Source organism: Streptococcus cristatus (assembly GCF_001588905.1).
Taxonomy (GTDB): Bacteria; Bacillota; Bacilli; order Lactobacillales; family Streptococcaceae; genus Streptococcus; species Streptococcus cristatus_N.
The window spans coordinates 1-41,583 of the sequence record NZ_LAWH01000013.1 but is presented as its reverse complement, the minus strand read 5'-3'; the positions used below and the strand labels follow the sequence as shown (position 1 = coordinate 41,583).

The 41,583-nt window shown below is 42.5% G+C and carries 37 protein-coding genes; 5 read left to right on the top strand and 32 right to left on the bottom strand.

Annotated features, from left to right (window positions below; all coding sequences use genetic code 11):
* Positions 1-93: 93 nt before the first annotated feature.
* The 11 genes from nth to A0765_RS02395 all read right to left on the bottom strand — a co-directional run bounded on the left by nth (position 94) and on the right by A0765_RS02395 (position 12,161).
* Entirely contained in the window at positions 94-723 is a 630-nt protein-coding gene (gene nth, locus A0765_RS02445) for an endonuclease III (protein ID WP_062004465.1), read from the bottom strand.
* Positions 724-800: 77 nt separating this feature from the next.
* Positions 801-1,283, bottom strand: coding sequence for a transcription elongation factor GreA (greA, locus tag A0765_RS02440; RefSeq protein WP_005592281.1), 483 nt, complete (start codon positions 1,281-1,283; stop codon positions 801-803).
* A gap of 64 nt (positions 1,284-1,347) precedes the next feature.
* Positions 1,348-3,117: an endolytic transglycosylase MltG gene (mltG, locus tag A0765_RS02435; RefSeq protein WP_062004464.1), complete on the bottom strand. Its 1,770-nt coding sequence runs from the start codon at positions 3,115-3,117 to the stop codon at positions 1,348-1,350.
* A 97-nt stretch (positions 3,118-3,214) separates the two neighbouring features.
* Positions 3,215-3,712: a GNAT family N-acetyltransferase gene (locus A0765_RS02430; RefSeq protein ID WP_048764553.1), complete on the bottom strand. Its 498-nt coding sequence runs from the start codon at positions 3,710-3,712 to the stop codon at positions 3,215-3,217.
* Positions 3,712-4,224 (bottom strand): GNAT family N-acetyltransferase, encoded by a 513-nt coding sequence (locus A0765_RS02425; RefSeq protein WP_062004463.1) that lies wholly within the window; start codon positions 4,222-4,224, stop codon positions 3,712-3,714. Before A0765_RS02425 ends, A0765_RS02430 begins: the two co-directional genes overlap by 1 nt.
* Before the next feature lie 11 nt (positions 4,225-4,235).
* Positions 4,236-5,570: a UDP-N-acetylmuramate--L-alanine ligase gene (murC, locus tag A0765_RS02420; RefSeq protein ID WP_062004462.1), complete on the bottom strand. Its 1,335-nt coding sequence runs from the start codon at positions 5,568-5,570 to the stop codon at positions 4,236-4,238.
* 32 nt (positions 5,571-5,602) lie between these two features.
* Positions 5,603-6,268 carry a divisome accessory protein ZapJ gene (gene zapJ, locus A0765_RS02415; RefSeq protein ID WP_062004461.1) on the bottom strand — a complete coding sequence of 222 codons (666 nt, stop codon included), beginning with the start codon at positions 6,266-6,268 and terminating at the stop codon, positions 5,603-5,605.
* 41 nt (positions 6,269-6,309) lie between these two features.
* On the bottom strand, positions 6,310-9,423 hold the full coding sequence (locus A0765_RS02410; RefSeq protein WP_062004460.1) for a pilus expression-regulating Snf2 family helicase: 3,114 nt from the start codon (positions 9,421-9,423) through the stop codon (positions 6,310-6,312).
* Between the two features lie 150 nt (positions 9,424-9,573).
* Positions 9,574-10,116: a ribosome hibernation-promoting factor, HPF/YfiA family gene (gene hpf / locus A0765_RS02405; protein ID WP_045500914.1), complete on the bottom strand. Its 543-nt coding sequence runs from the start codon at positions 10,114-10,116 to the stop codon at positions 9,574-9,576.
* 81 nt (positions 10,117-10,197) lie between these two features.
* On the bottom strand, positions 10,198-10,863 hold the full coding sequence (locus tag A0765_RS02400) for a ComF family protein (RefSeq protein ID WP_062004459.1): 666 nt from the start codon (positions 10,861-10,863) through the stop codon (positions 10,198-10,200).
* Complete coding sequence (locus A0765_RS02395) at positions 10,860-12,161, bottom strand: ATP-dependent helicase ComFA (RefSeq protein WP_062004458.1); 1,302 nt, start codon at positions 12,159-12,161, stop codon at positions 10,860-10,862. Before A0765_RS02395 ends, A0765_RS02400 begins: the two co-directional genes overlap by 4 nt.
* Positions 12,162-12,217: 56 nt before the next feature.
* On the opposite strand from A0765_RS02395, the gene A0765_RS02390 reads away from it, so the two are divergent.
* Both A0765_RS02390 and cysK read left to right on the top strand, forming a co-directional pair.
* Entirely contained in the window at positions 12,218-12,853 is a 636-nt protein-coding gene (locus A0765_RS02390; protein WP_062004457.1) for a YigZ family protein, read from the top strand.
* Between the two features lie 116 nt (positions 12,854-12,969).
* On the top strand, positions 12,970-13,899 hold the full coding sequence (gene cysK / locus A0765_RS02385) for a cysteine synthase A (RefSeq protein ID WP_062004456.1): 930 nt from the start codon (positions 12,970-12,972) through the stop codon (positions 13,897-13,899).
* Positions 13,900-13,946: 47 nt separating this feature from the next.
* Here the strand turns inward: cysK and A0765_RS02380 are convergent, their stop codons facing one another.
* The 16 genes from A0765_RS02380 to A0765_RS02305 all read right to left on the bottom strand — a co-directional run bounded on the left by A0765_RS02380 (position 13,947) and on the right by A0765_RS02305 (position 32,585).
* Positions 13,947-14,309: a S1 RNA-binding domain-containing protein gene (locus A0765_RS02380; RefSeq protein WP_062004455.1), complete on the bottom strand. Its 363-nt coding sequence runs from the start codon at positions 14,307-14,309 to the stop codon at positions 13,947-13,949.
* Positions 14,309-15,709 (bottom strand): bifunctional Cof-type HAD-IIB family hydrolase/peptidylprolyl isomerase, encoded by a 1,401-nt coding sequence (locus A0765_RS02375; RefSeq protein ID WP_062004454.1) that lies wholly within the window; start codon positions 15,707-15,709, stop codon positions 14,309-14,311. The genes A0765_RS02380 and A0765_RS02375 overlap by 1 nt, the downstream gene beginning before the upstream one ends.
* 37 nt (positions 15,710-15,746) lie before the next feature.
* Positions 15,747-16,379 (bottom strand): response regulator transcription factor, encoded by a 633-nt coding sequence (locus A0765_RS02370; protein WP_062004453.1) that lies wholly within the window; start codon positions 16,377-16,379, stop codon positions 15,747-15,749.
* Positions 16,357-17,376 carry an envelope stress sensor histidine kinase LiaS gene (locus A0765_RS02365; RefSeq protein WP_062004452.1) on the bottom strand — a complete coding sequence of 340 codons (1,020 nt, stop codon included), beginning with the start codon at positions 17,374-17,376 and terminating at the stop codon, positions 16,357-16,359. The genes A0765_RS02370 and A0765_RS02365 overlap by 23 nt, the downstream gene beginning before the upstream one ends.
* Complete coding sequence (liaF, locus tag A0765_RS02360) at positions 17,373-18,068, bottom strand: cell wall-active antibiotics response protein LiaF (protein WP_062004451.1); 696 nt, start codon at positions 18,066-18,068, stop codon at positions 17,373-17,375. The genes A0765_RS02365 and liaF overlap by 4 nt, the downstream gene beginning before the upstream one ends.
* A 221-nt stretch (positions 18,069-18,289) precedes the next feature.
* Entirely contained in the window at positions 18,290-19,105 is an 816-nt protein-coding gene (locus tag A0765_RS02355) for an endonuclease/exonuclease/phosphatase family protein (RefSeq protein WP_062004450.1), read from the bottom strand.
* A gap of 17 nt (positions 19,106-19,122) precedes the next feature.
* Positions 19,123-21,312 (bottom strand): PTS transporter subunit IIBC, encoded by a 2,190-nt coding sequence (locus A0765_RS02350; protein WP_062004449.1) that lies wholly within the window; start codon positions 21,310-21,312, stop codon positions 19,123-19,125.
* Between the two features lie 258 nt (positions 21,313-21,570).
* Positions 21,571-22,497 (bottom strand): ATP-binding cassette domain-containing protein, encoded by a 927-nt coding sequence (locus A0765_RS02345; RefSeq protein WP_062004448.1) that lies wholly within the window; start codon positions 22,495-22,497, stop codon positions 21,571-21,573.
* A gap of 10 nt (positions 22,498-22,507) precedes the next feature.
* Positions 22,508-23,575 carry an ABC transporter ATP-binding protein gene (locus tag A0765_RS02340; RefSeq protein ID WP_062004447.1) on the bottom strand — a complete coding sequence of 356 codons (1,068 nt, stop codon included), beginning with the start codon at positions 23,573-23,575 and terminating at the stop codon, positions 22,508-22,510.
* An 8-nt stretch (positions 23,576-23,583) separates the two neighbouring features.
* Positions 23,584-24,510 (bottom strand): oligopeptide ABC transporter permease OppC, encoded by a 927-nt coding sequence (gene oppC, locus A0765_RS02335; protein ID WP_045500891.1) that lies wholly within the window; start codon positions 24,508-24,510, stop codon positions 23,584-23,586.
* Positions 24,510-26,006, bottom strand: a complete 1,497-nt coding sequence (locus A0765_RS02330; protein ID WP_062004446.1) for an ABC transporter permease — start codon at positions 26,004-26,006, stop codon at positions 24,510-24,512. Before A0765_RS02330 ends, oppC begins: the two co-directional genes overlap by 1 nt.
* Positions 26,007-26,071: 65 nt before the next feature.
* Complete coding sequence (locus A0765_RS02325) at positions 26,072-28,048, bottom strand: peptide ABC transporter substrate-binding protein (RefSeq protein ID WP_061910453.1); 1,977 nt, start codon at positions 28,046-28,048, stop codon at positions 26,072-26,074.
* Positions 28,049-28,187: 139 nt separating this feature from the next.
* On the bottom strand, positions 28,188-29,942 hold the full coding sequence (locus A0765_RS02320; protein WP_062004445.1) for a glycerophosphodiester phosphodiesterase: 1,755 nt from the start codon (positions 29,940-29,942) through the stop codon (positions 28,188-28,190).
* 143 nt (positions 29,943-30,085) lie between these two features.
* Positions 30,086-30,580, bottom strand: a complete 495-nt coding sequence (locus A0765_RS02315; RefSeq protein WP_005591876.1) for a DUF536 domain-containing protein — start codon at positions 30,578-30,580, stop codon at positions 30,086-30,088.
* Between the two features lie 115 nt (positions 30,581-30,695).
* Positions 30,696-31,424 (bottom strand): pseudouridine synthase, encoded by a 729-nt coding sequence (locus tag A0765_RS02310; RefSeq protein ID WP_062004444.1) that lies wholly within the window; start codon positions 31,422-31,424, stop codon positions 30,696-30,698.
* Between the two features lie 9 nt (positions 31,425-31,433).
* Positions 31,434-32,585 carry an MFS transporter gene (locus A0765_RS02305; RefSeq protein ID WP_062004443.1) on the bottom strand — a complete coding sequence of 384 codons (1,152 nt, stop codon included), beginning with the start codon at positions 32,583-32,585 and terminating at the stop codon, positions 31,434-31,436.
* Between the two features lie 194 nt (positions 32,586-32,779).
* Between A0765_RS02305 and def the strand changes: the two genes are divergently transcribed.
* A complete protein-coding gene (def, locus tag A0765_RS02300) occupies positions 32,780-33,412 on the top strand; it encodes a peptide deformylase (protein WP_005591873.1) in 633 nt (210 codons plus the stop codon).
* 66 nt (positions 33,413-33,478) lie between these two features.
* Here the strand turns inward: def and A0765_RS02295 are convergent, their stop codons facing one another.
* The 4 genes from A0765_RS02295 to A0765_RS02285 all read right to left on the bottom strand — a co-directional run bounded on the left by A0765_RS02295 (position 33,479) and on the right by A0765_RS02285 (position 39,625).
* Entirely contained in the window at positions 33,479-33,709 is a 231-nt protein-coding gene (locus A0765_RS02295; protein ID WP_005591872.1) for a GlsB/YeaQ/YmgE family stress response membrane protein, read from the bottom strand.
* Positions 33,710-33,802: 93 nt separating this feature from the next.
* The gene (locus A0765_RS02290) at positions 33,803-35,044 is read right to left on the bottom strand and encodes an aminopeptidase (protein ID WP_062004442.1); all 1,242 of its coding nucleotides are present in this window, start codon (positions 35,042-35,044) and stop codon (positions 33,803-33,805) included.
* Between the two features lie 20 nt (positions 35,045-35,064).
* Positions 35,065-35,217, bottom strand: coding sequence for a hypothetical protein (locus tag A0765_RS10420; protein WP_005591870.1), 153 nt, complete (start codon positions 35,215-35,217; stop codon positions 35,065-35,067).
* Positions 35,218-35,236: 19 nt separating this feature from the next.
* Positions 35,237-39,625 carry a PolC-type DNA polymerase III gene (locus A0765_RS02285; protein WP_062004441.1) on the bottom strand — a complete coding sequence of 1,463 codons (4,389 nt, stop codon included), beginning with the start codon at positions 39,623-39,625 and terminating at the stop codon, positions 35,237-35,239.
* A gap of 166 nt (positions 39,626-39,791) precedes the next feature.
* Here A0765_RS02285 and A0765_RS02280 point away from each other — a divergent pair, with 166 nt between their 5' ends.
* Positions 39,792-40,334, top strand: a complete 543-nt coding sequence (locus tag A0765_RS02280) for a hypothetical protein (RefSeq protein WP_062004440.1) — start codon at positions 39,792-39,794, stop codon at positions 40,332-40,334.
* A gap of 151 nt (positions 40,335-40,485) precedes the next feature.
* Positions 40,486-40,953: a hypothetical protein gene (locus A0765_RS02275; RefSeq protein WP_062004439.1), complete on the top strand. Its 468-nt coding sequence runs from the start codon at positions 40,486-40,488 to the stop codon at positions 40,951-40,953.
* Between the two features lie 100 nt (positions 40,954-41,053).
* Here the strand turns inward: A0765_RS02275 and A0765_RS02270 are convergent, their stop codons facing one another.
* Positions 41,054-41,434, bottom strand: a complete 381-nt coding sequence (locus A0765_RS02270; RefSeq protein ID WP_062004438.1) for a PH domain-containing protein — start codon at positions 41,432-41,434, stop codon at positions 41,054-41,056.
* Positions 41,435-41,583 lie beyond the last annotated feature (149 nt).

Below are 41,583 nucleotides of genomic sequence, written 5' to 3'. Positions count from 1 at the left end.
GTCTATTAAATATTCCTCTAACTCTCGCAACAGTCTTTTACGTCCCTTAAACCGCTCATCGCCTAGTGAAATTTAGTATTCAAAGACACTAACTTAAACATGATCAAAATTGTAAAGTTGAGGATAGTGATCACACTCTGGATTTTTGGGATGGCAAATAGCCCGACCAAAGTAGATCATAGCCTGATGCGCAGCTAGCCAGCGTTCAGGCGGGAGAACATCCATAACACGTTTTTCAACTTCTAAAGGAGTTGCTGACTTTTTGACAATATCGTGGTGTTTACAAATGCGTTCAACATGTGTATCAACGGCAAAAGCTGGAATACCAAACCCTACACTCATGACCACGTTAGCTGTCTTACGCCCCACCCCAGCTAAACTTTCTAATTCTTCCCGAGTCTGAGGCACCTGTCCATTAAAGTCGCTCAAGAGTTGCTGGGCACATTTTTTCAGAAACTTGGCCTTATTTCGATAAAGTCCTAAACGCGAAATGTGCTTGGCAATATCTGCCTCGGATGCTGCTGCCATAGCTTCTGGAGTAGGATAAACTAAAAATAGATTTGGGGTAGCTTTATTGACTGCAGCATCTGTCGTTTGAGCTGATAACATGACTGCCACGAGTAGCTCAAAATGATTTCTAAAATCTAAACTCGGTTTGGCATCAGGAAATAGGGCAATGATCTCCTCGATGACATGGCGTGCTCGTTTTTTTGATAAAACCATCAGTATACAATCTCCTTTGTTTGTTCTATATTATAGCATAAATTGATAAAGAAAAAGCCGAGCGTGCTCGACCTTTCTTAGACTGTTTTTTCAACTTTTAGGATTTTGACGTCATAACTGCCAACTGGTGTTTCTACTGTTGCAATATCACCAGTCTTCTTACCAATCAATGCTTGACCAATCGGACTTTCATTTGAAACTTTTCCCGCAAAGGCATCCGCACCAGCTGAACCAACGATAATGTATACTTCTTCTTCAGTCTCACCGACTTCTTGGATAGTAACTGTTTTACCGATGGCAACTTCATCTTTAGCAACTGAATCGCTATCAACAATCACAGCATAGCGAATTTTAGTCTCCAGACTTGAAATTTGTCCTTCAACGAAAGCCTGCTCGTCCTTTGCTGCTTCATATTCACTATTTTCTGATAAATCTCCGTAAGAACGAGCAATTTTAATGCGTTCTACTACTTCTGGACGTCGAACCAATTTCAATTCTTCTAATTCTTGTTCTAATTTTTCCTTTTCTACAAGGGTCATAGGATAAGTTTTTTCAGCCATTACTTTATTTTCTCTTTTCTTTCTATTTTTTGATAAAACAAAATTATGTGGAAAACCACATAATTTAGTTAGAACTTTCACCTGATTGGTTTAATTTGCTATTAACGTGTTCTTCCACATTCTTAGCGTGTTCTTCGTAAGTATTTGCAAAATATACAGCCCCTGTTTCCACATTTGCTACAAAATACAAGTACTCTGTCTTACTTGGATTAATAGTAGCTTCGATAGCAGACAGGCTTGGACTATCTACTGGACCAGGCATCAAACCTTGCTTCTTGTACACATTATAAGGCGAGTCAAGATTTGTATCAATTTCAGCATCTTCCTTAAGAGTTGTCTTTTGACCAAGTTTTCCTTGAGCATAAAGAAGCGCGATATTGCTCTGAAGTGGCATAGCTTGGTTCAAACGATTATAAAAGACGCTCGCAATATCTTTGCGATCCTGATCAGTTGATCCCTCTTTTTCAACTAAAGAGGCGAGGGTTAAAACATCATTGACCGTCAGATTCTTAGACTCAATTGTTGAGTAATACTGCGATAGATTGGTATTCATAGCAGCCAACATTTGGTCAATCAGTTCTTCAACCGTGGTTTCTTTTCCATAATCATAAGTAGCCGGGAAAAGATAACCTTCAAGACGATATTTAACACCACTATCCTTGCTCGGCAAAGTAGCTAGAAGCTGCGGATATTTAGCTGTCATTTTTACAATAAAATCTTCATCTTGAGCTTTATTTAGAAAATCTTCCTTACTGAATGGTGTTTTAGTATTCTTGTTCGCAGTTTTTGCAGCATTGACAGTAGTTGCTTCGGCGATTTGCTCCAAAGTGTATCCCTCAGGAATTGTTATCTTGCCAAGAACTGGAGGCTGTGGTGTATCTGTTCCACCTTCTTGTAATTGCTTAGCAATCGTGTCTAAGTCCATACTCTTTTGAAGATTATAGTAACCAGATTGGAAATTACCATAACTTCTGATTTTTGAATAAAGATTAAAGACTTGAGCGTTCTTAATCAGGCCTTTCTTTTCTAAAATCTCTCCGATTTGTTTGGTACTAGAACCGGCAGGAATCTCCACCGTCACATATTCTGTCGATTTGGCATCTACTGGTTTCAGCGCAGAGGAAACATAATTGTATCCCACAAAACCAGTAATACCAAGGCCCAATAGGAAAAGTACCAAGACTGTCATCACGATTCGATTGGCTAGGCCGTTTTTACGTTTTTTCTTTTTACTACTATTGGTACGAGCTGCACGTGAACGTTTCTTTCCATGAGCAACATCTCTACGGCTTAGCGTTGGTTCTGCAGTAGAAAAGTCTTTTTTAGCTTCTCTTTCATCTGTAGTGTTTGAATCAGGTAACACTGTTTCTTTTATCTCATCTGCAACAGGCGCCACCTTTTCTTGATAAGCTTCCGAATGAGCCACAGAAGTTTGAACCTCTCCAGACTCTATATTTTCCTTCTTAGCAACATCAGCTTGTCCTGGTCCATCAACATTTGATGGAACTTCCGAAATCGTAGAATTACGAACTATATTTTCTAGCACATCTGCCTGAGTATGAACAGTAGGCTCGCTTTGTCCCATTGGCTCTTCTACTTTGATCTTACTAGGTTCTTCCTCCACTGAAGTATCCTTTTCTAGAACCTCATGAGATTTTTCAACAGCAGAAACGAGAGATTCCAAGCTCTCCGCCAATTCCATTTCTTTACCTAAAAGAGGCTGCGCTTCTTCCTGAACTGAGTGATTTTGGGTACCATTGGCTGCTGCCAACTCATTCAAAATCTTCTCTTTAAAACTCAGCGTCTTTTCGTTATCCTGTGAATTTTCAGTCAAAAACCTGATCTCCTTCTTCATAATCCCTAACATTATATCTTAAAAGTCAGATAAATGCAATCATATCCGACTTTTAAAACTATATTATTTATGAAAGTTATATCTGGGGATTTTCCCAAACCATATCAAACCATACTTCATCTGCATAAGTTGAGGACGAAGGTCCTTCATTGACGAAGCCATGCTTCTCATAATAGGCTATCAAATAATCATGACAAGTGAGATTAATACCGTGGCGTTCATCAGCAATCGCAATTTCCTTCATAGTGTCCAACAAGGCTTTTCCTACACCTAAACCCTGTGCTTCTTTAGAAATAGATAGACTAGTCACAGAGATAAATCCGCCAGCCAGATAGCTATAATCTTCAACGTCCTCTGTAAAGGAGATATCTTTTAAATAGCGTTCTGGTCGGACAGGACCTTCTAAATAGCCCAAAATCTTGCCATTTTTTTCTGCGACCAAAAAAGTTGAGGAAATCTTTTCAATGTGTTTCGCCAGTATTTCACGACTAATAGCCTCTTCTGGACTAAAATTTTCCAATTCGATGGCATAAATGGCATCTAAGTCAGCCATTTGAGCTTGACGGATAATCATCACTTCTCCTTAAAATCAGGATTTTCCCATACCATATTTGACCAGATAGTCCCACCGTGAGTTGAGTCAGAAATCCCTTCGTGGACAAAGCCACTCATCTCATAATAAGGTATCAGCTCATCATGGCAGGTAAGGCTAATGCCCTGTCGATTTTGCTGAACAGCTGTCTCCTTGAGAGCTGCAAGCAACAAGGTTCCGACTCCCTGCCTCTGAAAATCAGGATGGACGGACAGACTTTGGACGGCAATGAAGCCACCTTCTGAAGGATTAACACCCACCTTGCTAAAGAGGTCATCTGTCAAATATCGCGCCTGAACAGCTGGTCCAACAATATAGCCTGCAAGCTGACCATGCAGCTCTGCCAGCAAAAAAGTATCCGAGATGCGTTCAATCCGCTCTTTGAGAACTTCTGCACTGGCCGCTTCCGCTGCTGGAAAATTCAGCTGCTCAATTGCAAGAATTTCCTCCCAGTCGCTCAAGTCAACCTGTCTGATTCGAATCGGTGCTTCCATCAAGCCTCCTCCTACTGAACGTTGCTGGTCAGATTGGAAAGGAGACGTTCAAAGGAATATTCATAGGTCTGGATGTCACCAGCTCCCATAAAGACATAAACGGCATTATCGTGGTCAAGAAGTGGAGAGACATTGTCCACATCAATAACCTTGGCACGCTTCACAATCTTTTCAGCCAGATCTTCTACCTTAACATCGCCTTTGTCCACCTCACGCGCAGATCCGTAAATCTGAGCTAGGTAGACTGAGTCTGCTTGATTGAGGGCTTCCGCAAATTCGTCCAAGAGAGCAATGGTCCGAGTGAAGGTGTGCGGCTGGAAGATGGCCACAATTTCCTTGCTTGGATACTTCTGACGAGCTGCATCCAGAGTCGCGATAATTTCCGTTGGATGATGGGCAAAGTCATCAATAATGACTGTGTCGTTGACAATCTTTTCTGTAAAGCGGCGCTTGACTCCACTAAAGGTCTTGAGATGTTCCCTTACTAGATTCAAGTCAATACCTGCAATGTAGAGGAGACCGATGACCGCTGTCGCATTCATAATGTTGTGACGGCCAAAGCTTGGAATCTGGAACTCACCCAGATCTTGCCCACGGAAAGAAACTTTAAATCCTGAACCACTAGTAGAACGCAAAAGGTCGTGAGCAACAAAGTCGTTGCCTTCTTCCTTAAAACCATAGTAGTAAATCGGCGCATTTGAAGTAATGCGGCGCAGTTGCTCATCTTCTCCATAAACGAAGAGACCTTTGGTAATCTGCTTGGCGTAATCATTGAAAGCATTAAAGACATCTTCCAAGCTTGTGAAATAATCCGGATGATCGAAGTCAATATTGGTGATGATCGAATATTCTGGATGATAAGGCATAAAATGACGCTCGTACTCGTCTGATTCAAAGACAAAATACTTGGCATTAGCAGAACCGCGACCTGTACCATCCCCAATCAGATAGCTAGTATCTGTGATATTAGACAGAACATGAGAAAGAATACCCGTTGTCGAAGTTTTCCCGTGAGCACCAGCCACACCTAAGCTGACAAAGTCACGCATAAAGCTACCCAAAAATTCATGGTAGCGCTTGTAGCTAATACCATTGGCATCTGCATAGGCAATTTCCACATTGTTATCTGGACGGAAGGCATTACCGGCAATAATTTCAAAATCTGACTGGAGATTTTTCTCATCGAAAGGCAAAATGGGAATCCCAGCCTGTTCCAGACCACGCTGAGTGAAATAATATTTATCAACATCGCTTCCTTGAACCTTATGGCCCATCTGATGCAACATCAAAGCCAAAGCGCTCATACCTGAGCCCTTAATTCCGATAAAATGATAGGTTTTCGTCATGATTACTCCTTAAATCTTAAATAACTGAAGCCTTATTGCCCTTGGGCATCTGAACTCAACTTGGTGATGTCCAATTCCTGTGCTTTTTTATGCTTATTGTGTTTTTCTCGCTTCTTGCCCTTGTTATAGACTTGGCTGGTTTTGAGAAAATCGTAGTTATTCTTTTTCTTTTTTTCTGGATTCGTTGGTACTTCTATGAGAGGTTGAGACTGAACATCTGCTAATATGTAGCTATCTTGCTTTAGCTTATCACTGAACTTCGTTAACTCACCTGGATTTTCCTTTTGGAAAGGGGCTGTTGGTTTAACTGGATTTCCCTCAAAAGGAGGTGCCACCTTCCGACTACGAACCTTATTTGGGAGCTTGCTCGTCAAATAAGCAGCCGAACGTTTTTTCCTCAGATCAGCCCGAGCTTCCTCTCGTGCTTGCTCAGCATAGCGAATAGCTGGATCCTTCTTATCAATCGGCTTTTTAAAGTCCGTAACTGGAGCTTGCTTCTTTCTAGCTTTACTCACAGTTTGACTAGGAGCAGCAGGATTTTCTGGCTTAGCAATCGGCATCCATTCTAAATAATTACGGTCCTGGTAGTCCCCTTTAATGTTGCTAATCAGATCCAACTCATCGTACAAATTCATGTGTGGCATTTCTGTCAACATGATTTCATCATCAGCAATTATAGGAAATTTAGTATTTGTCATAGCATGTCCTTTCAACTCTTCATTATTATAAACTATTCAAACTATTTTTCAAGCGATTCAGATGAAATTCCAAGAATTTCTCGAATTTCTTCCATCGAAAGACTGGAGCGAGACTCAGCGCCATCCAGAATTGTTGAAACCAGATTTCGTTTAGTGTCCTGTAATTCCTGAATTTTTTCTTCTATAGTTCCCCGTGTAATCATACGATAAACTTTTACATTCCGTTCCTGCCCGATGCGATGAGCCCGACCAATAGCTTGAGCTTCTACTGCGGGATTCCACCAAAGATCCACTAAAATAACAGTATTTGCACCAGTTAGATTGAGACCCACACCACCAGCTTTAAGAGAAATCAGAAAGGCTGATCTTTCTCCTCGATTAAAGGCTTTGGTCATCTCCTGACGTTCTTTTGCTGGAGTTGAGCCTGTGATTTTGAAGGACTCCATTCCCATCTGGTTCAGTTCTTGCTCGATAATATCCAGCATGCCACGGAATTGTGAAAATATCAGAACACGATGATCGCCGTCTTGGATCTGCTCTAACAGCTCACGCAAACTTTCCAGCTTGCCGCTTTCCCCATCGTAATCATCCATAAAAAGCTTGGGAGTATCACAAATTTGACGGAGTCGCATAAGTCCAGACAAGATTTCAATTTTGCTGCGATTGATTTCTTCCTCCGTTGCATGGAGAATTCGCTCCTGCATTTGCTTGAGCAGTGCTAGATAAATCGTCTTTTGACTATCTGCAAGTTCGTTACGGTAAGAAACCTCAATCAAATCAGGAAGTTCTTGCAAGACTTCTTCTTTCTTACGCCTCATGACAAAGGGTTTGATATAGCGGGCAACTGTTTCTGCCGGCATCTTCAAAAAAGCTTTCTTGCTCGGTAATAAGCCCGGAAGGACAATCTGGAAAATAGACCAAAGCTCGCCGAGATGATTTTCAATCGGCGTGCCAGACAAGGCATAAGTCCGCTCTACCTCAAAAGCCCTCAGATATTGAGCAATCTTGCTCTGGTCATTCTTCATGACCTGTGCTTCGTCCAATACCAAATAGTCAAAATGAAGTCCTTTATACTCTTCAACATCTTGTCTGAAGGAAGCATAACTGGTAATGGTAATCTGATGGTCTTCTGCAATCACAGCATCTCGAACATTTTTCAGTCCATACACAACAGCGACATCTAGGTCTGGAGCAAATTTGGCAAACTCATCGCTCCAGTTGTAAATTAGACTCGACGGCGCCAAAATCAAAACTTTCTTAGACTTAGACAAATGAGCAGCCAAGAAAGAAATAGTCTGAAGGGTCTTTCCCAAGCCCATATCATCGGCTAGAATACCGCCGAATCCATATTTATTCAGCATGGATAGCCATTTCACACCCGTTTCTTGATAATCTCGAAGCTCTGCCTGAACTTTCAGCTTAGGCAGAGGAAAATCCTCAGGGTGGGTCAAATCATAAGCCAGCTGGCGAAAATCCTCCGACAAGTCAACCCTTTCCTGATCTTTGAACAATTCAGAGAGTTGATAGGCAGCCAGGCTATGCGTTTGGATAACCCCATTTTTAGAATGTTTGCTTCGCAATTGTTGCAAGGTCTGGCTGATTCGCTTACTATTCTCATCAAAAATCAGAACCTGACCCGTCTTGCTGATAAAGTAATCCTTTTGACTCATCAGCGAATCTAGAACATCATCCACTTCAGACTGATCAATACCAGTAAAATCAAAGCCAATATCCAAGAGCCCACCATTCATACTGATGGAAACCTTTGGAGGAGCTGTTTGTGATAGACTCTGTAGCTCATCTGACAAGTAGACATTGCCCAATGCTCTAAAGCGTGGAATCAAGACGGAGAAGAAACGGTAAATTTCTTCGGGTCGTAAAGGCGGACGCTGACTGATAAAATCATCTGCAAAACCTGCCTCCAGCATTGCTTTAAAAACTTGCTGTTCTCGCTCAAAATTACTGGCAAAAGGTAGCTTTCTCAGCTCTTCACGACTGGTGACAGTCTGACTACCATAATCAAAGACAAGATCCAGCAATACTTGCTTGTCAGCCCCCAAATAAAAATTGAAATCCACGGTGAAATCATGAATGAACAGTCGCTCAGGTGCTGTCACACGGCCAATTTTTTTAAACTCAAGCAGACTCACTGCCAGTTTGGACTGCTCAGACACATCAAACTGCAGGCGCTTGACACGCTCTTGCTCAATCGGCAATTCCTGTAATGCCTTGATTAACTTGGTCTGCTCAGTCGTCAGCTGATAGAAGGTCTGATTATGAAAAAGAAATTGACCTCCATAGAGCAGCTTATAATTCTTTTCTGATATCAGCAGTTCAAAATAGTTTTCCCGCTCTTGTACTTCGAACTGATAAATTCCCGCTTCTTCATGCAAGTCTTGGAAAAATACCTCAGCATAATCATAAAAGCTATATTCTAAACGAAATGAAGCGAGATTCATCAAGCGAGTCACACCTTCCTCAAAAAGACTGGCTGGAAAATAAAGATGCCGTCCAGCATTGGGAAAGACCAACGAAGAGTCCTGCCCCTTATAATCCGTCACCAAGCCTCGTAAAAATTCTAGTAGGTCTTGACTAGCTTCATCAAAATTCTCCATTCGAATAGGCTCATAGTAGTTCTTACCGATTTGATAATGCCCACCCTTATTCAAGGTTCTCAAAAAGGACAAAATATCACGCACTACATAAGAGCGCTCATCCGGCAACCGGCTAATCCGCAGACTCCATAAAAATTGTCCTGTGTAAGTATCTTCCTGTCCAGTCGCTGATAGCTCATAACGGATTTGCTGATTGGATTTATCTAGCAAAATCTTATCCAAAAAAAGGCTACCAAAAGAAACCAATTTCTGGGCTTCCTGACTAGAAGACTCTTTGTCTGTCATCTTCGCCAGCAGATCTTTACCCACCGAATCATTTTTCAAAAAATATTCCAAGGCAGCCAGATGGGCACAGTACTTCTTCTTTTGAAAAAAATCACAGGAGCAGAAAACTGCATCATCATCTAGACTATAGCGTAGATTGTACTGATCCACGCGCGTGTATAAAAAGGAATCTTTGACGTCAAGAATTTCGACTTTTTTGCTGTCACAGAGGGCAATTCCTTCCGTTCGAATTTTACCAGGAATTAATTTAGCCATACCTACCACCTAACATTTATCCCTTTATTATACCATAGGACAGCTATAAAAATAAAATAGAATTTCTTTATTTGCAAACATTCTTTGAAGTAGAATGAGCGAGAGCTTTTCCTACAACAAAAAGCCATCCATTTGGACGGCTTTGCTACATTATTTTACTTCTAACAAACCGATATCTCCATCTTCACGACGATAGATAACATTCGTTGTACTATCTTCAACATCTGTGTAGATGAAGAAGTCATGTCCCAACAAATCCATTTGCAAAATAGCTTCATCTAGATCCATTGGTTTCAAATCAATATGCTTAGAACGTACTACTTTGGAAGATGCTGCATCAGCTTCTTCTACTAAAGCATCAGTGAACAACTGGCTAGTTGCAACCTTGTTCCGGTTTTTCTTTTCAATCTTTGTCTTATTCTTACGAATCTGACGTTCAATTTTATCGATAACTAGGTCGATAGACCCGTACATATCTTGCGAAACATCTTCTGCCCGAAGGGTAATAGAACCAAGGGGAATCGTTACTTCGACTTTCGCCGTCTTCTCCCGGTACACTTTCAAATTTACCCGTGCATCAAGTTCTTGCTCTGCTTGGAAATACTTCTCAATCTTCTCAAGTTTAGAAACTACGTAGTCACGGAGAGCATCAGTTACTTCTAGGTTTTCACCACGGATACTATATTTAAGCATATAAGTACCTTCTTTCTAAACATAAATGTTTTATTTACAATATCATTATAACGCTTTCATTCCTTTTTTGCAAATATTTTCTTATCTTGCGAGTGAAAATGTCAAAACTTCTTTCACACCTGCTTCCAGCAATAATTCTCGAGCTAATTGCAAGGTTTTTCCAGTCGTATATACATCATCTATCAATAAAATTTTATCTGGCAGACAAATATCTTTTACTAATGTGAAACATTGCTGACTGTTTAAACGTTCTTCGCGATTTTTACTGGATTGGGCAAGCGCATCCTGCTTTTCCAGCAACTGTTTATAAGGCAAGCCAGCTGCTTGCAAGAAGCCTTCCACCTGATTAAAACCTCGACTTTGGTATTTTTCAGGGCTGACTGGAATAGGAACCAGAGTATATTTTTTGAAGTTTCTGAGGCTTTTTTTGAGAACTTCTGCAAAAACAAATCTTAGAAGATAATCCCCTTGAAACTTGTATTTGCTGAAGAAATCCTTCATCAAATCATTATAAAGAAAGCAAGCCTGATGCTGCACCAAGTAGCCTTGCGCTTCCCATTTTTGACAATCCGAGCAGACTTCCGTCTCTCCCTCCTTCCAGCAGCGTGGGCAATGGATTGAGGAAATCGCTTCAAATCCTGCTCGACAATGTTTACAAATTGTATTTTGTTCTTTTTGTAATAAAATCAGGGAAGAAAAAGTCCTATTTTCTTCGACTTCTTGGCTACATAACAGGCAATTTCTCATAGGTCAGCCTCCTTGTTCATCAGTTTGATTTCACGAATCGCCTTTTCGATTGAACGTGTAGTGCCGTCGTGAAAGAAGAATAAATCTCCCGTCGGCCTCTCCATACTACGTCCTACCCGACCAGAAATCTGCACCAAGGCGCTACGGCTAAAGAGACGATGGTTGGCCTCCAGAACAAAGACATCCACACAGGGAAAGGTCACGCCACGCTCTAAGATGGTCGTCGTAACTAAAATAGTAATTTCTCGCTTGCGAAACTCTTCAACGATTTCTAAACGATTTTCAGTTGTTGAAGCCACAAAACCGACTCTTTCCGTTGGAAAGATCTCCTTCAAAACTTGCGCAAATTCTTGGCCTCTTTTAATTTCCGAGGCAAAGATCAGCAATGGAAAGCCCGTTTTTCTCTGTCTCTCGATATACTTTTTCAGTTTAGGCGGCAATTTCTTTTTCGCTAGATACTTTTGGAAATCTGCCAGCCAAACTTTTTGGGGCACAATCAAAGGATTTCCATGGAAGCGACGAGAAAGGCTGAGCCGTTTTAATTCTCCTTTTTGGACTTTTTTATCCAGCTCATCCGTCGAAGTGGCAGTTAAGAAAATCGTCGTTCCCTCCTCCTTGACTGACTGCTCTACGGCATGGTAGAGCACAGGATTGTCCACATAAGGAAAAGCATCTACCTCGTCCACGATCAACAAATCAAAGGCTCGATAAAATTTAAGAAGCTGATGGGTAGTAGCAATGACCAAGGGACTGCGAAAATACGGCTCGGATTCCCCATGCAAAAGCGAAACAGGGCAGGCAAAATCCAGCTTGAGCCGGCGATAAAGCTCCAAACAGACATCAATCCGAGGGCTGGCTAGGCAAACGGCACCTCCACGATCAATCACTTCTGCAATCACCTGATAAATCATTTCCGTTTTGCCCGCCCCAGTCACTGCATGGACTAGGCTATTCTGTTTTTGAGTAACTGACTCTAACAGTCCCTGAGAAACTTTCGCTTGAAAGGCTGTTAATTGTCCCTGCCACTTGAGTACCTGATTTTCTGGAAAATCTTCCTGCGGAAAATAGTAGAGTTCTTGATCACTCCGAACTCGCCCCAAAATCACGCATTCCCTACAATAGTAGGCATTGACAGGTAGCTGGTAGTTCTCCTTGTCTACTTGAGAGCCACAGCGGCCGCAAAACAACTTTCTCCTTTCCTCTCGCATACTGGGTAGCTGCTGAGCCTGCATACGCAGTTCGGGACTGAGCTGATCTTTTGTAAATATCCTACCTAGGCAATCTTTTCTTTCTAACATACTTTTTTATTCGTAAAACTTTTGGAAAAATCTATTTTTTTGTGTACAATAAAACTATGGAATATAGAACAATTAGACAAGACGGCCAAGCCCAGGAAGAAATTAAAAAATCTCGTTTCATTTGCCACGCCAAGCGCGTTTACTCAGAAGAGGAAGCTCGGGATTTTATTGCTGCCATCAAAAAAGAGCACTACAAAGCCACTCATAATTGCTCTGCTTTTATTGTCGGAGAGAAAAGTGAAATCAAACGAACCAGTGACGACGGCGAACCCAGCGGCACCGCGGGCGTTCCCATGCTCGGTGTTATGGAAAATCACCAACTGACCAATGTCTGCTTTGTAGTCACGCGCTATTTTGGCGGGATTAAGCTAGGAGCTGGTGGGCTCATCCGAGCTTATGCTGGCAGCGTCGCTTTGGCAATCAAAGAAATTGGTCTGATCGAAATCAAGGAACAGGCCGGCTTGCGCCTTAAAATGTCTTACAGCCAGTACCAAAACTTTGATAACTTTTTAAAAGCTGAAGATCTGATCGAATTTGATACAGAGTTTACGGATCTAGTGGCTACAACCATCTATATTGACAAACAAGATAAAGAACCGCTAGAGCAGAAATTAGTTGAATTTTTCAATGGAAAAATCCAAATTGACGATCAAGGTTTGCGCGAGGTTGAAATTCCTTTAACAGTTGAATAATCTTAACAGCTAGGCCTAGTGATAAAGAATTTTTATCGTGGCCATAGCTTTTTTATATTTTACAAAGTGCCACTTTCAGCTTATACTAGTCTCATTAAAGTATTGAGGTAGGAAAAATGGCAAACATTTATCAAAATATCACAGAATTAGTTGGAAGAACGCCAATTGTTAAACTTAATAATATTGTTCCAGAAGGAGCTGCTGAGGTTTATGTCAAGTTAGAAGCCTTCAACCCTGGCTCTTCTGTCAAAGACCGGATTGCTCTCAGTATGATTGAGGCCGCTGAACGCGATGGCCTTATCAAGCCTGGCGATACTATTGTGGAAGCAACCAGCGGAAATACTGGTATTGGTCTTTCATGGGTTGGGGCTGCTAAAGGCTACAAGGTTGTCATTGTAATGCCAGAAACCATGAGTGTGGAGCGCCGCAAGATTATTCAAGCCTATGGAGCAGAGCTAGTTTTGACTCTAGGTAGCGAAGGAATGAAAGGGGCTATTGCCAAGGCAGAAGAAATCGCGAAAGAACGCAAAGGCTGGTTGCCTCTGCAGTTTAACAATCCAGCCAATCCAGAAGTTCACGAACGAACAACAGGAGCAGAAGTTATCGCTGCTTTCGGTGAAACTGGGCTGGATGCCTTTGTAGGCGGTGTCGGAACTGGGGGGACTATCTCTGGTGTCTCTCATGCTCTTAAAAAAGCGAATCCAAATGTCCAAATCTATGCGGTTGAAGCAGACGAATCTGCTATCCTTTCTGGTGAGAAACCAGGTCCTCACAAAATCCAAGGACTTTCAGCTGGCTTCATTCCAGAGACCTTGGATACAGCAGCCTATGATGGTATTGTCCGCGTGACTTCTGATCAAGCGCTAGAGTTAGGACGCCATATTGGTGGTCAGGAAGGTTTCCTAGTCGGAATTTCATCTGCTGCGGCTATTTTTGCAGCCATTGAAGTCGCTAAAAAACTAGGAGCTGGCAAGAAAGTCCTTGCCCTAGCACCTGATAATGGTGAACGTTACCTATCTACCGCTCTCTACGAATTTGACGCTTAATCGTGAAAATAGTTAACAAAATTCCTACCCGTTTGGGTAGGAATTTTTTACTCTTTTTGTTCTTTCAGAAAAGCTTTGGCTTCCCTTATCCAGATTGACAATTGCTTACCTAAGGGCGCAAATCCAATTTTGCAACGATCGTTTGAAAAGCGATGCCGTCTCGGTAAACGATGTTTTTCTTCCTCTAAAGTTCGCATTGACAGGCTGGCCTTACCAGAAAACTCATCATAATCCACCACCTGCACGAGGACCTGATCCCCAATTTTTAAAATATCGTGAATATTGTCAATATAGCCCGTCCGAATCTCAGAAATATGAATGAGGCCGATCAGACCGCTTTCTAGTTCGACAAAGGCACCGTAGGGCTGAATCCCTGTAATTTTGCCCTTTAACTTATCTCCGATTTTCATTAGTCTATAACCTCAATCGTCTCAATGACAACATCCTCAAGTGGTTTATCCATTGAAGCTGTTTCAACCGCTGCAATTTTATCCAAAACTTCATAAGATGCCTCATCCACCAGTTGACCAAACACAGTATGTCGACGGTCCAAATGCGGTGTCCCGCCCTTGCTAGCATAAACTTCAGCGATTGGCTTCGGCCATCCTCCCCGAGTCAATTCCTTGGTTGAATAAGGAAGACTGCTATTTTGGACAATAAAGAACTGACTGCCATTGGTATTCGGTCCAGCATTCGCCATGGAAAGAGCCCCACGAATGTTATAAAGTTCTGGTGAAAACTCATCTTCAAAGCGTTCGCCGTAGATAGACTCTCCGCCCATACCAGTACCTGTCGGATCGCCACCTTGAATCATAAAATCTTTGATAACTCGGTGGAAGATTACTCCGTCATAGTAGCCATCCTTTGATAAGGCGATAAAGTTGGCAACTGTTTTGGGTGCTTGCTCTGGGAAGAGTTGAATCTTCAATTCACCATAGTTTGTCTTGATCTTTGCAACTGGGCCTTGAACCTCGTCAAGATGGAGCTGTGGGAAGGTCAATTCTTTCTCTACCATGCCCAATTGCTCCAAGGCGTCAAAGATCCCGTCTTCTTCGACCGTTTTTGTGACAAAATCAGCCTTTTTCTGCAATTCCTCATGGGAAACTCCCATAGCAATACTGAGCCCTGCATAGTCAAATAATTCTAAATCATTGAGTCCGTCGCCAAAAACTAAAACATTTTCTGGTTTGAAGCCTAGGTGCTCTACGACCTTAGCAACGCCAGCTGCCTTTGAACCTTCTTTCGGTACGACATCCGATGAATGCTCATGCCAACGTACCATACGTAGAGACTTGGCCAAATCTTCTGGCAACTGCAAACTGTCACCTATATCCTCAAAAGTCCACATTTGATAGATTTCATGATCTTGGTAAAAATCAGGATTGACAGCTAGATCTGGATAAATGATATCAATTGCTGACGAAATCATAGGATTGCGAACAGACAAAGCCGCTTCGTGACTGCCTACCAAACCGTACTCAATGCCCACTTCCTTGGTCCAAGAAATATAGGATTCCACGCATTCTTGCGGAATGACCGTTTTTGCAATAACTTCGCCTTTTCGATTTTCAACATAAGCCCCATTCAAGGTAACAAAAAAATCAGGATCCAAGTCACGAATTTCTGGAACAACTCCAAAAATGCCGCGACCAGAAGCAATTCCTGTCAGAATTCCCTTTTCTCTCAGTTGCTTAAATACAACTTTGATCGATTCTGGGATGAAGCCTGTTTCCTTGACACGCAAGGTATCATCGATATCAAAGAAAACAATCTTAATTTTTTTCGCCTTATATTTTAATTTTGCCTTCATATCTTCCTCTTTCAATTTAATCTTTTCTATTATATCATTAAAAATCGTCTTGCGGAACAAGATGATGCTGAAAAGCGTAGACGACTGCTTGGGTTCGATCGCTCACTTCCAGCTTAGACAAAATATTGGACACATGCGTCTTGACCGTTTTCAAGGAAATAAAGAGCTCATCAGCAATCCGCTGGTTTTCATAGCCTTTGGCTAAAAGCCCCAAAATATCCCGCTCCCGCGCTGTCAAATCCTCGTGAAGCTCTATATGATTCCGATGGTATTCGACCTTCTTACTGACTTCTGTTTCAATGGCAAATTCACCCTCTGCAACCTTTCTGACGGCATGGAGAATTTCATCCGCACTAGAAGTTTTCAGCATATAACCACGGGCACCCGCATCCAAGACAGGATAGATTTTTTCATTATCCAGATAGGACGTTAAAATCAAAATTTTTGCCTCTGGCCATTCTTTCAAGATAGCCAAAGTAGCATCAATGCCACTCATCTCTGGCATAACAATATCCATCATAATCACATCAGGACGGCTTTCCAGAGCCTTTTCGACACCTTCTCTACCATTGGTAGCCTCTGTCACTTCTTCAATATCGTCCTGTAATTCAAAAAAGCTTTTTAAGCCCAACCTGACCATTTGATGGTCATCCACTAGTAATATTCTCATCCTTTTCCCCCTCTAACAATGGAACACTGATTTCGATAGAAACTCCTTTTTTGGGAGCCGTTAGAATCTTCAAGGTGCCAGCCATATCATGCACTCGATCTTCAATATTTTTCAAACCATAACTCATGTCAGTCAAGCTAGCCGGATCAAAACCGATTCCGTCATCAGAAACCTTGAGTTTGAGCCTATTTGGCGTCTGATAGAGATAGATGTCCAGACGACTGGCCTGAGCATGGCGCAAGGTATTATTGATGATTTCTTGGATAATCCTAAAAATATGCTCCTCTATCTGCTTGGGCAGGCCAACCACCTCATGCTTAAACTGGACAGTCAAGTCCGACTTATCTGTCAATTCTTTGATTAAGACATTCATGCCCTCTACCAAGGTCCGATTTTCCAATTCTGTCGGCCGTAAATGTAAGAGCAATATCCGCAAGTCTTTTTGTGCCGTATCTAGAATGTCTGCGATTCCCTTTAACTGTTGTTGGAGATTGTCTTTATCCAGACGCTCCACATTTCCAGCGACACCTGAGAGGATCATATTAGCAGCAAATAGCTCCTGACTGACCGTATCATGCAAGTCGCGAGCAATCCGCCTGCGTTCTTTTTCGATAATCTTCTCTTCAGATTGTAAAGCTTGATTCTCTGATTTCTGCAAATTTTCGGTTAAACTATCCAACTTTTCTTTTAATCGGATGAGAGAATCGTCCAATTCTGCCTGGCCGGTTTCTTGTATACCCCTGCCTTCTAAAATAGCTTTTAAATTCTTTTGAACTTGAGAAAGAGACAGGTGCTGAAGGAAGCGCGCAGCAGCGGCCAAGAGGATAGTCAGCGCTAAGCCCAGAACCAGAACAAAAAAGGCAAAGGACTGGAGCAGTTCCAGATTATTCAGAAGCTTTTGCCATTCTAAATTAAAAAGATTAAAAATGTAATGAAAGATAATCCCTAAAACAAAGAAGGTATAGAGAAAAATAAGCAAATAACTTGTTTTTTTCACTTTCTAACAACCTCCACATTTCCTAAAAAGCTGACCAAGACAATTTTTACTGTTTTGCTGGCTCGCTTATAGTCAGGCGTTGTCAACGAAATCGTTTCATTGCGTAGCTTGCGTGGCGGATGATTTAAAAAATTCAAGTCTCCGTATAGGGTATTGATCTGAAGCTGAATTTCCACATCCAAAGGAATGACGATCTTGGTATCCCCAAAGCCCTTACGAATCACGATGACATTATCATGATTGACCACAATGACATCCTCCAAGTGAATGGTGTCCTTACCCATCATTCTTAAGAGATTGATATCATGAAACTGGCAGTCATCCTTTGTGAAATGCTGTAAATCTCCCAACCAACGATTTTTTTCAGCCCGAACTTCGGTCGCATCTTCAAAGAAAAGATGGGTCTCTTGATTTTCCTTGTACAGATAAGGATAGGCTACGATCATGCCGTAAATTAAGGCAAAGAGCACAGCGGCTATAACGTAAGGATTGAGCATGACAATGAAAAAGAAGACAATCATGGTCGCGACTAATAGCGAATTGCCTCTCTGCTTGCCGAAATAATAATATAAAAACAAGAGAAAGAGTAGCATGATGAGAACAACACGAGAAAAATCGGCAGCCAGCATGGTAACCAGTGCCATTGATAATAGAATCGCCTCAACAAAGATGAATAATTGAACTTTCCACATACCTTTTCCCTTCCTTACATCTCTATTGTATCAAAATTAAGCAAAAAAACCTCCGTCTGAGGCATGAAATGGAAAGATTATCCTATCTTTAGCAGCAGAACTTCTAGGCTCTAGACTTCTTTGCACTTTTTCTCTAAAAAGCAAAAAATCGCTTCAAATGCTGTTTAAGCAAAACAAACATTTAAAACGATTTTTAGTTTATTTCTATTGTTCAGACAAGCTTAGAAATGGACTTGTGCTTCCAAGCCAAAATGGTCACTAACGACTGGACCACGTTGACCATCAAAAACAACAGCAGATCTTTCAATATTGAAATCTTTACTTGTAAAAATATAATCAATTTTTAGGGCATCTTTGTTTCCTGCCCAGCCAGCAATATCGCCTTCAACCGTCGCTGTACCAATCGTTTGGACAGCCACCTTATGGCTGTCCTGGAGAGCAAGCGGGCTTTGAAGAATGTGCTGGTAACCCTCGTAATCAACGGGATTGTTAAAATCTCCCATGAGGACAAGAGGAGTCTCAACTTGCAAAAGCTCAGATTCAAACTTGGCCCACTCTTCTTGGAAGCCTTTATCCCACCAAGATAAGTGACAAGAAGCAACTGTGATAGGCTGACCATCGAGCTCTGTTTCTGCCAGCAAGACTTTACGCGTATGATAGTCACTTGGATCATTGACATCAGACACCAAGAGTTCTCTTGCCTTCAGAGGTTTTCTAGACAGAATTGCGACCCCTTCATTGTAAATATCAAACCCAATATGATTATAAGCCCAAGACCAGTAATAGTCCAGACCTGCCTCAGCTAGTTTCTCAACCAGACGCAGAGCATAGTGGTCCTGGTGAATCGGAATGGCGCCATCTACCGCATAATAAAATGGAGCCTGAACAACCTGTTCAGACTCCACTAATTGATTGACTTCCTGCAGGCAAATGACATCATATTTTTCTTGGAGAATCCGCTCAGCTAACTGATTTAGCTTACTTTCTTGCTCTTCTTCCATCCAACTATGAGTATTTAAAGTCAGGAATTTTGCCATGATTTCTCTTTTCTATCTTACAATTCTACTTTAGCCACTACTGTCTTAGGAGCGACTTTACCGAATTTCTCAACTGCTACTGATTTGATTGCTGGAGCATTTGTGAAGACAACGATAGTGGTTGTTTCACGACCTGCTTCTTTAATAGCCGCCAAATCTGCTGTTACCAAAAGATCACCTGCAGCGACTGTTTGTCCTTCTGCTACATGTACTTCAAATGGTTTGCCTTCAAGGCTAACAGTATCCAAACCGATATGAACAAGCACTTCAAGACCAGCTTCAGTCAAGAGACCAAGAGCATGTTTTGTAGGGAAGACGCTTGTCACTTTACCAGCTACTGGAGAGTAGATTTTGCCATTTGCTGGTTCAACTGCAAATCCGTCACCCATCATTTTTTGTGAGAAAACTGGATCTTTCACATCTTCCAACTTAACAACTTCACCATCAGCAACTGTTTCGATTGCTTCTGTCACACCCTTGTAGCTAACTGCTGCAGCTGCAGACTCAGCTTTTTGGCTTGGTAAAGTTTCAGGAATCACTTCTCCTGAATCCAACAAGTCTTGGATATCAGATTTAAGAACGTCAGCTTTTGGTCCGTAGATTGCCTGAACGCCTTGACCTTTCATAACCAAGCCCATAGCGCCTTCAGCTTTCCATTCTTCTTCAGAACCAACTTTTGTTGCGTCCTTAACAGTCACACGGAGACGAGTCATACATGCATCAACATCAACGATATTAGCACGGCCACCTAGCAAGTTAATGACATTCACTGCTTGAGAAGAAGCAGCTACTTTTGCACCACCTTGTTCTGATGAAGCAGCTTCTGAACCTTCAGCTGTTTCATAGTTACCGTTACGTCCTGGAGTTGCATAATTGAATTTTTGAATCATGAAGTTCGCAATGAAGTACATGATTACTGCAAAGAGAACTGTTACCCAGATAAAGTTAATGATATCCATACCCAAACCAGCATTGATAGCCATTGGAGTACGAGTCAAGAATTCGATAGACCCGAATGAGTGCACACGAAGATTAACAATGTCAGCCATAGCAAAGGCAGCACCTTGTACAAATGAGTAAATCAAGTAAAGTGGAGTTGCCACGAACATGAACATGTATTCGATTGGTTCAGTAACCCCTGTCAAGAAGGTTGCCAAAGCAGTTGCAATCATCATACCTTTGTATTGATGTTTCTTGTCAGCATCAACATTGCGGTAAATAGCTGCGGCAACACCCATAAGGATACCAAATGAACCGATCATTTGTCCAACTTTGAAGCGGGCTGGATGGAATGTGTCAAGCAAATATTGGTACTTAGTAGGATCAGCTGTCTTAGTACCAACCAAGTCATTTACCCAAGCCAACCAGAGTGGATCTTGACCAAATACTTGAGTACCTTTAGCAGCACCAGTCAATACTTCATAAGTACCACCAAGTTGTGTGTAGTTCATTGGGATAGTCAACATGTGGTGCAAACCGAATGGAAGCAAGAGACGTTCCAAAGTACCGTACAAGAACGGTGCCAAGATTGGAGCAGTATCTTGTGAGTTAGCAATCCAAATACCAAAGTTGTTGATACCTGTTTGAACAACTGGCCATACAAATGACAAAACAATTGCTACGATTACTGAACGCAAGATAACAACGAACGGTACAAAACGCTTACCATTGAAGAATGACAAAGCATCTGGCAATTTACGGAAGTTGTAGTATTTGTTATAAGCTGTTGCTCCGACAAAACCAGCGATAATTCCGACGAAAACCCCCATATTCAAAGCAGGAGACTCAAGGACACTGATAAAGTAATCAGAAACCTTGATGCTTCCTCCTAAGAGAGTGCTAACCACTGCTTTAGAATCTTTCAGCATATCGCTTGATACACCAAACATAACCCCAGTGATACGGTTAATCAAAATGAAGGATAAACCTGCCGCAAAGGCACCGCCAGCACGTTCTTTCGCCCAGCTACCTCCAATAGCGAGAGCAAAGAGGATATGCAGGTTTCCGATAATCCCCCAACCAATTTGTTCTAAAACGCCACCAGTAGTCACTAGAAAACCTAGTTCAGGGTTGATCATCGGAATTGACTTACCAATACTGATCATCAAACCTGCTGCGGGCATAACCGCAATAACCACCATCAAAGCTTTACCGAATTTTTGCCAAAATTCAAAGCTAAAAATGTTTTTGAATGAATCTTTCATCATCCAGACCTCCTTATATTTTCACAAACCACCCCTTGATGAAATCGTTTGCATTGAATAATACTATTATACCACTATTTTTAATTTTGTAAAGGCTTTTATAAAAATTATTTTGGGACTTTTTCCTATATTTAGTGGAATAATATATAGAATAAGGTAAAATTTTAGTGTGCAAGCGATTGCGTATGTTTCCATAAATTTGCTGAAATAGCAATAAAAAAGCCGAGAAACATTCCATTCCATGTTTCTACAGCTTCTTTTTTATTTATATTCTTTTTTATAGCGGTCAGCTTCTGCCTGGTTAGCCCAGACATAGTGACCAGGACGGATCTCAACCATGCTAGGTTGATCCACTGAGTAGTCATGCTGCTCTGGATCGTAAACCTTTAAGACCTTTTTGCGCTCCAAAATTGGGTCTGGAATCGGCACAGCAGACAAAAGGGACTGCGTATAAGGGTGGATAGGGTTGTTAAACAACTCTTCTGTCTCTGCCACCTCGACGATAACCCCTTTATAGATAACAGCAATTCGATCTGAAATAAAGCGAACTACAGATAGGTCGTGGGCGATAAAGAGATAGGTCAAGCCAAGTTCTTTTTGGAATTTTTTCAAAAGGTTCAAGACTTGCGCACGAACAGATACGTCCAAGGCAGAGATTGGCTCATCCGCAATGACGAAATCTGGCTCCATGACTAAGGCACGAGCAATCCCAATCCGCTGACGTTGACCACCAGAAAACTCGTGAGGATAGCGTGTCAAATGCTCAGCTAAAAGACCAACTTCACGAATGATATTCTTAACTTTTTCTTGACGGTCTTCTTCATTTTCAAAAAGATGGTAGTTATAAAGACCTTCTGAAATGATATAGTCAACCGTAGCACGCTCATTCAAGCTGGCAGCTGGATCTTGGAAAATCATTTGAATCTTACGAATCAATTCAGCTTCATCAGCTTTCGATTGCTTCCCGTTGATCTTTTTACCTTCGTATAAGATGTCGCCTGCACTGGTATCATTCAAGCCGATAATAGCACGGCCGATGGTTGTCTTACCAGAACCAGATTCACCTACTAGGGAAAAAGTTTCTCCTTTATTGATAAAGAAATTAGCATTTTTTACAGCTACAAATTTCTTACTTCCTTCGCCGAAGGAAATTTCTAAATCTTTAATTTCAACTAATTTTTCAGTCATTTCCTTCCTCCTAAGCTTCTAAGTGATTGAAGCCCATTTTTGAACGAATTTTATCATGAAGGTTTTCGATAATAGCTGGCTTCTCAACCCTTGGTGCATCTTCGTGCAAAAGCCAGGTCTTAGCCCAGTGCGTATCAGAAACCTGAAAGGCAGGAGCTTTTTCTTCGAAATCGATAGCCATTGCATAGTCCGAACGAAGCGCAAAAGCATCCCCTTTAATGGTAGTGTATAATGATGGTGGTGTACCTGGAATCGAGTAAAGTTCACCATTTGCTTCAGCTAACTGCGGCAAGCTAGACAACAAGCTCCATGTGTATGGATGCTTTGGATCGTAGAAGATTTCTTCAACCGTTCCATATTCAACGATCTCACCAGCATACATAACCGCCACTTTATCAGCAATACTTGCTACAACACCAAGGTCGTGGGTGATAAAGACAGTCGTAAAATGGTATTCTGCCTGCAATGATTTGAGCAAGTCAATAATCTGCGCCTGAATCGTCACATCAAGAGCCGTTGTAGGCTCATCACAGATTAGAATGTCTGGACGGCAAGCCAAGGCGATCGCGATAACAATCCGTTGACGCATCCCGCCTGAATATTGAAATGGATATTCTTCAAAACGCTTCTCAGCGTCAGGAATTCCGACTTTGGTCATGTAGTCGATTGCCATTTCTTTGGCTTCTTTGCTTGTTTTTCCTTGGTGTTTGACGATTACTTCGGTAATTTGACTTCCGATGGTATTGATCGGATCCAAACTAGTCATAGGATCTTGGAAAATGGTTGCAATTTTAGCCCCGCGGATTGGTTCCCAATCCTTGTTGCTCTTTAGAGCGGTCAAATCAGTTCCCCGATAATCAATCGTTCCTTGGGCTACACGGCCGTTTTCTTCCAACATTCCAGTAAATGTTTTTGTCAAAACAGATTTACCAGAGCCAGACTCTCCAACCAAAGCTAGAACTTCCCCTTCAACTAAATCAAGGGAAACACCGCGAATGGCGGTCAATACTCTGTCACGAACGTCAAATTCCACGACAATATCGCGAGCAGTCAATATTACATTTTTATTTTTTGTCATATTTACTCCTATCTATGTGTCCGTGGATCACTTGCATCGGCTAAGTTTTGACCAACTACGAAGAAGGACAGGGATACCAAGATCAAGGTTGTCAATGGAATCCAGAAAAGGTAAGCGTTGGTAGTTACGTTTTGTGAATAGTCAGAAATCAAGCGTCCCAAACTTGGTACTGTCACAGGAAGACCAAGCCCAAAGAAGGAAAGGAAGGCCTCGTAAGAGATAAAGTTTGGAAGCATTTGAGAAGTTGTCGTCACGATAACAGATACCAACTGGGGCATGATATTCTTGGTCACAATCTTATATGTCGGAGTTCCCAAGGTACGCGATGCCAAGTTATACTCCAAATCACGATAACGCATAATTTGAATACGGATCGTATAAGCAATCCCTACCCAGCCAGTGATAGTCATGGCAAAGATTAAGTTCCAGAAACCAGCACCGATAGAGTAAGTCAAGACAATGACAATCAAGAGTGCTGGAATATTTGAAATAACATTGTAGACTTCCATCATGACACGGTCAACCGCTTTGGAAATTCCCCAGATAGCACCAATAATAATTCCGATAATCAGGTTAATGAGTGTTGCAATAATGGAAATCAGAATAGAATTCCGCGCACCAAACCAAACACCGTCAAACAAAGATTTACCATTACTATCTGTACCAAACCAGTGTTCAGCATTTGGTTTGATATAACGCATACTAAAGTCATTTACCTTGCTGACATCATTGAAATCGAAATTCGAGAACATTGGATAAATGAAACTCATCAAAACGATGGCAACCAGAATTCCTAACATGATCGTCGTTGATTTCTTTTTCAAGAACTGACGCATAACAGAGCGCCAGTATGAATAAGCCGGAGCATCAATCGTTTCAGAGGCAAAATCGTCACGTTTGACAAATTGGAATTTACTTTTATCAATTGTAGCCATTATTTACCTCCTTTAGATGTTAATTTAATACGTGGGTCAAGCATTGTCATCAAGATATCACCAACTAAGAGGGCAAAAATTGAAAGACAGGTGAAAATGAATACAAGACCAACCACCATTGAGTTATTTGATGCCTTAACGGAATCAATCAGCATTTTACCCATACCAGGAAAGGCAAAGACAGTTTCTGTCAGGGTCGCACCTGCAATAACACCAACGATAGAAGCTGGAATACTAGACACCAACGGCACCATAGCATTCTTGAAAATGTGCTTGTTCGAAATTTCTTTCTCAGAAAGACCTTTGGCACGAGCAAAGCGAACAAAGTCTTGAGATTGTAAGTCAATCATATAACGACGAATCCAGACCGCTGTCACAGGTGCGCTCAGAAGTCCAAGAATCAAGGATGGCAGAACATAGGAACGCCAGTCGCCCGCTCCCAAAATTGGGAAGGAATCTGGAAGTCCAATAGCTGAACCAGCCAAACGAACAATATAAACAAGAGCGATGGTTGGCAGTGACATCATGAAGGTCAAGGCACCTGTTGAAATACTATCAAACCAAGTATTCTTCAAGCGAGCCATATAAGAACCAAGCGGAACAGCAATCAAATAAGAAAGCGCCACACCAATCAGACCAATAATAGATGAGCTGACAATCATCGATGGGTTTTGATAGTTATTCTTGGTTGCAGTGTAAGCATCTCCCTTGCCATATTTAGCAATATCTTGAGAGTCTGCCTTACTCGGAGTCTTGTAGGTACGAGAGTAAATATCTACAGCAGAAGTTTTCTTACCTGTTGGGAATTGAACTTCTGATGATTTTGTTTGACCTTGTCCTTGGGAAATAACTTGCAATACAGGCGTATTCGCATAAGTAGGGTAAGAATTTCCTAGGTTCAAACTAACAAAGTTTTGGTGAACAAATGGGAATTGACCATTAAAATATAGAAGATATTTATGACGAGTACCAGAACCTACGACTGACCAACCAATGGCTGGGTCATTTTCAATACGGATGTAGCGCTTAAGATTTGGATTTTCCTCATCTTGAATCGCATTTGGATGATCAATCTGAATCAAATTAGCATAGAACTCAAGTACACGCTCGTAAACTGGAACTTCACGAACAGCATAGAATTCTTTGCTTTCTTTGAATTGATACAATTTCCAACCTTTGCCAAGTTTTTCAACATAGGCTTCGTAGATCTTTTTATTCTCATCGGTTGCCTCAGTAGTTACAGATTTATTTTCCTTCTTGGCTTTTTCCTGCAACTCTTTTGTATCATAATAGTCAATATACCCCATCCGCTCATAGACTGTATTTTCATAGTTTGTCTTTTTATCTTCGGTTGTGGCTATCTTATTGTAGTTCGGGTCTTGTTTGAAAATCAATCTTCTCGGAACCATTGTATAAATAATGGTATAGGTCAAGGTCGTTACCAAGAAAATCGACACAATTGAGCGTAAAATACGCATAAAAATGTATTTCTTCATTTATCGTTTCCTTTAAATTTCAAAAGAACTTTCTCTCGTTATTAGAGAAAGTTCTAGTGAACGATTTATTCTACATGACTTTCGAGATCTTTTTGTGCTTTCGCATTTGACTCTTCTTTTTCTTTCAGCCATTTCTTACGAGCTGCTTCGTAGTCTTTCTTCGTTACTACGTCATTTGTAACTTTAAGACGTTTGAAGTAAGTAGAACTTGTCTTATTACCAGTTTGAGCATAAGCGCCTGAGAATGGCTCGATACGTGAGATAAATGGTGCTGCACCAGGATTTGCCATCAATGGAACAACAAGAGAGTTGTCTGTCAACCAAGCCTGAGCTGCTGCATATTTTTCGTAGCGAGTAACAATATCTGAAGTTTCCTTACCAGCTTCATTTACCAAGCGGTCAAATTCATCTAAACCAACTTGCTTAGCGGCTGCATTGTCTGCTCCCTCAAAACCAAGGTAAGTCTTTGTAGTTTTAGTTGATGTAGTTTTCAAAATATCCAAATAAGTTGATGGATCTTGATAGTCAGGGTTCCAACCAACAGCTGTTGAGATATCCCAGTCTTCGCCAGCAGCATTTGGTGCATAGTAAGTAATGTTGTAAAGATCATCTTCTGACATTTGTTGAATATCTACAACAACATTCTCAGTTCCCAAAGTCTTTTCAACAGATTGCTTAAGCGATTGTGCGCGGTTAACCATTGGCTTAGAAGTCTGAGCAACTGGGAGATCCAGATGGATTGGGAATTCCACTCCGTCAGCTTGTAGAGCTGCTTTTGCTTTGGCAAACTCTGCTTTTGCTTTCTCAGCATTAAAGAGGCCATCTTGACCGTCCTCAAGTTTAACACCTTTCCATTCGTCACCCAATGCAGCAACTTTCTCTTCTACAACGTCACCAAAAGATTTATCGCCAACTTGAACAAATGAAGGTGGTACATAAGTATTACGGACAGCGTAAGGAGCACCCTCTTTACCATTGATCTGTGCTGAGTATGATGTGCGGTCAATAGCAAAGTTCAAGGCTTGACGGAAGTCTTTGTTCAGAATCGCTTTCTTAGTAGCAGACTTCTGAGCATCTGTTGTTTTGCTTGTATGGTTGTAACTTTGACGATCAATATTGACACCCATAACAGCTACACCAGCACTTGGCGGTGTGAAAAAGATATTATCCTTGAAGTCTTTTTCTACTCCAGCATAGTTTGAGCTTGTAGGGTAGAGACGAGCTACTGTGTAGGCGCCATCTTTAAAGTTACGAGCAAGGGCATCTTGGTCTTGTCCATCAAAGTAAGACAACTTGATAGTATCGACATGAACATTTTCCTTATCCCAGTAGTTTTCATTCTTTTGATACTCAACAGCAGACTTAGCAGTGATAGACTTCATCAAGAATGGTCCATTGTAAAGGATAGAAGATGGGTCAGTAGATTGACCAAATTTGTCCCCTTGTTTCTTAAGGAATTCAGCATTAACTGGCCAAAGAACTTGTGAAGTTGTCTTTGAATTCCACTGTGGTTCAGGTTGGTTCAAAGTATATTGGAGAGTGTGGTCGTCAACTGCCTTAACTCCAACAGTAGAGAAGTCAGGTGTTTTACCATTTACGTAGTCATCCAAGCCTTTTACAGATTGTTGCACAAGATAAAGGGCTTCAGATTTCTTATCAGCAGCATGCTTGAGGCCAGTCACAAAGTCCTGAGCTGTCACATTCCCGTATTCTTCACCTTCTGAAGTATACCATTTAGCGTCTTTACGGATTTTATAGGTATAAGTCAAACCATCTTTAGAAACAGTCCAAGACTCTGCAATAGACGGTACAAAATTACCATATTGGTCATTTTCCAACAAACCGTCCACACCGTTAGTCACGAGGTCAGATGTTGAAGCCTTACCAGACGTCACATAGTCCAATGTTTCTGGTTCAGCAGTATAGACATAATTATAAGCTTTTGCTGCGCTGTTTCCTTTTGATGAACCAGAACAAGCAGCTAAAACGCCTACTGAAAGAAGGCTAACCCCAGCTAAAGCTAATACTTTGCTTTTTTTCATACGAATTCTCCAATTTTGTTTTTTAGGTTTACTTAGGATTATAGCACAAGAAAGGAAAAAAGTAAACTAAATTTTCTGAATATTATGGTAGCCATGCAATGACTCTACTCTACTACTCGTGTTCATTTTCTACTGCTATCTAAGAAAAACTTAGCAAGTCTAAGGACTTATTTAATAGAAGGGTAGTATAGTCCGGATCATCCTTAAGTTCTTTGATGGAAGTCTGAACCAACTCCAAATCATCTGTAATCATCCCATCCACTCCTAAGCGAAAGGATTTGACGATACTATCCTCATCGTTGATAGTCCAGTCATAGAGGCGTTTGTCGGATTGCCAGAGTTTGTTGACAAAATTTTCATCCAAGGTTGAATACTCCATGGTGTAGCCAGAAGCCTTAGTTCGTGGAAAGATTGTATTATAAGGCAGGATAAAGAAACTGGGGATAGAGGAGTCATATTTGACAACCTGATCGATGACTTGGTAGTCCAAAGACTGAATCTGGTGTTGATAAACCTTGATTTTGGCACCATACTTGCTCAAGAATCGCTCCATCATATCCTTGGAATCTTTCTTACTGGTCTTGATTTCTATCAAGAGGCGCTGTCCGATTTGATTGGCACGAGTAAAGTAATCGTCAAAGCTAGAAATCTTAGCCCGATAGCCATTTTCTGAAATCTCTAGCGAAGTCAACTCAGCCAAGGTTAAGTCTTGAGGTTGGGCATCAAGACCTGCCAACTGCTTCAGGTTTGCATCATGCATCATAACAAATTGCCCATCCTTGGTTTCCTGCACATCCATTTCTACCAAGTCAGGCTTGAGTAAGGCTGTTTTTTCCAGCGCTTCTACGGTATTTTGGATTCCATTCTCCCTCGAAACCCCTCTATGGGAAATCGTAATCGGAACGTTCTCTAAAGGGAAATTTAGATAGACATAACCTTCTAATGCGAAGCTTGAGCTGGCAATAGTCAGAACAAACCAACGCATTAGAGACAGGCCTCTTTTCGTTGGATAGTCATTTAAGGTACGATCTGTCAGGAAGGAGACAAATTTGAGAAGGAAATAGGACAACATAGCATAGTAGGCAAACTTAATCAGGACAAAAGCTACAATACCGCTAAAGAGGACAGCCTCATTTGGTTGAGTGTTCGCGTATCGCTGTCCTAGTATAGCTGGAGCTGAGAGAAAAGTATAAAGCAGAAAGCTTTTGATAATAATCCAAAAAAGATGCCTAGTGTAAAAGAAAAGGCGGTTCTTAGTCTTGGCCAGACTAAAGCGAATTGCCTGAGGAACTGTGGCATGCTCAAAAAAGAGCTGTGGTAGGGCAAACATTAGTCGCACTGCCACTAGAAGCATGCCGACCACAAGAAGTCCCATGAAAACATCGAACACAATATTATTTGCCAAATAGGTGACAATAAAATCCGGAACCAAAATTTTATTGAGATAGTAGATTTTCATAATTTGGCGCAAGAAAGGAAAAAGAAAGCCCATATAAAGTACGATAAAGAGCATTTTCCCTGGGCCAGCCTTCTTGACAATAGCAAAACTATCCCTAAATGTTTTTCCAAGAAAAGCGAATACTGGTCGATTTTCTTGATCCAAAAGGTTGCGAATCCCCATGAAAATCATGCCGCTCTGGAAATAGGCTACAAAGAGATTGACCACAACGAGGACTAGAAAACCTAGACCAACCAGCCAATTGGAACTGAGGACTGCCCAGACATTATTGTAGGACAAAAAGAGGTAGCCTGTCTGTTTGAGCAGATAGTCTGCTGCATAGGAATTAAAAGGAATCCAAGCATACTCCATCATCATAAAGACCATGAAAAAGAGAACTAGGATCTTATCTAAATTATGATAAAAGCGCTTAAAGCTAAGTTTTTCTGGTTTCATCTTATTTTCTTCTTTCAAAAATTTAGGCGAAACAGGGTAGTCAAGTTACAGTGGCTACAGTGAGTCCGCTCCTGTTATTGCCATCTTGGCACCACCCCTTCTTTGACAAATAAATCCCAGCTTTTCAACTGAGATTTTCTTTCTTATTTACCAAATAAACGGGCGAAAAATCCTTTGTTTTCCTGCTTTTGCACCTTCTCCTTGGCTTCATCCAGTTCCAAAAGAAGGGTTTCCCGCTCGCTCATAGCCTTGGCTGTCAACTGCTGCTGCTGGTCCAGCTGCTTATCTTTTTCAGCAATCTGCACGTCCTTGACACGGAGTTGTTCGTCTTTCTTAGCCAGCTGGTTATCTTTCGCCTTGAGTTGCTCATAAAGGCGCAAAATCTCAGCATTTTTTTCATCCACTAAGATTTCCATCAACTCGCGCTGCTTGACTTCTTCGCTGACAGGCTCATCTTCAAAAATGGTCTTTTTATAAATTTCTTCTAGCTTAATCAGGCCACTGCGAGTCACGACTGTGACCCCTTTTTCATTTTTTTCTGTATCTTCTGGCGGCAGAGCCTTGACACGATTATTGATTGCCTGACGGCTGACTCCTAAAATCTCGGCCAGCTCGCTGACTGTCTTTTCAATTGCCATAATTTCCTCTGAAACTTTTTCTAGATATAGTTACCTAAATCTTATCATATCAAGGCTTAACTGTCAAATAGAGTAAAAAAGTGAAGCAAATATGTTGCTCCACTTTCCTAGCTTTCTATAGTTCAACTTGAAAAATTTCCAAGCTCTGCATTTCTTCTTCTGTCAAGCGTCGCCATTGCCCCAGTTCCAGACTTGGATCTAGCTGCAGAGGTCCCATAGACAAGCGCTGAAGGTCGGTGACTTCCTTCCCACATGCTAAAACCATCCGCTTCACCTGATGAAACTTACCTTCTGAGAGGGTGATACGGACCAGACTGGTCTTCGCTCCTTCATCTCTTTCGAGAATTTCGAGCTGGGCAGGCTGACAAGTGAAGTCTTTAAGCTCGATTCCTTGGGCAAAATGCTCAACATCTGCCTGATCCATCAGACCGGCAACCTGTGCCTGATAAAGCTTAGCCACATGGCGCTTGGGGGACAGCATAGCATGCGATAGCTGACCATTATTGGTCAAAAGTAAGAGGCCATGTGTATCCACATCTAACCGCCCTACAGGAAAGACTTCTTTTTGACGGGCAGTATCGTCCAATAAATCTAAAACGGTTTTATGGCGGTCATCTTCAGTGGCAGAAATGACACCCTTTGGTTTATTCAAGAGGTAATAGACAAATTTTTCATAAACCAGAGTCTGACCATCCACCACAATCTGATCCGACCGCTCATCAATCTGTGTCTTGGCCGACGTGACCGCTGTCCCATTGACCCAGACTTGACCTTTTTTCAATAGTTGCTTGACTTGACTACGTGAGCCAAGCCCACTTTCCACTAAAAATTTATCTAGACGCATATTCTTCTCCTAAGCAGACTTTTTCTTGAGAATTCCGAATGCCAGCACTGCCATTAAAACCATCAGGCTTCCCAAAACGCCAAAAATAAAGGAAGCTTGGCTTGAAAATTGGCCGATCAAAGACAAGAAAAAGGTTGTAGCAGTCGCTCCAGCACTGCAACCTAAAATCACAATCGAAGTTGCTTGATTCAAGGATTTGCTAGGAATTCTCTCTGAAAGAATATGAAAAATCGCTGTCAGACTGACACTATAAACAAAGCCAGAAGCGATGGTCACCACACTCAAGAGCAAGAGATTAGGTGCCAAACCAATCATGATCGCAGTAAGACCAAAGACCACTCCTGCAACCGTCAATAAATTTTCCTTGAAATAATGAAGAAGCGGTGCAAAAGACAAGCCTGCGGCAATACCAATCAACTGCATGCTTGAAAGAATCAAACCTGCCGTCTGAACGCTGCCCATACCAGACTTTTCAACCAGTCCTGGCACGCGCACGTTGATAACTACATTCGTCAAGACAATCACTGCTGCTACCAAGGCTAGGCCGATTGTCAAAAACCACTGTGCAGCTGTCAAGCCCTTGCCTCCCTGATGAGCCTCATGATGCTTTTCCTCCTTGCCATAAGGCACAAAGAGCAGATAGAGGGCTAGAACAATCAACCCCGACGCATAGACCAAGAAAGAAATTTCCCAGCCAAAGCGAAGCAACTGGCTCACTCCAAGCGTCAGGAGGGCTGTCCCAACAACTTCAGCCGATCCACGTAGACCTAAGGTCTGAATCCGTTCCTTGCCCTCATAGCGCTCGCTGATAATCGAGATAGCTTTAGCGTTGAGCAAACCAACTCCCATACCAAAGATCAGACGCGAGGCAAAAATCACCCAGTAGGTCTTATTCACGAGAGGAACAAAGCCGCAAAGAGAGAAAATCAAGAGCCCCGTCACAATCATCCTTCGTTCCGATAAATATTTCTCCACCAAACCATTTAAGATTAGCATGAGCATAATCCCAGCCGATGGGAGAGAGACCAACAATTCAATCCAACTTTCTGGCAGGTCTTTATAATAAGCAAACATAGCCGATTGGGCGCTGGAAATCGAAAAGGAGGTCGTCAACACCAAAGAAAGTGAGAGAATACTCACTTTTTCCATAAACTTTTTCATTCTATTTTCCTTTAAAAATCACACTCATTCTATCATACAGCTTTTTAGAAAAAGACGCAATCATCTTTTCTTAAAAATTCGGCCATTAAAAAGAATATTCTTTTGAAAATTTTCTCCTCTGATAAAAGGACAAGCCCTTTCTTTATTTCTGGCGGGATTTGTGTTATGATGAAAGAAAGAAAAAGGAGAGAATCATGTCTGTTAGTGAAAAAAAATCGGTTATGGATAAATTAACCAAAGCAGCTCATTTGATTGATATGAGCGACATTATCCGTGAGGGAAATCCTACCTTGCGTGCAGTGGCTGAGGAGGTCAGCTTTCCCCTATCTGATCAGGAAATCATTTTAGGTGAGAAAATGATGCAGTTTTTGAAACATTCTCAAGATCCTGTCATGGCTGAAAAAATGGGGCTCCGTGGCGGAGTTGGTCTAGCAGCGCCTCAGCTGGATATTTCTAAGCGGATTATCGCTGTGTTAGTGCCAAATTTGGAGGACGAAGAAGGAAATCCACCTAAAGAAGCCTACTCCCTAGCTCAGGTCATGTACAACCCTAAAGTTGTTGCCCACTCTGTACAAGATGCTGCTCTAGCTGATGGAGAAGGCTGCCTATCGGTTGACCGAGAGGTACCAGGCTATGTTGTGCGTCATGCACGAGTGACCGTGGATTACTTTGACAAGGATGGTCAAAAACACCGCATCAAACTCAAAGGCTACAATTCTATCGTGGTTCAACACGAGATTGACCACATCAACGGCATCATGTTTTACGACCGTATCAATGAAAAAGATCCATTCGCAGTGAAAGACGGCATGCTGGTACTGGAATAAACGACCATATATTGCAATCAAAAATACCTAGACGTTTTCACGTCTAGGTATTTCTTTTACACTATTCTAAGTACCTCGATCCCAGAAAAGAGCCAAAAGGATCACAGCGCCCAAGACTGAGGGAAGAATAGCTGTGTCCGCTAACATCGGTCCCCAGTGGCCGAAAAGCAATTGCCCAAGCCATGAACCAAACCAGCCCAAGAGGATTTTTCCGATACAGCCCATACGTTCCCCGCGGCTGGTGATAGCCCCAGCCATGAGACCAATAATAAAACCGACAAACATACTACCAATCATATAGGATCCTTCTTTCTATGTTTCTAAGAATACTTTTCAAGAAACAGGTGGGAGCTGTCAGATTAAAAGTGCCCGTCAAAACAACTTAAAATCTTAGATTGCCCAGTCTCCATTTCTGAAGATAGGAACTCGTGTTCCATCCTCACGGATACCATCGATATCCATTTGATTAGAGCCAATCATAAAGTCCACGTGAACATCTGAACGGTTGAGGCCTGCAGCTTCAAGCTCTTCTTCGCTCATATCTGCTCCACCAACAACACTGGTCGCATAGGCCGCACCGATAGCCAAGTGATTTGAAGCATTCTCATCGAAAAGCGTGTTAAAGAAGGTAATGCCTGACTGTGAAATTGGGCTTGGATCTGGTACCAAGGCACATTCACCCAAGGCACGCGCACCCGCATTTTCAAAGACAAGGTCCTTCATGACCTGATCACCCTTCTCAGCTGAAATATCCACGATTTGTCCATCCTTAAAGGTTACCTTAATACCTTCGATGATATTTCCGTTATAGCTAAGCGGTTTTGTAGAGGTTACATAACCATCCGCACGACGGAAGTCAGGAGCCGTAAAGACTTCTTCTGTCGGCATATTTGGCAAGAATCCTTCGCCCTGTGCGTTGATGGCACCAGCTGATTCCCAGACGTGGTTCCTAGGCAAGCCAAGTGTCAAATCAGTTCCTGGCGCTGTGTAATGAAGAGCTGAAAATTGCTCCTTATTAAGCATTTCTGCCTTGCTCTTAAGGATAGCAGCGTGTTCTTCCCAAGCCTTCACGGGGTCTTCTTCGTAAACACGGCAGGTTTTGAAAATTTGGTCCCAAAGGAGATCAACTGCTTCTTCGTCGCTCGCAGCATTTGGAAAGACTTTTTTGGCCCACTCAAGTCCAGCAGCAGCTGCGACGGTCCAGCTAACCTTGTTGGATTGGGTTGCGATCCGCATTGGCTTCATCGCAAGTCCCATAGCTTTAGCAGAAGCTGAAAGCTTGTCAGCGTCCACACCGTTCAAGGCACCTGGGTCAGAAGAACGGACACCAAGACGGCTGGCCTTGTTCTCCAAGAGATAGCTCATCTCAGCAATCTTGTATTCTGGCACATTGTCCAAACGCTCCATCGGTGCGTGGAGGAATTTCTCACGGTTGATGACATCATCTGTCCACTGAACGATAACCTCATGAGCACCCAGAGCATAGGCCTCCTTGACAATCAAATGTGCCAGCTCACGCTGCTCCACATCAATATTGAGCGCCACCGTGTGACCCGGCTGCACGTTGATACCATTGGCAACCAATAGTTTAGCGTATTTTTCTAAGTTTTCTTTAAAATTTGGCAGAACCATCTGCTTCTCCTTTTCTTTCGTTATTTCTCTTTAAACAGGGACAGCAGACTAACCGCTGCCACCGTACCGCAAATCAAAGCGGTCATTTTCAAAATCGTATCTGGATCAAACTCCAGCTGGTAATCAAACACCTTTTGCGCAGGCTTATCCTGAGCGGAAATAGTCAATTTCATAAAAACCTCTTTCTATATTTTAGAAAAACTCATCAAACAAACTCAACTGGTTATCCTCTGGCATATTGCCCAGAATGCCCATGTCGTCCATTTTTTCAACTAGGGTGCTAGAGAGGCCGCCACGTTTGCGGAGCTCTGTCTTAGAAAGGAATTCACCTTCTTCCCGCGCTCTAACTAATTGGCGGGCAACGTTGTCACCCAGACCATCCATAGTAGAGAAAGGCGGGATAAGGGTATCCCCTTCGATGAGAAACTCCGTCGCATGGCTCTTGTAGAGGTCTAGCTTTCCGAACTTGAAGCCCCGCTCCAGCATTTCATTGACGATTTCCAGAGTCGTATAAAGGTCAATTTCTACATTGGAGGCTTCGTTGTTCTTGCGCTTTTCAGCGATTTCGCTCATCCGGCGCTTGACGGCATCAAGTCCGCCACTCATTGTCTTGATATCAAAGGCCTTAGCCCGGATAGAGAAGTAGGCACAGTAGTAATAAATCGGATGATGCACCTTGAAGTAGGCCACCCGCAGGGCCATCATAACATAGGCTGCCGCATGGGCCTTGGGGAACATATACTTGATCTTTCCACAGGACTCGATGTACCATTCTGGCACATTGTTTTCCTTCATAGCTGCGATATAGCCATTGCGCTCCTCTTCAGAAATCTTCAGCCAAAGGCCCTTTCGCACGCGCTCCATGATCGTAAAGGCCATCTTAGGATCCAAGCCCTTGTGCATGAGGTAAACCATGATGTCGTCCCGACAGCCGATAACGGTGGACAGGTCAGCAATCCCTTGCTTAATCAAGTCCTGAGCATTGCCCAACCAAACGTCCGTACCATGAGAAAGACCAGATAGCTGTAAGAGCTCGGCAAAAGTTGTCGGATGGGTCTCATCAACCATGCCCCGTACAAAGTTGGTCCCAAACTCCGGAATTCCCAGCATACCAGTCGGCGTGCCGATTTGCTCCTGAGTCACACCCAGAATATCTGTCCCAGAAAAGAGGGCCATGACACCAGCATCATCCATAGGAATGTCATTAGGATCGATGCCTGACAAGTCCTGAAGCTTCCGAATCATGGTCGGATCATCATGCCCCAGCACATCGAGTTTGAGGACGTTCTCATCGATATCGTGGAAGTTAAAGTGGGTCGTTTGCCATTCGGCCATCACATCATCAGCTGGATATTGGACCGGTGTAAAGTCATAAACATCCATGTAGTTAGGGATAACAACGATTCCGCCCGGATGTTGTCCAGTTGTCCGCTTGACTCCGGCAGCTCCCTGTGCCAAACGCTCAACTTCGGCGTCTCGGTAGAACTTCCCATAGTCGCGCTCGTAGCCCTTGACAAATCCATAAGCCGTCTTAGCCGCAACGGTACCAACGGTTCCAGCCCGAAAGGCATACTCCTCACCAAAGATGTCCCGCACGTCCAAGTGGGCGCTCGGCTGATCCTCTCCGGAGAAGTTCAAGTCAATATCGGGTACCTTGTCCCCGTCAAATCCAAGGAAAGTCTCAAAAGGAATATCCTGACCATTCTTGCTCAGCTTGTGACCACATTCTGGGCAGTCCTTATCCGGCATGTCGAAGCCAGAACCATAGGAGCCGTCCGTGATGAACTCGCTGTATTGACATTTGCCACAGACATAGTGGGGCGACAAAGGATTAACCTCGGTAATCCCAATCATGGTCGCAACAAAGCTGGATCCAACAGACCCCCGTGAACCTACCAGATAACCCCGCTCATTGGAGCGTTGTACCAGCATCTGCGAAGCCAAGTAAATCACGGCAAAGCCATTCCCCAAGATAGAGGTCAACTCTTTTTCAATCCGCAAGTCGACGATATCTGGCAGTGGATTGCCATAAATCTCAAAGGCCTTTTGATAGGTCAGCTCGGCAACTGTCTCCTCGGCCTTGTCAATGAAAGGTGTATAGAGGTCGCCCTTGACTACCTCGACCGGCTCAAAGGTCTCCGCCAGCTGATTCGGATTGGTGATGACCAGCTTCTTAGCCAAGTCCTCACCCAAGAATGCAAATTCGTCCAGCATCTCATTGGTGGTCCGGAAGTGAGCCTTAGGAAGCGGAGCTGGCTGGGCATTTTCACCGTGGCCAATAGTCCGGTTAATCATGGCTCCCTGACCCAGACTGCGGACGATAATCTCCCGATAGATTTCTTCTTCCGGCTCAATATAGTGGACATTCCCCGTCGCAAGGACAGGCTTGCCCAAGCGATCGCCGACCTCAATCAGATTGCGAATAATGGTCTGCAGTTCTTCCTGGTCCTTGATCTGCTCCTTGGCAATCAGTGGCTCATAGATAGCCGGCGGCATAACCTCGATAAAGTCATAATACTTGGCTACTTCGACAGCCGCATCCACCCCCTGAGAGACAACAGCATCATAGACTTCACCTTCTGAGCAGGCTGAGCCCAGAATCAGACCTTCACGATGGGCATCCAGCACGGTCCGTGGAATCCGAGGGACGCCTTCGAAATACTTGGTATTGGACAGACTGACTAACTTGAAAATATTCTTGAGCCCCGTCTGATTTTTCACATAAATGGTCGCATGCTTGACCCGAGCCTTCTTGTAGGAATTCTCATCGACCAGATCCGTATTCAAATCCTTGAGATTGGTCACACCATGCTTTTCAGCTACATCCTTGATAAAGATAAAGAGGAGACGGCCTGTCGCTTCCGCGTCATAGTTGGCCATATGGTGGTGTTCCAGAGCAATCTGGAAACGCTTGGTTAAAGGCCCCAGACCATGACGCTTGTACTCTGGATAGAGGTTGCGGGCAAATTCCAGCGTGTCAATGACCGGCTGGGTAATTTTCGGCAGGCCATGACGCTCATAGTTGACATTCATAAAGCCCACGTCAAAGGTAGCATTATGGGCAACGAGGACACTGTCCTGGCAAAATTCCTGAAATTCTTTCAGCACTTGCTCTAGCGGCTTGGCGTTGCGGACATGCTCATCAGTAATCCCAGTCAGATCCGTCGTAAAGGCCGACAGAGGATGGCCAGGATTGATAAACTCATCAAACTCAGCGATGATATTGCCCTTGTGCATCTTGCTGGCGGCGACCTGAATCAAGTCATTGTAAACCGCTGAAAGGCCTGTCGTTTCCACGTCAAAGACTACATAGGTCGCATCGCTCAGCTCCATGTCTACTTCATTGTAGACGATGGGCACCCGATCTTCTACAATATTGGCCTCCATACCGTAAATCAGCTGGATACCAGCCTTCTTAGCAGCCTTGTAGCCATGGGGAAAGCTCTGCACATTTCCATGGTCGGTAATGGCGACAGCCTTGTGGCCCCACTTGGCGGCCGTTGCAACGATTTCCTCTACCTCAGGCAGGGCATCCATCGTAGACATATTGGTATGGGCGTGAAATTCAACCCGCTTCTGCCCCTCAGGCATCAAGTCCTTGCGCTCATAGTGGGTAACTTCCTGCACATCTTGCACATTCATGGTCAGGTCGCGGGTGAAGTTATTCATCTCCACATTTCCCCGCACGCGCAGCCAAGCACCTTTCTTAATCATGTCAAACTTCTTGGCTTCTTCTTCGTTTTTCATCCATTTCTGCAAGGAGAAGCTGGAGGTATAGTCTGTCATCTTGAAGTTGAGCAAGACCCGGCCTGTCCGAGTAACCTTCTGCTCTAGGTCAAAGACCATTCCCTCAAATACTAGACGATTCTCCTCAGTCTGAACTTCGATCATCGGGGTAATTTCTGCCTTGTCTAGATTTGGCTTTACTGCAGCCTTGCGAGCTTGGAAGTCATAGGCTGGTTTTTCTTCTGGCGGTGGCGCCATCTGTTGTAGAGTTTCCATGGCTTTGAGCGCTTCTTCATTGGCCGCCTGAACAATCTTGTCATTCTCAGCCTGAAAATTCTCCGCTTGCTGCTGGGTCAGCTCATCGCTGTGCTGAACCTGACAGGTCAGCTGAGGAAAGCCGTATTTGACCAACTGGCGACTGAGGTTGGGTAGGTGATTCTTACGAAAATGCTCCGTATCAATAGTCGAAGCTCCCTCAATCAGCAACTTGTCCCCATCCAAATGAACCTGCAAATCCTGATACAGACTCTTGAAGCCATGACTGGCACAAGGCCCCTCCTCAAAGGCCAGCTGGTAATAAGCCTGCAAGAGTTCATCCGATACCTGAGGATTCTGACAATGAATTTCAAAAATAGCTTGATTGCCCGTCTTAGAAAACTCTTGAGCTAAGCGCTTCTGCAATTCTCGAAAAATCTCAATGGGCAGGATATTCGCAAAAGAAAAATGAAACTCCCAGACCCGACTGACCTTGTGGACCAGAACCTTCTCAATTTCTGCATTCAAAAAGGCCTCTGAATTTCTCATTTCCAGTGGCATATCCAGTTGATGCATTAAAATTTCAAACTTGTTTGACATGACATTTCCTCGTACAGTAGTGACCTTATTTTACCATAAATCAGCACTTTTTTCGACAGAAAAAGAGCGGAGTAAAGCTGTTAATGTCTATATATTATATGTTTTCTTATCTTAAAACTAAGTTATGCTATAATAGAAAAAACATTTATCAAAAGGAGTCTTAACTGTGAAGAAAATTTTACTAGCTAGCGCCTGTCTGCTGGCTTTGACTGCCTGCAGCATGCCTAAGCAAACTAAGCACGAAAACAAACCCAACCAAAGTCAGAGCCAAAGCAAGCCAAAAAAAGAAGAGAAAGTAAAAACCAAGACTTTTGCTTACAACATGCCTAACGGATACAATAATAAAATTGTCGCTTATTATCAAAAAGATAAGATTCGAGCCTTCGATTTTATGGCTACGAAACCGACTCAAGAGGACGAGCAAGATAAGAGTCCTGAAGAAATCAGCAACATTTATCAAGAAGAATTAAAAGCTGGTGACTTTTATGATAAATTCAGCAAGTTAGATGGAGTCACACTTGAAGTCAAAGTTTCAGAGGACAAGAAAACCGTTGCACAAGTTGCCCACTTTGATCTCAGCAAAGCAAAAGAAAAACAAGTCATGGCGGCTTTAGGGGAAACAACTAAAGATAACCTATTTAAAAAGCTTAAGGAAAAGCCCGAAGATTTCTTTGCTTTTCTGCTATCTCAAGGATTCACAGAAGAATGAAATCTTTTCTGACATATTTTTTACTTTAGAAACTATCCTGTCTTGCTAGCCAACTCCTTAGTTCACCAGCAAGAAAAAAACTTAGAAAATATTTTTTAGAGCAAGCTATTGGCTTTCACTTCTCCAATAGCATGATTTTCAAGGAACTTTTATGCGCTTAACTAAAAAAACTGTTTTTATTGGTATCGCTTCTCTTCTTATTTTGGGCTTAGCTGCATGGGGAGTAAATGTATTTCTCGTTATGAACAACGCTCAGAAAAGTTTTGATAAAAATTTTATTCACTTTCAAGCTAAAAGTGATGACAACGAAACTTTTATTACACAAGGCATCGGAAAAAAAGAAGCTTATAATTTATCCTACTCTCCTGCTAAGAAGACCATTGAAATAACCAAATCGACTAAAAATGGAGATATCTATTCTTTCGATTCCATTTACGGAGCAGTAAAAGTCTATGATATAAAACAAAACGCTAATCGCTATGTCTTTATAACAGCTGCAAAACCAATAATCGTTGACTTTGGAATAACTTCAGTCAAAGTAACTTATGATGGAGGTCATTTTGAAACTCCATACTCTGAGCTGCATTTTGGTGAAACTTTCCCTAGTGAAGACAACTAGATAGGAAATATTCCAGATCGTCAATCTTTATTTATGAACTAACCAAGTCAATAAGCTATGGTTAGTTTTTGTTTGCAAAAAAAGCGGTTGAAACCGCTTTTTATCTCAACACTGCTTCTGCCCGCGCTTTTTGGATAGCAATGACACTTTTATCACTTCGGAAAGTTAGGGTTTCGGCTGGTTCCTCAGCACTGGAAACCCAGATTTTCAGCTCAGCGTCTAGGTCAAAGTGGCCAGCCGTTTCCACCGAAAAGCGAGAGATGGAGCGATAAGGATAAGACTTATAAGCCGTTTTCTTGCCTGTCACTCCCTGCTTGTCCACCAAAATCAACCGCTTATCTGTAAAGACAATCAAGTCACGAATGAGGCTGAAAGCCAACTCCACATTTTCTGCTAGCGTCAGAATATTCTCCAATTCTCTTTCTGTTTTTTCAATATCCTTCTGAGAGGCATTGCCCAATAAACCACTGAATAATCCCATCATTCATTCCTCCAATCTATTTTTCCCTACTATAGCATTTTCAAGGCTAATAAACAAAAGAAAGAGAGTGGGACAGAAATCTGAAATTCGTTAGAATTCGATTTCGTCGTCCCACCTCCGCACAGTTGAGTAGGGCTGTAAAAGCTGAT

Coding starts and splice junctions, on each gene's coding strand:
- A0765_RS02295 (WP_005591872.1), bottom strand. CDS start 33,709: ATGATTGGTAGTATGTTTGTCGGTTTTATTATTGGTCTCATGGCTGGG.
- liaF (WP_062004451.1), bottom strand. CDS start 18,068: ATGTGGAAAGTTCAATTATTCATCTTTGTTGAGGCGATTCTATTATCA.
- A0765_RS02380 (WP_062004455.1), bottom strand. CDS start 14,309: ATGAAAATCGGAGATAAGTTAAAGGGCAAAATTACAGGGATTCAGCCC.
- A0765_RS10420 (WP_005591870.1), bottom strand. CDS start 35,217: ATGAAATTGACTATTTCCGCTCAGGATAAGCCTGCGCAAAAGGTGTTT.
- A0765_RS02290 (WP_062004442.1), bottom strand. CDS start 35,044: ATGGTTCTGCCAAATTTTAAAGAAAACTTAGAAAAATACGCTAAACTA.
- murC (WP_062004462.1), bottom strand. CDS start 5,570: ATGACGAAAACCTATCATTTTATCGGAATTAAGGGCTCAGGTATGAGC.
- nth (WP_062004465.1), bottom strand. CDS start 723: ATGGTTTTATCAAAAAAACGAGCACGCCATGTCATCGAGGAGATCATT.
- cysK (WP_062004456.1), top strand. CDS start 12,970: ATGGCAAACATTTATCAAAATATCACAGAATTAGTTGGAAGAACGCCA.
- A0765_RS02370 (WP_062004453.1), bottom strand. CDS start 16,379: ATGAGAATATTACTAGTGGATGACCATCAAATGGTCAGGTTGGGCTTA.
- A0765_RS02395 (WP_062004458.1), bottom strand. CDS start 12,161: ATGTTAGAAAGAAAAGATTGCCTAGGTAGGATATTTACAAAAGATCAG.
- A0765_RS02390 (WP_062004457.1), top strand. CDS start 12,218: ATGGAATATAGAACAATTAGACAAGACGGCCAAGCCCAGGAAGAAATT.
- A0765_RS02345 (WP_062004448.1), bottom strand. CDS start 22,497: ATGACTGAAAAATTAGTTGAAATTAAAGATTTAGAAATTTCCTTCGGC.
- A0765_RS02315 (WP_005591876.1), bottom strand. CDS start 30,580: ATGGCAATTGAAAAGACAGTCAGCGAGCTGGCCGAGATTTTAGGAGTC.
- A0765_RS02410 (WP_062004460.1), bottom strand. CDS start 9,423: ATGGCTAAATTAATTCCTGGTAAAATTCGAACGGAAGGAATTGCCCTC.
- A0765_RS02330 (WP_062004446.1), bottom strand. CDS start 26,006: ATGAAGAAATACATTTTTATGCGTATTTTACGCTCAATTGTGTCGATT.
- A0765_RS02340 (WP_062004447.1), bottom strand. CDS start 23,575: ATGACAAAAAATAAAAATGTAATATTGACTGCTCGCGATATTGTCGTG.
- A0765_RS02400 (WP_062004459.1), bottom strand. CDS start 10,863: ATGAGAAATTGCCTGTTATGTAGCCAAGAAGTCGAAGAAAATAGGACT.
- A0765_RS02375 (WP_062004454.1), bottom strand. CDS start 15,709: ATGAAGGCAAAATTAAAATATAAGGCGAAAAAAATTAAGATTGTTTTC.
- A0765_RS02275 (WP_062004439.1), top strand. CDS start 40,486: ATGCGCTTAACTAAAAAAACTGTTTTTATTGGTATCGCTTCTCTTCTT.
- A0765_RS02355 (WP_062004450.1), bottom strand. CDS start 19,105: ATGGCAAAATTCCTGACTTTAAATACTCATAGTTGGATGGAAGAAGAG.
- zapJ (WP_062004461.1), bottom strand. CDS start 6,268: ATGACAAATACTAAATTTCCTATAATTGCTGATGATGAAATCATGTTG.
- A0765_RS02350 (WP_062004449.1), bottom strand. CDS start 21,312: ATGATGAAAGATTCATTCAAAAACATTTTTAGCTTTGAATTTTGGCAA.
- A0765_RS02285 (WP_062004441.1), bottom strand. CDS start 39,625: ATGTCAAACAAGTTTGAAATTTTAATGCATCAACTGGATATGCCACTG.
- greA (WP_005592281.1), bottom strand. CDS start 1,283: ATGGCTGAAAAAACTTATCCTATGACCCTTGTAGAAAAGGAAAAATTA.
- oppC (WP_045500891.1), bottom strand. CDS start 24,510: ATGGCTACAATTGATAAAAGTAAATTCCAATTTGTCAAACGTGACGAT.
- hpf (WP_045500914.1), bottom strand. CDS start 10,116: ATGCTTAAATATAGTATCCGTGGTGAAAACCTAGAAGTAACTGATGCT.
- A0765_RS02425 (WP_062004463.1), bottom strand. CDS start 4,224: ATGGAAGCACCGATTCGAATCAGACAGGTTGACTTGAGCGACTGGGAG.
- A0765_RS02325 (WP_061910453.1), bottom strand. CDS start 28,048: ATGAAAAAAAGCAAAGTATTAGCTTTAGCTGGGGTTAGCCTTCTTTCA.
- A0765_RS02270 (WP_062004438.1), bottom strand. CDS start 41,434: ATGGGATTATTCAGTGGTTTATTGGGCAATGCCTCTCAGAAGGATATT.
- A0765_RS02430 (WP_048764553.1), bottom strand. CDS start 3,712: ATGATTATCCGTCAAGCTCAAATGGCTGACTTAGATGCCATTTATGCC.
- A0765_RS02305 (WP_062004443.1), bottom strand. CDS start 32,585: ATGAAAAAGTTTATGGAAAAAGTGAGTATTCTCTCACTTTCTTTGGTG.
- def (WP_005591873.1), top strand. CDS start 32,780: ATGTCTGTTAGTGAAAAAAAATCGGTTATGGATAAATTAACCAAAGCA.
- A0765_RS02310 (WP_062004444.1), bottom strand. CDS start 31,424: ATGCGTCTAGATAAATTTTTAGTGGAAAGTGGGCTTGGCTCACGTAGT.
- A0765_RS02320 (WP_062004445.1), bottom strand. CDS start 29,942: ATGAAACCAGAAAAACTTAGCTTTAAGCGCTTTTATCATAATTTAGAT.